Annotated in this window: 56 protein-coding genes and 1 other RNA gene (1 of these 57 running past the window's edge); 23 read left to right on the plus strand and 34 right to left on the minus strand. The window is 39.5% G+C overall.

Annotation, left to right across the window (positions count from 1 at the left end):
- Window positions 1–288: 288 nt before the first annotated feature.
- From rlmB to WNY79_RS15085, 5 genes are all read right to left on the minus strand, one after another.
- Entirely contained in the window at window positions 289–1,032 is a 744-nt protein-coding gene (rlmB, locus tag WNY79_RS15065; RefSeq protein ID WP_007378377.1) for a 23S rRNA (guanosine(2251)-2'-O)-methyltransferase RlmB, read from the minus strand.
- Window positions 1,029–3,524 (minus strand): ribonuclease R, encoded by a 2,496-nt coding sequence (gene rnr, locus WNY79_RS15070; RefSeq protein ID WP_342876281.1) that lies wholly within the window; start codon window positions 3,522–3,524, stop codon window positions 1,029–1,031. Before rnr ends, rlmB begins: the two co-directional genes overlap by 4 nt.
- A gap of 393 nt (window positions 3,525–3,917) precedes the next feature.
- Window positions 3,918–4,655, minus strand: coding sequence for an enoyl-CoA hydratase/isomerase family protein (locus WNY79_RS15075; protein ID WP_342876282.1), 738 nt, complete (start codon window positions 4,653–4,655; stop codon window positions 3,918–3,920).
- Window positions 4,656–4,755: 100 nt separating this feature from the next.
- On the minus strand, window positions 4,756–5,370 hold the full coding sequence (locus tag WNY79_RS15080) for a response regulator transcription factor (protein ID WP_076923684.1): 615 nt from the start codon (window positions 5,368–5,370) through the stop codon (window positions 4,756–4,758).
- Window positions 5,367–6,470, minus strand: coding sequence for a histidine kinase (locus WNY79_RS15085; RefSeq protein WP_342876283.1), 1,104 nt, complete (start codon window positions 6,468–6,470; stop codon window positions 5,367–5,369). The genes WNY79_RS15080 and WNY79_RS15085 overlap by 4 nt, the downstream gene beginning before the upstream one ends.
- Window positions 6,471–6,794: 324 nt before the next feature.
- Between WNY79_RS15085 and WNY79_RS15090 the strand changes: the two genes are divergently transcribed.
- The 4 genes from WNY79_RS15090 to queG all read left to right on the plus strand — a co-directional run bounded on the left by WNY79_RS15090 (window position 6,795) and on the right by queG (window position 10,828).
- On the plus strand, window positions 6,795–7,661 hold the full coding sequence (locus WNY79_RS15090; protein WP_076923687.1) for a DMT family transporter: 867 nt from the start codon (window positions 6,795–6,797) through the stop codon (window positions 7,659–7,661).
- The gene (locus tag WNY79_RS15095; protein WP_342876284.1) at window positions 7,658–8,362 is read left to right on the plus strand and encodes a glycerophosphodiester phosphodiesterase family protein; all 705 of its coding nucleotides are present in this window, start codon (window positions 7,658–7,660) and stop codon (window positions 8,360–8,362) included. Before WNY79_RS15090 ends, WNY79_RS15095 begins: the two co-directional genes overlap by 4 nt.
- A 45-nt stretch (window positions 8,363–8,407) precedes the next feature.
- A complete protein-coding gene (locus tag WNY79_RS15100) occupies window positions 8,408–9,628 on the plus strand; it encodes a methyl-accepting chemotaxis protein (RefSeq protein ID WP_342876285.1) in 1,221 nt (406 codons plus the stop codon).
- 66 nt (window positions 9,629–9,694) lie between these two features.
- Complete coding sequence (gene queG / locus WNY79_RS15105) at window positions 9,695–10,828, plus strand: tRNA epoxyqueuosine(34) reductase QueG (RefSeq protein ID WP_342876286.1); 1,134 nt, start codon at window positions 9,695–9,697, stop codon at window positions 10,826–10,828.
- Window positions 10,829–10,874: 46 nt separating this feature from the next.
- Here the strand turns inward: queG and WNY79_RS15110 are convergent, their stop codons facing one another.
- From WNY79_RS15110 to WNY79_RS15120, 3 genes are all read right to left on the minus strand, one after another.
- Window positions 10,875–12,002 (minus strand): response regulator, encoded by a 1,128-nt coding sequence (locus tag WNY79_RS15110; protein WP_170071702.1) that lies wholly within the window; start codon window positions 12,000–12,002, stop codon window positions 10,875–10,877.
- Between the two features lie 54 nt (window positions 12,003–12,056).
- Window positions 12,057–14,051, minus strand: coding sequence for an ATP-binding protein (locus WNY79_RS15115; RefSeq protein WP_170071701.1), 1,995 nt, complete (start codon window positions 14,049–14,051; stop codon window positions 12,057–12,059).
- A gap of 119 nt (window positions 14,052–14,170) precedes the next feature.
- Window positions 14,171–14,659, minus strand: a complete 489-nt coding sequence (locus WNY79_RS15120) for a GNAT family N-acetyltransferase (RefSeq protein WP_170071700.1) — start codon at window positions 14,657–14,659, stop codon at window positions 14,171–14,173.
- Between the two features lie 81 nt (window positions 14,660–14,740).
- Between WNY79_RS15120 and WNY79_RS15125 the strand changes: the two genes are divergently transcribed.
- The 6 genes from WNY79_RS15125 (at window position 14,741) to WNY79_RS15150 (ending at window position 20,197) form a co-directional block, all read left to right on the plus strand.
- Window positions 14,741–15,316, plus strand: a complete 576-nt coding sequence (locus tag WNY79_RS15125; protein WP_342876287.1) for a glutathione peroxidase — start codon at window positions 14,741–14,743, stop codon at window positions 15,314–15,316.
- Window positions 15,317–15,402: 86 nt separating this feature from the next.
- A complete protein-coding gene (locus tag WNY79_RS15130; protein WP_002958009.1) occupies window positions 15,403–15,684 on the plus strand; it encodes a peptidylprolyl isomerase in 282 nt (93 codons plus the stop codon).
- A gap of 64 nt (window positions 15,685–15,748) precedes the next feature.
- Complete coding sequence (locus WNY79_RS15135; protein WP_024599303.1) at window positions 15,749–16,327, plus strand: glutathione S-transferase family protein; 579 nt, start codon at window positions 15,749–15,751, stop codon at window positions 16,325–16,327.
- A gap of 17 nt (window positions 16,328–16,344) precedes the next feature.
- Window positions 16,345–16,695 carry a DUF2750 domain-containing protein gene (locus WNY79_RS15140; RefSeq protein WP_024599302.1) on the plus strand — a complete coding sequence of 117 codons (351 nt, stop codon included), beginning with the start codon at window positions 16,345–16,347 and terminating at the stop codon, window positions 16,693–16,695.
- A gap of 99 nt (window positions 16,696–16,794) precedes the next feature.
- Complete coding sequence (locus WNY79_RS15145; protein ID WP_024599301.1) at window positions 16,795–17,475, plus strand: hypothetical protein; 681 nt, start codon at window positions 16,795–16,797, stop codon at window positions 17,473–17,475.
- Window positions 17,476–17,623: 148 nt separating this feature from the next.
- Entirely contained in the window at window positions 17,624–20,197 is a 2,574-nt protein-coding gene (locus tag WNY79_RS15150) for a M1 family metallopeptidase (RefSeq protein WP_342876288.1), read from the plus strand.
- A 75-nt stretch (window positions 20,198–20,272) separates the two neighbouring features.
- Here the strand turns inward: WNY79_RS15150 and WNY79_RS15155 are convergent, their stop codons facing one another.
- Window positions 20,273–20,638, minus strand: a complete 366-nt coding sequence (locus WNY79_RS15155) for a hypothetical protein (protein ID WP_007579906.1) — start codon at window positions 20,636–20,638, stop codon at window positions 20,273–20,275.
- Between the two features lie 76 nt (window positions 20,639–20,714).
- Window positions 20,715–21,590 carry a hypothetical protein gene (locus tag WNY79_RS15160; protein WP_342876289.1) on the minus strand — a complete coding sequence of 292 codons (876 nt, stop codon included), beginning with the start codon at window positions 21,588–21,590 and terminating at the stop codon, window positions 20,715–20,717.
- 157 nt (window positions 21,591–21,747) lie between these two features.
- On the opposite strand from WNY79_RS15160, the gene WNY79_RS15165 reads away from it, so the two are divergent.
- From WNY79_RS15165 to yjjG, 3 genes are all read left to right on the plus strand, one after another.
- Window positions 21,748–22,647, plus strand: coding sequence for a phosphoribulokinase (locus WNY79_RS15165; protein WP_024599298.1), 900 nt, complete (start codon window positions 21,748–21,750; stop codon window positions 22,645–22,647).
- Between the two features lie 62 nt (window positions 22,648–22,709).
- A complete protein-coding gene (gene yjjX, locus WNY79_RS15170; protein WP_342876290.1) occupies window positions 22,710–23,255 on the plus strand; it encodes an inosine/xanthosine triphosphatase in 546 nt (181 codons plus the stop codon).
- Window positions 23,256–23,268: 13 nt separating this feature from the next.
- Window positions 23,269–23,943: a pyrimidine 5'-nucleotidase gene (gene yjjG, locus WNY79_RS15175; RefSeq protein ID WP_197184600.1), complete on the plus strand. Its 675-nt coding sequence runs from the start codon at window positions 23,269–23,271 to the stop codon at window positions 23,941–23,943.
- Window positions 23,944–24,023: 80 nt separating this feature from the next.
- Here the strand turns inward: yjjG and lpxC are convergent, their stop codons facing one another.
- From lpxC to mraZ, 16 genes are all read right to left on the minus strand, one after another.
- A complete protein-coding gene (gene lpxC, locus WNY79_RS15180; RefSeq protein WP_024599295.1) occupies window positions 24,024–24,935 on the minus strand; it encodes a UDP-3-O-acyl-N-acetylglucosamine deacetylase in 912 nt (303 codons plus the stop codon).
- A 106-nt stretch (window positions 24,936–25,041) separates the two neighbouring features.
- Window positions 25,042–26,289: a cell division protein FtsZ gene (ftsZ, locus tag WNY79_RS15185; protein ID WP_024599294.1), complete on the minus strand. Its 1,248-nt coding sequence runs from the start codon at window positions 26,287–26,289 to the stop codon at window positions 25,042–25,044.
- A 21-nt stretch (window positions 26,290–26,310) separates the two neighbouring features.
- Entirely contained in the window at window positions 26,311–27,543 is a 1,233-nt protein-coding gene (gene ftsA / locus WNY79_RS15190) for a cell division protein FtsA (protein ID WP_007582937.1), read from the minus strand.
- Window positions 27,540–28,319 (minus strand): cell division protein FtsQ/DivIB, encoded by a 780-nt coding sequence (locus WNY79_RS15195; protein WP_342876291.1) that lies wholly within the window; start codon window positions 28,317–28,319, stop codon window positions 27,540–27,542. The genes ftsA and WNY79_RS15195 overlap by 4 nt, the downstream gene beginning before the upstream one ends.
- Before the next feature lies 1 nt (window position 28,320).
- Complete coding sequence (locus WNY79_RS15200) at window positions 28,321–29,241, minus strand: D-alanine--D-alanine ligase (RefSeq protein WP_076923701.1); 921 nt, start codon at window positions 29,239–29,241, stop codon at window positions 28,321–28,323.
- Window positions 29,238–30,689 (minus strand): UDP-N-acetylmuramate--L-alanine ligase, encoded by a 1,452-nt coding sequence (murC, locus tag WNY79_RS15205; RefSeq protein ID WP_024599291.1) that lies wholly within the window; start codon window positions 30,687–30,689, stop codon window positions 29,238–29,240. Before murC ends, WNY79_RS15200 begins: the two co-directional genes overlap by 4 nt.
- A complete protein-coding gene (gene murG / locus WNY79_RS15210) occupies window positions 30,690–31,766 on the minus strand; it encodes an undecaprenyldiphospho-muramoylpentapeptide beta-N-acetylglucosaminyltransferase (RefSeq protein WP_342876292.1) in 1,077 nt (358 codons plus the stop codon).
- Window positions 31,763–32,938, minus strand: a complete 1,176-nt coding sequence (gene ftsW, locus WNY79_RS15215) for a cell division protein FtsW (protein WP_024599289.1) — start codon at window positions 32,936–32,938, stop codon at window positions 31,763–31,765. Before ftsW ends, murG begins: the two co-directional genes overlap by 4 nt.
- Window positions 32,935–34,269, minus strand: a complete 1,335-nt coding sequence (gene murD / locus WNY79_RS15220; RefSeq protein WP_342876293.1) for a UDP-N-acetylmuramoyl-L-alanine--D-glutamate ligase — start codon at window positions 34,267–34,269, stop codon at window positions 32,935–32,937. The genes ftsW and murD overlap by 4 nt, the downstream gene beginning before the upstream one ends.
- A complete protein-coding gene (mraY, locus tag WNY79_RS15225; protein ID WP_024599287.1) occupies window positions 34,270–35,352 on the minus strand; it encodes a phospho-N-acetylmuramoyl-pentapeptide-transferase in 1,083 nt (360 codons plus the stop codon).
- Window positions 35,352–36,734 (minus strand): UDP-N-acetylmuramoyl-tripeptide--D-alanyl-D-alanine ligase, encoded by a 1,383-nt coding sequence (gene murF / locus WNY79_RS15230; RefSeq protein ID WP_342876294.1) that lies wholly within the window; start codon window positions 36,732–36,734, stop codon window positions 35,352–35,354. The genes mraY and murF overlap by 1 nt, the downstream gene beginning before the upstream one ends.
- Entirely contained in the window at window positions 36,731–38,209 is a 1,479-nt protein-coding gene (murE, locus tag WNY79_RS15235) for a UDP-N-acetylmuramoyl-L-alanyl-D-glutamate--2,6-diaminopimelate ligase (RefSeq protein WP_342876295.1), read from the minus strand. Before murE ends, murF begins: the two co-directional genes overlap by 4 nt.
- Window positions 38,202–40,019 carry a penicillin-binding transpeptidase domain-containing protein gene (locus tag WNY79_RS15240; protein WP_342876296.1) on the minus strand — a complete coding sequence of 606 codons (1,818 nt, stop codon included), beginning with the start codon at window positions 40,017–40,019 and terminating at the stop codon, window positions 38,202–38,204. Before WNY79_RS15240 ends, murE begins: the two co-directional genes overlap by 8 nt.
- Window positions 40,016–40,342, minus strand: a complete 327-nt coding sequence (gene ftsL / locus WNY79_RS15245; RefSeq protein WP_007582915.1) for a cell division protein FtsL — start codon at window positions 40,340–40,342, stop codon at window positions 40,016–40,018. Before ftsL ends, WNY79_RS15240 begins: the two co-directional genes overlap by 4 nt.
- Window positions 40,339–41,277, minus strand: coding sequence for a 16S rRNA (cytosine(1402)-N(4))-methyltransferase RsmH (rsmH, locus tag WNY79_RS15250; RefSeq protein WP_076923708.1), 939 nt, complete (start codon window positions 41,275–41,277; stop codon window positions 40,339–40,341). The genes ftsL and rsmH overlap by 4 nt, the downstream gene beginning before the upstream one ends.
- Before the next feature lie 28 nt (window positions 41,278–41,305).
- Window positions 41,306–41,764, minus strand: a complete 459-nt coding sequence (mraZ, locus tag WNY79_RS15255; RefSeq protein ID WP_007582904.1) for a division/cell wall cluster transcriptional repressor MraZ — start codon at window positions 41,762–41,764, stop codon at window positions 41,306–41,308.
- A 499-nt stretch (window positions 41,765–42,263) separates the two neighbouring features.
- Between mraZ and WNY79_RS15260 the strand changes: the two genes are divergently transcribed.
- From WNY79_RS15260 to WNY79_RS15270, 3 genes are read left to right on the plus strand one after another with little or no spacing between them, the layout of a single operon-like run.
- Window positions 42,264–42,602 carry a DUF883 domain-containing protein gene (locus tag WNY79_RS15260; protein ID WP_342876297.1) on the plus strand — a complete coding sequence of 113 codons (339 nt, stop codon included), beginning with the start codon at window positions 42,264–42,266 and terminating at the stop codon, window positions 42,600–42,602.
- Window positions 42,603–42,608: 6 nt separating this feature from the next.
- A complete protein-coding gene (locus WNY79_RS15265; RefSeq protein ID WP_024590208.1) occupies window positions 42,609–43,055 on the plus strand; it encodes a hypothetical protein in 447 nt (148 codons plus the stop codon).
- Between the two features lie 10 nt (window positions 43,056–43,065).
- Complete coding sequence (locus tag WNY79_RS15270; protein ID WP_342876298.1) at window positions 43,066–43,308, plus strand: hypothetical protein; 243 nt, start codon at window positions 43,066–43,068, stop codon at window positions 43,306–43,308.
- Between the two features lie 3 nt (window positions 43,309–43,311).
- Here the strand turns inward: WNY79_RS15270 and WNY79_RS15275 are convergent, their stop codons facing one another.
- Together WNY79_RS15275 and WNY79_RS15280 are read right to left on the minus strand one after the other, a co-directional pair.
- Window positions 43,312–44,286, minus strand: a complete 975-nt coding sequence (locus WNY79_RS15275) for a glutathione S-transferase family protein (RefSeq protein ID WP_342876299.1) — start codon at window positions 44,284–44,286, stop codon at window positions 43,312–43,314.
- A 21-nt stretch (window positions 44,287–44,307) separates the two neighbouring features.
- Window positions 44,308–45,150, minus strand: a complete 843-nt coding sequence (locus WNY79_RS15280) for a pirin family protein (protein ID WP_342876300.1) — start codon at window positions 45,148–45,150, stop codon at window positions 44,308–44,310.
- Window positions 45,151–45,351: 201 nt separating this feature from the next.
- Here WNY79_RS15280 and WNY79_RS15285 point away from each other — a divergent pair, with 201 nt between their 5' ends.
- Entirely contained in the window at window positions 45,352–48,456 is a 3,105-nt protein-coding gene (locus tag WNY79_RS15285) for an EAL domain-containing protein (protein ID WP_342876301.1), read from the plus strand.
- An 89-nt stretch (window positions 48,457–48,545) separates the two neighbouring features.
- Complete coding sequence (locus WNY79_RS15290; RefSeq protein WP_342876302.1) at window positions 48,546–49,433, plus strand: LysR family transcriptional regulator; 888 nt, start codon at window positions 48,546–48,548, stop codon at window positions 49,431–49,433.
- Window positions 49,434–49,436: 3 nt separating this feature from the next.
- On the opposite strand, the gene WNY79_RS15295 is transcribed toward WNY79_RS15290, so the two are convergent.
- Window positions 49,437–50,390, minus strand: coding sequence for a YihY/virulence factor BrkB family protein (locus tag WNY79_RS15295; RefSeq protein ID WP_024599277.1), 954 nt, complete (start codon window positions 50,388–50,390; stop codon window positions 49,437–49,439).
- 117 nt (window positions 50,391–50,507) lie between these two features.
- On the opposite strand from WNY79_RS15295, the gene WNY79_RS15300 reads away from it, so the two are divergent.
- Window positions 50,508–51,587: a mechanosensitive ion channel family protein gene (locus WNY79_RS15300; RefSeq protein ID WP_024599276.1), complete on the plus strand. Its 1,080-nt coding sequence runs from the start codon at window positions 50,508–50,510 to the stop codon at window positions 51,585–51,587.
- Window positions 51,588–51,662: 75 nt separating this feature from the next.
- Here WNY79_RS15300 and rnpB read toward each other — a convergent pair.
- Together rnpB and rsmI are read right to left on the minus strand one after the other, a co-directional pair.
- Window positions 51,663–52,028: RNase P RNA component class A (rnpB, locus tag WNY79_RS15305), an RNA gene on the minus strand.
- A gap of 41 nt (window positions 52,029–52,069) precedes the next feature.
- On the minus strand, window positions 52,070–52,927 hold the full coding sequence (gene rsmI / locus WNY79_RS15310; RefSeq protein WP_010554279.1) for a 16S rRNA (cytidine(1402)-2'-O)-methyltransferase: 858 nt from the start codon (window positions 52,925–52,927) through the stop codon (window positions 52,070–52,072).
- A 62-nt stretch (window positions 52,928–52,989) separates the two neighbouring features.
- Here rsmI and WNY79_RS15315 point away from each other — a divergent pair, with 62 nt between their 5' ends.
- The 4 genes from WNY79_RS15315 to dolP are packed head-to-tail and all read left to right on the plus strand — an operon-like array spanning window position 52,990 to window position 56,453.
- Window positions 52,990–54,867, plus strand: a complete 1,878-nt coding sequence (locus tag WNY79_RS15315; protein ID WP_024599273.1) for a penicillin-binding protein activator — start codon at window positions 52,990–52,992, stop codon at window positions 54,865–54,867.
- Window positions 54,868–54,890: 23 nt separating this feature from the next.
- The gene (locus tag WNY79_RS15320) at window positions 54,891–55,262 is read left to right on the plus strand and encodes a YraN family protein (RefSeq protein ID WP_024599272.1); all 372 of its coding nucleotides are present in this window, start codon (window positions 54,891–54,893) and stop codon (window positions 55,260–55,262) included.
- A gap of 38 nt (window positions 55,263–55,300) precedes the next feature.
- Window positions 55,301–55,894 (plus strand): SIS domain-containing protein, encoded by a 594-nt coding sequence (locus WNY79_RS15325; protein ID WP_002957968.1) that lies wholly within the window; start codon window positions 55,301–55,303, stop codon window positions 55,892–55,894.
- Window positions 55,887–56,453, plus strand: coding sequence for a division/outer membrane stress-associated lipid-binding lipoprotein (dolP, locus tag WNY79_RS15330; protein WP_076923782.1), 567 nt, complete (start codon window positions 55,887–55,889; stop codon window positions 56,451–56,453). Before WNY79_RS15325 ends, dolP begins: the two co-directional genes overlap by 8 nt.
- A gap of 58 nt (window positions 56,454–56,511) precedes the next feature.
- Here the strand turns inward: dolP and WNY79_RS15335 are convergent, their stop codons facing one another.
- The 3 genes from WNY79_RS15335 to WNY79_RS15345 form a co-directional block, all read right to left on the minus strand.
- Window positions 56,512–56,949, minus strand: a complete 438-nt coding sequence (locus WNY79_RS15335; protein WP_076923713.1) for a ClpXP protease specificity-enhancing factor — start codon at window positions 56,947–56,949, stop codon at window positions 56,512–56,514.
- Entirely contained in the window at window positions 56,949–57,575 is a 627-nt protein-coding gene (gene sspA, locus WNY79_RS15340; RefSeq protein ID WP_002957965.1) for a stringent starvation protein SspA, read from the minus strand. The genes WNY79_RS15335 and sspA overlap by 1 nt, the downstream gene beginning before the upstream one ends.
- Before the next feature lie 80 nt (window positions 57,576–57,655).
- Window positions 57,656–57,671, minus strand: partial view of a cytochrome c1 gene (locus WNY79_RS15345; protein WP_024599270.1) — the end only. Its footprint extends 734 nt past the window's final position; only the last 16 of its 750 coding nucleotides appear in the window; its start codon lies off the right edge, out of view — the gene reads right to left on this strand; its stop codon occupies window positions 57,656–57,658.

Raw genomic sequence — 57,671 nt, forward strand, 5'->3', positions numbered from 1 at the left:
GTTCTCTAGCTGCGTTAATAATTTTTTATGTAAAAGCACTACACATCTAAATTATTGCCTTGTTATTAAACCGTTTACCTGCGCTTTGTATAGGATAAATGGTTCTCTAGCTGCGTTAATAATTTTTTATGTAAAAGCACTACACATCTAAATTATTGCCTTGTTATTAAACCGTTTATCAAAGCTTACAAAGTTAAAGCGTAAATTACAGACACAAAAAAGCCGAGATTGAATTTCAATCTCGGCTTTTTTAATACTTAATTTAAATTAGGTATTATTTATTAGGTATTAGTTATTTGCGTTACGTTGGCGTAATACTTCAAACAAACAAATACCCGTAGCTACCGATACGTTTAAGCTTGAAACAGTACCCGCCATTGGGATTTTAACGAGCATATCGCAATGCTCACGCGTTAAGCGTCGCATGCCCTCGCCTTCTGCGCCCATAACAATAGCCATTGGGCCTGTTAAGCTTGCATCAAATACGTGGTTATCAGTTTCGCCAGCAGTGCCTACAACCCATACGCCTGCATCTTTAATTTCGCGAAGCGTGCGTGCAAGGTTAGTAACTTGAATAAGTGGTACTGTTTCGGCTGCGCCACAAGCTACTTTGCGTGCTGTGCCGTTAAGTTTTGCAGAGCGATCTTTAGGTACAATTATAGCGTGAACACCTGCCGCGTCTGCACTACGTAGGCATGCGCCTAAGTTATGCGGATCGGTAATACCATCAAGTACAAGTAAAAACGGTGTGTCTTCACGAGCGATTATCGCATCAAGATCTTTTTCATTAAATGTAGGAGCAGCTTTTACGTTGGCAATAATACCTTGATGCTGCTCACCTTTTGATTTGCTATCAAGGGCTTTACGCTGCATAAACTGTACTGAAATGCCAAATTTACGTGCTTCATCAATAATCGGAGTTGAGCGTTTGTCGTCACGGCCTTTAAGGGCGTAAATTTCTACAAAGCGCTCTGGCTCGCTTTCTAAAATTGCTTCAACAGAGTGAAAGCCAAAAATTAATTCATTACTCACGTATTATCTGCTCCTGGACTAGTACTTTTGCGGGCATTTTTGCCAGCTCTTTTAGGCTTTCTAACTGCCTTCTTCTTCGGTTTTTTCTTTACGGCAGTGTCTGCTGCTTTTTTATCTGCGGGTTTTGTTGCAGACTTATTTGCAGGCTTGCCTTTATCTTTATTTGCTGGCTTTTTTTTGCCCTTTGGTTTGTCATCGCTGTGCGACTTTTTACCCGGTACTTTGCCTGCTTTTAATTGCGAGCGAACACTTGCTGGCGCATGCTCAGATTTACCTGAACCTTTTTTTGGCGCACGACGACGTGAGTATCTGTCTTGTGCAACATCGCCTTTAAGCGTTAAGTTGATACGGCGATCGTCTAAACTAACCGATGCAACGTTTACTGTTACTTTATCGCCAAGGCGATAAACTTTGTGAGAGTGCTCACCTATTAGGGTGTGTTTTGCTGCATCATGCGCAAAAAACTCGTCGCCTAAATTAGTAACGTGAACAAGCCCATCAATTTGTAAATCGTCTAAACGAATAAACAAACCAAAGTTAGTGACCGATGAAATAACACCGTTAAATTCAGTGCCTACATGATCTTGCATAAACTCACATTTAAGCCAATCGGCTACTTCGCGAGTTGCATCGTCAGCGCGGCGCTCTGTGGTAGAACACTGCTCACCTAGTTGATCAACTTCGTCGTCGGTATAAGCATATTCGCCAGACGTTTGCTGACCTTGTGCTTTTATAACTGCTTTAATAGCACGATGTACTACTAAATCTGGGTAACGACGTATTGGCGATGTAAAGTGCGCATAAGCCGATAACGCTAAACCAAAGTGACCAATGTTATCTGGCTGATATACAGCTTGTTTCATTGAACGCAGTAGCATAGTTTGAATAAGTTCGGCTTCTGGGCGGTCACCTAGTCGCGCTAATACTTGGGTTATTTCTTTTGGTGTTGGCTCGTCGCTTAATGTGCTTTGAATACCTAACTCGCCTAAAAACTTAGTAAAGTTACCTAGTTTTTCGCCGTCTGGTTCGTCATGCACACGATAAAGCGCGCTTGCTTCGTGCTTTTCAAGAATTTTAGCCGCCGATACATTGGCTAAAATCATACATTCTTCAATTAGTTTGTGCGCGTCGTTACGAATAACTGGCACTATTGATTCTATTTTACGCTGAGCGTTAAATACAAAACGTGTTTCTAGGGTTTCAAACTCAATGGCACCACGCTCTTGTCGTGCTGCTTTAAGTGCCATATACATTTGCTGTAAGTCAGTTAAATGTGGCACTACGGCTGAATATTCTTCGCGTAGTTTTTCGTCGTTTTGTAAAATGGCATTTACTTTGGTGTACGTTAAACGTGCATGCGAGTTCATTATCGCTTCGTAAAACTTATAGCCCGAAAGTTTGCCCGCGCTCGATACGGTCATTTCGGCAACCATACATAAACGATCTACTTTTGGATTAAGCGAACATAGTCCATTAGAAAGCACTTTTGGTAGCATCGGAATTACTTGCTCAGGGAAATACACTGAGTTACCACGCAAAATTGCTTCTTTGTTAAGCGGCGTGTTCATTCCTACATAATGCGATACGTCGGCAATGGCAACCCATAAGCGCCAGCCACCCGATTTTTTAGGTTCACAATATACGGCATCATCAAAGTCGCGCGCGTCTTCGCCATCAATAGTTACAAGTGGTATGTCACGTAAATCTACGCGACCTTGTTTGTCAGCTTCGTCAACAAATTCACCTAGGTGGGCAACTTGTGCTTCAACTTCTTCTGGCCATACATGTGGAATATCGTGATTGCGCAGTGCGACTTCAATTTCCATACCTGGGGCTAAATGCTCACCAAGTACGTCTATAATTTTACCTACCGCGTTCATGTTACGGCTTGGGTTTTGTGTAATTTTAACCTGCACCATTTGATTATGGCGGGCACCGTTTTCGTTGCCTGGTAAAATCATTATATCTTGCGTGATGCGCGGATCTTCAGCGACTACAACAGCAACACCATGCTCTACAAAATAGCGGCCAACAATTGGCGCGCGCTCGTTAGTAAGCACTTTTATAATACGTGCATCGCATTTTGAGCCTGAGCCACGTTTAGTGCCTTTAGCTAGTACAATGTCGCCGTGTAACACCATGTTCATTTGGTGTTTAGCAATAAACCAATCTTTACTCTCGCCTTCAACTTCTAAAAAGCCAAAACCGTCTCTGTGGCCTATTACTTTGCCTTTGGTTAAACCGGCTTCGTCAATTAGGGCATAGCATTTAAATTTATTAAAATACAGCTGTCCGTCACGCTCCATAGCGCGAAGGCGGCGTTTAAATGCTATTTGGCGTTCGTCATCGTTTACTGCTAATTCTTCACATAATTGTGCGTAGTTAGCAGGCTTTGAACGCTCTTGAAGGTGAGTAAGTATAAACTCACGACTAGGGACTGGGTTTTCGTACTTTTCTTGTTCTCGACTGAGATTTGGATCTTGGTTTGACATTCACTATCTTGTTAGTTGGTTATGTAGGTATTTTAACCCATATAGTTATAATGAGACAGGTAAAAGCTATTAAACTTTTAAGAAAGCGCTTTTACCTTAGCTGTATAGCCTAAAAATCTAGCGCAATGGGGCTTAATGGCCCCTTAACTGCAAAGTGTTTAGTCATCTCGTTGTAATGCTAAAACCCTTTCGCGCTATTATAACCTGAGCTCTGGATAATAAATCTATCTCGAGCAGCTATTTTCAGCGCTAACAGCGTTGAATATACTTGCAATAGGCCAGCTATTGACGCGTAAATTCGCCTTGTTTTCACTAAAATCTCTGGCTAGAGAAAATAAATTTAAATATCACCATGATTCAATACGTTAGTAAATCTCTTAACCAGAGTTCAGGTTATTTATTTTTTTGTAGGTTTTTCCAGAGCAGTTTGCTTATATTATCAATAAAGCTTGGGTCTTCTTCTTTCATTGTAAGCAAAATTTGCTTATTCATTTGTGTTTTATTTTGAGCGTAAATCCAGCGGTTTTTATTAAACTGCTGGGCAAACTCAAGTACACCTGCTTGTAGTTCGTCGTTATTAATAAATGTAGCTTCAACCACTTTATTGTCTAGCAACTGATCAGCACCAACACGCTCTCCTGACATAGCTAAACGATTAAAGAATGTTTGCGAAATTGCTTTATTAATTATAGGAAACATCGACGGTACAAACGGCACCATTACATCCACTTCAGGAAAACAAAAGAAGCCTCTGTCTGACTTCATAAATCTAAAATCGCACGCACATGCAAGCACAGAACCATTACCATAGGTATGTCCGTTTAACGCCGCAATAATAGGCATAGGAAAAGTAACTATGCGCTTAAACAAGTCGCTTATTTGAATCATAAAGTCAGAAATTGCTGCTGGTAAAATACTTGGATTAGACATCCATTGAAGGTCGATACCTAGTGACCAGTTTTTATCGCTCGAAGACGTTAAAATAACTGACTTTATATTTTGATCTGCTTCGATGTGATCAAGGTGTAAATTAAACTCAGCCAAAAACGCTGGATTGTGACGGTTTTCAGCGGTATTCATGGTGAGTATAGCTGTGTTATTTTTAGTTGTTAGTTCTATTAGATTTGCCATTAACCCCTCTTTTAGCGCTTTTTAAGCTAACTTTAAGCGCCGTTCGTTACTTTTATAAGTAACATAGTAATACTTTGCTTATAATTTATAAACCCACTATTTATAACCACCCTTTTTGTTTAGCTATACGCGCAGCATCTATGCGGTTAGTGGCGTTTAGCTTAGCTATAGCGTCTGATAAATAATTACGTGTGGTACCTTCGCTTATAAATAACTGCTTGGCTATATCGCTTGTTTTAAGGCCGTCGCTTGCAAGTTTAAGCGCTTTTCGCTCTTTATCGGTAAGCGGGTCGGAGTCGTCTAGCGCATTAATAGCAAGCTCTGGGTCAATTACTTTTTGCCCCTGCATTACTTTTTTAAGCGCATTTATTAGCTCTTCACTGGGTGCTTCTTTTAAAATAAAACCTTTAACACCTGCCGTAAGCGCTCGCCTAATATAACCCGCACGAGAAAATGTGGTCATAATAACCATTTTTATAGCGGGGAACTTAGCGGCTATTTTTTCACTCAGCTCTATACCATTCATGGTTGGCATTTCTATATCGGTTAAAATTATATCGGGATGTAAATCACTATCAAGCGCCTCAATTGCATTAAGTGCATCTTGCCCATTACTTGCTTGCCCAATAATCTCAATATTAAAATCGAGACTTAATAGTGCTGCGATTGCGTCGCGAACAAGCGCTTGATCTTCCACTAAATAAACTTTAATCATTGTAAATCCTTATCTGTGATTGGTAGCATCACATTTAGTGTAAAAGTATCACCACACGTAAACTTAGTACTGCCCTTTAATTGCTCTGCTCGCTCTGTAATGCCATTTAGACCATTACCTGCTTTTAATGTATTGCATGGCGCGTAATCAATCACTGTAATGAGAAGCTGCTGCACTGTTTGATCTATATTTATTGCGCAATTCTTTGTGCTGCTATGGCGTAATAAATTAGTCACAGCCTCTTTAATTATTAACCCAGCGAACCCTTCAACCTTAGCGGGTAAAGTACTTAAATTTGCATTAACCTTTACGCTAAAGCCTTGCTCTATTAACCTTTGCTCTAGCTGTGCTATTTGACTGACTAGATTGAGCTGTTTTAAATCACTTACTGCGTTTCTTACATCGCTAAGTAACTGTCTTGCAAGATCTGCCACTTGCGCTATTTCGTTGTTGGCTTGAGCGTAGCGCTCTCCTTGGTTTAATTTATTAGCAAGCTCAGCCTTTAGAGCAATAGATGACAGTGAGTGGCCTAAAATATCGTGCAAGTCGCGAGCTATTCGTTCTCGCTCAGCAATCGCTGCTAATTGCTCTAATTGGTTAGCGCTTTCTTGTTCGCGCTTTTTGTGTAAACGCTCTTTTTGACCTGCTATACCAAAGGCAAATAAAGCCCCACATAATATTAAAGATCCGGCAAAAAAGTACTTAACGTTATGTACATCAGCAGCATATGCAGCCCCTATAACACTTACAATAACCGCTAGTGCTGCAAAAACCCGCTGCTTGTAGCTGTATGATGACCCCGCTATATAAGCAATAAATCCAAATAACGTTGAAGTGCCTGACGTATAAAATGTGGCACTAAAGCACACCAATAACATCACTACAAATAACTTGGTAACATTAGAGTTTTCGCAGTCCATCGCCTTGACGTAAAGCAGTATAAAAACAATGTAAAATGCGAACGTCATAACAATGTTATTTGCGCTTAAGTTAGAAACATTAAAAATGGTGGGCAGTAAATAAAAACCGGTGAAAATTAGCGGTGCATAATCCCAAAACTTTTTCCCTGACGTTTTTTTAGCTGTACTTAATGTGTCCATATTGGAGCCTCTGACTTATTCTTTTTATTTATAGCACTGTTTTTATTAATAAATATAAATAACATAAAAATGCTCATGAGTATAAAGCAATCATTTATTGAAACTGTAAAGCCCAGCCCATCAACAAATTCACTAATAGACAGGCTTATTAAAATTAAAGTATTCATAGCAACCTCCAGTTGAGTACATTAACTATGCCTGTGTAATAAAATAATAAGAGTGTGAAGTGTCATTAACTTTAATGACTTTTGTCATATTGGGAAAATTTCATCTTGTAAAAGTAACCTCAATGATAAGATATTAAAAAAAGGAGATAGCGTTTTAATGCAACCACAACAGCAAAGCCTGATTTACTTACACATAGCCGTTTTACTTTTTGGCGGAACCGCTCTATTTGCCAAGCTTATTGGTTTAAATGCTTTAGATATTACCGTTTATAGAACTGCAATTGCAGGAATGGCTATTTTAGCTATGCTGTATTTTCAAAAAAAACAAATTAAACTAAACAAGCCTAAAGACTACCTTATTGCATTATTTTTAGGGGTTGCGGTGGGTATTCACTGGGTAACCTATTTTGCTGGTATGCAAATGGCCGGTATAACAATTGGGATGCTGGCGTTTTTTAGCTACCCCGTAATGACAGTGTTTTTAGAGCCCTTATTTAATAAAAGCAGGCCAAAAGCAAAAGATATAATAAGTGCGGTGGTAGTTGTTTTAGGTATTTACCTATTAGTACCAAGTGCAAACTTAGGCGACGATGTAACCCTGGGTATAATGACAGGTGTAATATCGGCATTGTTTTTTTCAATCAGAAACATTACTCATAAGCGCTACTTTAGCCAATATGGCGGGCCGCAAACGATGTTTTATCAAACCTTAGTGGCAAGTATTATGCTGTGCGCATTTATTGAAGTGCCTGTGTATGAGGTTAGTGATCATGATCTGATTTTAATTGCTATAGCGGGTATTATTTTTACGGCTACACCTCACTCATTATTTGCAGCAAGTTTAAAGCATTTATCAGCGGCAACCGCTGGGTTAATTTCTTGCTTGCAACCACTTTATGGCACCATACTGGCTATAGTAATAATTCATGAACGTCCTACTGTTATGACGTTAGTTGGTGGAGCACTTATTGTTAGTGCCGCTTGTTTTGAAACGTGGTCAATCACTAAAAAGGCTCGACAATGAAAGTATTTGCACACCGTGGTGCCAGTGGGAATTTTCCTGAAAACACCGAAAGCGCTATTTTAGAAGCGTTAAAAGTAGGTGTCGATGGTATTGAAGTAGATATTCAAAGTTCCTTAGATGATTACATGGTAATACACGACTCATGGCTCGATAGAACCACCAGCGGTAAAGGTAGGGTGAGTAACTTTACTGCACATGAACTTTCTAAACTTGATGCTGGAAATGGCGAAAAAATTCCCACTCTTCAGCAGCTGTTTGATTGGAATAATAATAAATCTTTATTGAATATTGAGCTTAAGCATACTTTTGAACTGGAGAGGTTTGTGGCTCAACTTGAGAGAAACATTGAAGCTAACAAAATATCGAAAGCGAATATTTTAGTATCATCGTTTGATCATCATCAACTACAGTGGCTTAAAAGCAAGCTACCATGGCTTAAAATAGGCGCTCTTACTTCTTCTATTCCAATTAACTATGCAAAGTTTGCAAGTGATTTAAACGCTTATAGCGTACATGCAGATAAAACCTTTATAAATAAGGCTTTTGCCGATGATGCAAAAAAAAGAGGCTTAAAGATTTATGCTTATACGGTCGATAGAGAACAAGATATAGCGCTAATGCTTGAGTACGGCATAGACGGAATTTTTACAAATTACCCAGCGCGAACCAAAGCTTACTTGTTATCGTTACAAAAAAGCTAACTTACATCTCCCTAACCAAAATAAGAATCGTAGGGCTTAAGCATAATGAGTAGTTTTATGAAGATTTATAACTATATAGAGCAAACATTCTTTTTTACGTTAACGCGTAAAATAGTCGGTAATTTAAGTTTTGTATTATTGTTCCAAGCAATTACGTTATTTTGGCTGCATCAGAGCTTAAGCGAACAACAGCAGAGTACAGGACTATTTTGGCTGCTTACGCTTGTTATTATATCTGGCTTTATTTTTACTCTTTTTTATATGCGCTTTTTAATTGTTCGCCCTGTTACTGCTATGCGCGATACTTTAATAAAAATAAATCAGCAAGATGCAGATTTAGCAGCAAAACTTCCCCACTTTTCATATGACGAATTTAAAGATTTAAGTACGCAGTACAATATGTTTACTGCCCATTTAAGTGAGTTACTCAACACAACTTATAACAGTGCTCAAGCTAGTGCACACAGTAATACACAAGTCACCCAATCAATGCAAAATACTGAGCAATCAAGTGAGCAACAAATACAATTAAGCCACAGTATTATTAATGCCAGTATGCAAATAACCCAAAGCCTACAAAACATTGTGAATAATACAGATAACGTGCATAACGTTAATAATGAGCACCTTAACTTCGTAAAACTCTCTGCATCAGAGCTCGCTGCTTTAGTGGAACAGGTTAAACTTATTACTAATATGCTGGGTAGCTTTTCAAATACAATTGCGGGACTGAAAGAAAACAGTGAAAACATTCGTAGTATTTTAAAAATGGTTGAAGAGTTTTCTGATCAAACTAACTTATTAGCCCTTAATGCCGCAATAGAAGCAGCTAGAGCGGGTGAAGCTGGTAGAGGGTTTGCCGTAGTTGCAGACGAAGTACGTACGCTTTCAATCAAAGTGAGTGGCGCAACTAGGCAAATAAGCGACTTTATTACTCAAATGAATGATTTAGTAAACGAGACGAATAAAGAGTCAGAGCAATTAATGACCCACTCCAATAACGCACAAAGCTCCATTAATGCCACTTGTGATGGTTTTACTAAAATGCTGAGTGAATTTGAGCACAACCAACAACAGTTACAACAAATAGCTAACGCGGTGCATATGCTTGAAGATACTCAAACCGATACTCACCAATCGGTAGAACAAATTGTAGCGCTAGGTGAGCAAGCTAAACTGCAAATAGATACAGCCCTTAGCGATTGCCAACAATCTCAACAGTTAAGCTTACAAACCCAACAACAGTTAAAGCGCTTTGTGCGCTAAGAAGCGTATTCGGGCTCAGAGAAATATGGTAAATTACGCAGCTATTAATTTAAGTGTGTGAAGTGTGTGAGCAACCCTACCCCAGACTATGAAAAATTAGCCCTGCAAATAAAAACCTGGGGGCAAGAGCTTGGTTTTAGCGAAGTAGGTATTACTGATATTGACCTATCTAAGCACGAAGCCCAACTGCAACGTTGGCTTGATGCTGGCTACCATGGCTCGATGGATTATATGGCTGCTCACGGTATGAAACGCGCTCGCCCTGCTGAATTAGTACCAGGTACGCAGCGTGTAGTCTCTGTAAAAATGAACTACCTCCCTCCCGATGCAGGCTTTGCAAAAACCTTAAAAAATAAAAAAAAAGCATACATCAGCCGCTATGCACTGGGTCGTGATTACCATAAATTAATGCGTAATCGTTTAAAAAAACTAGGTCAAAAAATAGAACAAGAAATTGGCGAATATGGCTTTAGGCCTTTTGTCGATTCAGCTCCTGTACTTGAACGTCAACTCGCCGAAAAAGCCGGTTTAGGTTGGCGTGGTAAACATTCGTTGTTAATTAATCAAGAAGCAGGATCGTGGTTTTTTTTAGGCGAGCTATTTATTGATTTACCCCTACCAATAGATGCAGAGAACACCTTTGAGGGATGCGGTAAATGCGTTGCTTGTATTACTCTTTGCCCAACAGGTGCAATTGTAGAGCCTTACGTTGTTGATGCACGTAAATGCATATCGTACTTGACGATAGAACACCAAGGACCCATACCCGAACAATACCGAACTTTATTAGGCAACCGTATTTATGGCTGTGATGATTGCCAGTTGGTATGCCCTTGGAATCGTTATGGACAAATAACGGATGAAAATGACTTTCATCCCCGTACTCAATTAAAAAATAAAGATTTACTTGCGCTGTTTGCTTGGGATGAGCCTACATTTTTAAAAAATACCGAAGGCAGCCCTATTCGTCGCATAGGTCACGAACGTTGGTTACGTAATATAGCGGTCGGTTTAGGTAATGCAGAGTTTAGTCCGGCTATTATTCATGCCTTACAGGATAAAAGCCAAATATGCAGCGAGCTTGTTTTAGAACATATTGAATGGGCGCTTACTCAACAAAACGATAAGCAACGATTACAAATTCGTAAAACAGCCAGATTAATCAGAATAGTAGAAAAAGGCTTACCCAGAGATGCATAATGCAGTTGGTGTAAGCCTTAAAGTAACATTATTTAATTAAGTATATTTAGCTCTTTAAAAGCAATGACAGATCTTGCTCAATTTCAGCAAAAGCTGCTTTTACCTGTATGACAGACTCCTCTCTGGCTACTGAGTTTTGGATAGTTTCATCTACTTTTTTATAAATAAACACCTCCTGGTCTTCATCTAATCCCATTGTTGGGATACGCTCTTCAAGCTCTTCTTGTAACTGTTTAAACACTTTTTCGTTGTTTTGACGGTTGTCATTCAATAAGCTAATTAAGCCATGAAACTTACTATGGACTGTACTTGCTACGGCATTAAGTTTTGCTTGTTGTGCTTCAAGCATTTTCTTAGTCGTGATGGCGCGTAGCTGCTGCTCGGTTACACTGACAATAAAACACACGTGATCGCGTATACGCCCGTGCTTATCAGGGTCGTGATCAGGCATATTTAAAATAAGTAAGCTAATCAATTCATAGTTAACTAAAATTCGATGCGAAAATTCATGTAAGCGACCTTTGTTTTTAAGCATTTCAAATAGCTCCACCACAATAGGTGAGCACACGCCATTTAGCGCAAAATGACTAATTTCATTATTTTCTCTAAACTCAACATTACTTTGTAAATCAAAAGACTGCAGGCAATCAATCAACGCTTTGCCTAGTTCTTGAGGGTCGTTAATAAAGCCTATATTTTCAACGTAGTTAACTATTTGCCCCATCTCACTGCTGTTAGCCATGGCATTAAATGCAGTAGATGTAGCATCTTCAACTTGCTTTTCAAGGCTTTGTTTTTCAACGAGTACTTGGTTCAAATTTTTAAGCTTTGACTTAAGTTCATCATGGCCAAAGGGTTTTACAATATAGTCTTCTGCACCAACCGAGTAGCCTTCCATTCGCTCTTCAACTGTGCCTCGAGCCGATACAAACATAACAATTATGTGTGCTGTATTTGGATTTGCTTTAAGTGCCTTACATACTTCATAACCATTCATTTGCGGCATACTTACGTCGAGTAATATAACCTGAGGCATATAACCTTCAACCATGTTTAAACACTCAGGGCCACTCGTTGCTACTTGTAATTCAAAATCAAGTTCCTCTAAAATTTCCTCAATAATTTCAAGGTTAAAGGGTTCGTCATCAACGGCAAGTATTTTAGTTAAGGCCATAATTTATCATCCATTCAAATTCTCAAAAAAGTTACTTGGCTTGCCAAAAAACAATTAATTACTGTGCTGTATTAATTGATCTTCAGCCAAATGCTCGTCTAGATTTATTTCTAGTGGCACTTGTATAGATATAGTTGCGCCACCATTTTCGTTGTTACGTGCAGTGATCTCACCTTGGTGTAAAGATACAAACTCTCTACACAAGGCAAGACCGAGCCCTGTACCACCAGCACCGCTATTTGTTTTACTGCTTTGTACAAACTTAGTAAAAATATGCTCTAGTTCATCTTCAGGTATACCGACCCCATTATCGGTAACCTCTATAGTAGCAAGCTTATTATCTGACTCTAAATTTACCCGTATTTTACTTTTTGGTTCGCTAAATTTAAGTGCATTACCTAATACGTTTCGAAGTAACTGATTTATTTGCTCTTCATCACATTGCGCAATTACAGGTAATGGCTGCGCGGTAAATACAATCTCAATTTCTTTTTCCATTGCCGTACCAGATACATCATCAATACTTGTTTTAATGATGTTCGATAAATTATATGGACGAGGATTAAATGGAAACTTACCCACATCTAGCTTAGATAGGTCGAGTAAATTATTTAGTAGCGACAGTAAACGCTCGCCACTACTCTCTATGCGAGATAGGTATTTAATGAGTTTTTCTTTTGCAAAATCTCCAGCATCTAATTTACTTAGACCAAAACGAGAAAAGCTTAAAATAGAGTGCATTGGTGTACGAAGTTCATGCGACATATTTGCTAAAAACTCTGATTTACTTAAGTTTGCAGCCTCAGCCACATTTTTAGCATGCTCGAGTTGTGAAGTACGTGCTCTTACTTGCTCTTCAAGGATATCTTTTGCTTCAAGTAGTAAGTCTTCCTTTTGCTTGAGATGAGTTACATTTTTAAATATTACGGCAAGTGCTATTTCGCCATGGTGATCTATCTCATTAAAAGACCCCACCAACGGTATATATCCCCCTGCTGTTTTAGATAAACGTAAGTCGCAGCTAAATTGGCGATTACTATTTAATGTCGAAATTTTATCTTTAATACCTAACGTTGAATCATCATCTAAAAAGTTAAATACTGACTTACCTTCGAGTTCGTTAAACGGTAAATTAAATAGTTTTAAACAAGCATCATTAGCTTCTATTACCCTACCGCATTTCTCAAACAACATAATTGCATCGGGCGTATGCTTATAAATAACCTGGAGTAGACTGTCTTTTTCAATCAGGGCATCAACTGTATCTTGTAGCCTTTCAACAAGTTCTGCGTTATGGCGTTTTAATAACTCTGTTTGCCATAATTTATGTATTGATTGTAATAGTGAGCTGTCGTTCAGTGGCTTAATAAGTACGTCTTCCACACCTTGACGAATAGCTTCAATCATCGAAACTTGATCGGGACGTGAGGTAAATAGTAAGCAGCGACAATGTGGTTGCGTTACTTTTAAGTTTGAAAAAATTTCTAAACCTGTTCCGTCATCTAAAACAAAATCGCTTATCAGTATATCGATTTGCTTTTCTTTAGTAATTTCTAAAGCTTCTGCGGAGGTGGTTGCTGTATGAGTCTCTATATGAGCGCCGATTAAGCTATTTTTCATTTTTTCGAGGCGTTCAGGAACATGATCGACGAGTAAAATAGCGGGTAATTGCAAAATATGATTAGAGCCTAATTCTAGTAGGCTCTCTAAAAGAGAAGTAATTTCTTTATTAGAAAAAAACGGGTAGATCACGGTTGCGTCAGGCGCAGCATGATTTAGCTCACTAAATGCAGTTAGTTGCTCACCACTTTCAGCTTTTGGAGCAAGTAACATAAAACGCTCTTGCGCTACTTCACTAACAAGGGGTTTTATAGAATCAACAGGCACACCATGGGCAACAACAACTAAGTCGTAGTCGCCTATATTGGTATACATGTCTAGCATGCTGAAATGAATTAATTCGACTTCACATCCTATTAATTCTAAAAGCACTTTCACACGCATTGCGATGACACTGCTACTATCAACAATTAATATTTTTCGAATCATCAAGCTACACTTCAAATTAATAAACTTAATATGTTAATAGCGTAGTCTATTTTTATTTAATTGGCATAAACCCTTCGTCTTATTTTGTAAAAAAATATTACAACATTATGAAAAATAATTTATTCCAGATGTTTTCCAAAAATAGTAAGGCTGTACGCCTTATCATCCATTATTGCAACACTTGGCAACTCACCCCATATTGCAAAATCAAAATGTTTAAACAATTTAACACTCGGTAAGTTATGACTAAAAATAAAACCGAGTAATACCTTAATATTTAGTTGCTTAGCTTGTGTTTGGGCAAATATCATTAACTTTTTACCAAGCCCTTTACCTTGTGCTTTACTGGTAATATAAATGCTCATTTCTACTGTGCCATCGTAAGCAGGACGACCATAAAACGATTTATAGCTCACCCAAGCAAGTACTTGGTTATTTTCGCAATAAACGTAAATAGGCCTTTTATCGTTATGGCTATTAAACCAGTCACGTTTTTCGTCAACGGTCACTTCTTCGGTATCTGCAGTTACCATTCGCCCTGCAATAGTTTCGTTGTAAATGGCTACAATTTCTTTAAGGTCATTAATAGTTGCTAAACGGATTGTCATAGGTCATTTGAGGGTTGATCAATTTGTTCCATATTAGCGTATGATTATCCAATCAAACAATCGTAAATTTTAGGTAATGTAATGCTAAAAAAAATTATAATAGGATTAATGGCTTTATTTATTAATGCTTCACTCCAAGCTGAAACATCATCAACTATTAACCAAACCTCTGCCCAAGACTGTCAAGATTTTACTAATGTAGATATGCGAAAGCTTCGCTCAAAAGAATCGATTAACTTGTGCAAATTCAAAAATAAGCCTTTATTGATAGTAAACACGGCGAGTAATTGTGGGTTTACGCCTCAATTTAAAGGCCTTGAAGCATTATATCAACAATACAAAGATCAAGGTTTAGTCGTATTAGGGTTCCCCTCTGATGACTTTTTTCAAGAAGAAGATAATGAAAAAGAAACAGCAAAAGTATGCTTTGTAAACTATGGTGTAACTTTTCCCATGTTTGCCACCAGCAAAGTTCGTGGTAGCGAAGCAAATCCAATTTTTAAATATTTGAATGAGCAAACTAGCTCTCCAAATTGGAACTTTTATAAATACTTAGTGTCTGCTGATCGTAAAACAATTTTACGGTTTAACAGTAAAGTGGCACCTGATTCAGAGCAAATGATTACTGCAATTGAAACTGTGTTTTCTAATAAATAAGTTTATACTGGTACAATTAGTTGAAACTAACTAGAATGACATTTCAATTCGGTTAAAAAAACACCACATTATATTCGGGAGATTTTATGACAGTAGCAAGCGCACGACACATACTTGTAGACAGTGAAGCACAATGCTTAGACTTAAAAACAAAAATTGAGCAAGGCGAAGACTTTGCTGAATTAGCAAAAGCACATTCTAATTGTCCTTCAGGTCAGGATGGCGGTGCTCTTGGTGAGTTTGGCCCTGGTATGATGGTTCCAGAGTTTGATAAAGTTGTATTTTCTGCGCCAATTAATCAAGTACAAGGCCCTGTACAAACTCAATTTGGTTATCATTTACTTGAAGTTACTAGCCGTTCAGAATAAATTTAACTGTACTGTAAGTAACATTTGATAAAAGCCGCTTATGCGGCTTTTTTATGGAGTAATTATGCAATTAATTGGTTCTGTACCTTCACCTTACGTACGCCGAATTAGAATTTGGGCGCAAGAAAACGACTGCAAGCTAGAACTTGTAAGTTTAGACATATTTTCTGATCAAGACCGCCCTACCATGGCCAGTAAAAACCCGGCTCGAAAAATCCCGATTTTGGTAGATGGTGACTTAACACTTAGCGACTCTAATTCTATATTGCGTTATTTACTTGAAAAAACAGGTCAGCCAAAACTAACGTGGCCTCAAGAGCACTTACTTACAACTATAAATGCCTGTAACGATTCGTTAGTAGAAATGGTGTTGTGTAAACGTTCTGGATTTGACACCAAAAGCGATAAATTATTTTTTAATCTGCAAAACGAACGTATTGAGCAAACATTGAGCTTTTTAAATTCTCATTTAAGCGATGAAGAATTTAAAAGCTGTGAATACCTCAACATCAGTTTATACTGCCTGCTTGATTGGATTTGCTTTCGCGAATTGGCTGACTTTAGTCAGCATTCAGCGCTTGTTGCTTTTCATAAGCAATATGGTGAGCGCCAAGCAGCAATAGACACTAATCCTCGTCACTAATTTAAAAGGGTAAACACATGAGCGATATCGAAATTGAATCACAACTAGTTAGCTTCGTAGAAAAAGTACGTGTTAGCGAAGTAATTTGGGCACTTGGTGCAGAAGATAATGGCTTTGTAGTGTGCGATTCTAACCAATTTGACGAAACTGACGTACTACTGCTTTGGGAAAGTGAAGCAGCAGCAAAAGCACAGTGTAAAGAAGAGTGGAAAGATTACAGTCCAGTAGAAATCAACCTTGATGAATTTCTAGATGCATGGGTTGAAGACTTAAATGAAGATAATGCACTTGTTGGTATTAACTGGAATGATGACCAAGTATGTGCAGAAATTGAGCCTACAGGTTTAGCTCGCGCATTGAGTGAATAATACTTTATACGCTTTGCGTTAAAAGCGAATAAAACCCGACTAGCATCTATTGCTAGTTGGGTATAAAATAAAACACATCATTATTTTCAAGGTATTACGTTGAAAACCCATCTTGGTCGCCGCCCCTTTTCCGCCATGGAATTGCACACCCTTTATAACGGATATATATACGGTGATTTTAAAGTTGCACGAGAGCAACCAAAACACTGGCACTTTTGGCTCCCTTTAATTGCATATTATAGCGGTGCTTATAGCGATGAGATTGGTTACTTAACGCTTGATGATCTGTCTCTTGAAAAAAATGTCTTATGTTTTAATTTTTATACCCACGGTAAAATTAAACCTCGTTTAGTTCCAGTACATCAAGCTCTTATAAATGCTGGATTTAATGAATATATAACATTCATCAAATCGCAAAACCAACACCGATTAATGTTCGACTTACCCGCTAAAACTGGCAGGTACAGTGAAAAAGTACGTATTTGGTTTTCAGGTGAAGGGGAGCGAGCCGGTTACCTGCAAAAATGTGATATACCAAACGTAGATCAACTCGGTATGAAAACAGCAATAAGCAGTCTTCGTCTTAACTTTGAGCAACAAGTGCGTATATACGCCCTGCAAGCTAACTCTAAAGACACATTTAATTATTTAATGGGCTTTAACGAGTATCCACACGATGTGTTTAGCGATACTCACTTATTAAATACCGTTGTCCAACAAATACGTATTATTAACTCACACCTGCATTGGCAGCGTTTTATAACACGCGAAAGCCACTGACAAACTTTGTTACTATTTCCCTTTAAAGTCACCGTTATAATCAATTACTCTATTTAAAAAAACTGTTAGGATATCTAACCCCCTAATTATATGAGCATAAAAAAGCCTATTTAGGGTAGTTTCTAACAACAACAATCTAGGGATCACTATGTTTCTTAAAAGCCTCTTAACAGTGAGCGTTGCTTTGGCAATGGGTGCTGCAAACGCTAACGAATTCGTTATTGAAAAACTCGCAAAACCAAGTTCACAACAGGTCTCGTTAACACTCGACCCGAGCCAAGATACATTCACAGGGATGACTGAGATTTCTCTAGAAGTACTAAAGCCAACAAAATATATTGAGTTAAATGGCGTAGCTTACGCTGTTAAAATGGCGCAACTGCTTGGTGATGAAAGCTGTGATTTAAACAATGAAATGCTTAAAACAGGTAAAGTTAAATTTAGCTGTGATGAACAAATTCAACCAGGTAAATACACACTTAAAGTTGATTTTTCAGCGCCATATAACCGTCAAAGTGTTGGTTTATACAAAACATTAGACCAAGGCACACCTTACTTATTTACTCAATTTGAAATGAGTGATGCACGCCGTGCATTTCCTGTTTTTGACGAGCCAAGTTACAAAATTCCATTTCAGTTAACGATTACTGCGCCTACATCACAAAAAGTATATTCAAATACGCCAGAACTAAAAACAACGGTTGATGGCGATATGACCACACACTTTTTTGATAAAACACCGCCAATCCCTTCATACCTAGTGGCAATGGCCGTTGGCCCATTTGAAGAATTAGAAATTAAAGGCATGCCAATTCCTGGTCGTGTAATTACGCCACAAGGTAAAATTCACTTAGCCCAATACGCAAAAGAAAATATGCCAAATGTACTAGGCGCACTTGAAGCGTATTTTGGTATTCCTTACGTTTACAAAAAATTAGACTCAGTAGCGGTACCAGAATTTCCATTTGGCGCAATGGAAAACTCAGGCTTAGTTACCTACAGAGAAGATATTTTACTGGTTGATTTAGCTGCCGCAACACGTAGTAAAAAACAACGTAATGTATCAATTATTGCTCACGAACTTGCTCACCAATGGTACGGTAACTTAGTAACCATGAAATGGTGGAACGACTTATGGTTAAACGAAGCGTTTGCTAGCTGGATGGCTGCAAAAATTACTAAGCAGCTTAACCCTGAGTTTGAATCGCATCTAGACCTGCCACAAAACAACGTAATGGCACTTGATGCACGTTTAAGCACTAAGCCTATTCGTAAGCCAATTAAAACCGAAGCCGACATTATGGATGGTTTAGGCCTTGCTTACAGTAAAGGCAGCTCAGTACTTGCTATGGTTGAAAACTGGATTGGCGAAGATGCATTTCAAAAAGGTATTCAAAGCTACTTAAAAGAGTTTTCGTACAAAAATGCTGAAGCGGCTGATTTATGGGAAGCACTAGGCAAAGCATCAAACAAAGATGTAGCAAGCGTTTTAAAATCGTTTATTGAGCAATCCTCTTTCCCACTAGTTAAAGTGACTCAACAAGGTAGCAAAGTAACTATTTCACAAAGCCGCTTTGTAAATGCAGGTGTGGATGCGCCAGAGCAGCTATGGAATGTACCGGTTGCAATTAAGTATGGTGCTGGCGATAAAGTAAAAACAGCAAACGTATTACTTAATAAACAAAGCCAAACGCTAGACTTAGACTTTGAACCAGAGTGGATTTATCCTGACCAAGGTGCACTAGGCTACTATCGCTGGGTAATGGATGACGCACAATTTAGCGCACTTGTTAAAAAAGCGCCAAGCGTACTGAGTGACCGTGAGCGTTTAGCGTTACTATCAGCTACTGATGCACTACTTGATGCTGGTGTTATATCTGCTGCTAAGTTAATGCAAACACTTGAAGTGTTCGTAAGCGATAGCCATCCTCGCGTAGCAAATACCGCACTAGGTTACTTAGTATCGCAACAACGTACTTTTAAAGACGATAGCAATAAAGATTTATGGCCTGAATTTATTCGTAATGCGGTAACGCCTGCGGCTAAAAAATATGGCCTAGAAGCTAAAGCGGGAGAAGATGGAGCTATTGCACAACTTCGTGCAGCCGTTGTATCACGCTTAGGTTTTGATGGTGAAGATCAAAACGTCATCAAAAAGGCAAAAGAACAAACACAAGTTTATTTAAATGATCCACAAAAAGTAGATCCTTATTTAGCGGGTACGTACTTAACTCTTGCTGCTTTTCATGGTGACAAAGCGCTGCTTGATCAGTTCATGACAACGTTTAAAACCACAAAAGATCCACAAGTACGCACTAACATGCTTGCTGCAATGGGCTTTTTTGGCAAACCTGAGTTACAAAAAGCGGTATTAGCTTATAGTTTAACGGATGAAGTAACGGCATCTGACATGCGCACTATTTTGTCAGGTCAAAGTTATACAGATGAGCGCCAAGCGTTATTTATTGACTGGGTTTACAGTAACTACGATAAAGTAACAGCAAGCTTACCGCCGTTCTTTATTCCTAACTTACCGTACTTTACAACTGCAAGCTGTAATGCAGAAAGCCTAGCTAAAACAAAAGTATTTTTTAACGAAAAAGTAGCTGATGTAGCAGGTTACGCTCGTACATTAAGTAAACTTGAAGAAAGCACAAACGATTGTATTGCGCTTAAAACACGCGAACTTGAATCGGTTAATAGCTTCTTAAAAAGTAAGTAACTCTTAGTTATTAAGCTATAAAAATACAAAAGCCGCTGAATATAAATTCAGCGGCTTTTTACGTTTTATATAAAATTAGTTACCAATAATCATAGTTAGCTTGGCTATAAAGTCTTTTGCTGCTTGCTCAGAATTTATTTTAAATGCCACGCCATAGTGAATAGGTTGGGCGCTTTTAAAAATACGCGTAGGAAAGCGTGTCATCTCGCTGCTATGAAAGTACCCTTGAGCACGCGTTACGCCATCAATATCACTAAAATCATCACTAAACACTTCAAATGCGGGGCGAATTACTATTTTACCCTTGCCACTTTCGCTGTGGGTATAAAATGCTTCTTTAGAGTTTACTAACATGTACTCTGCAATATTTTTAATCTTAAAATTACTTCTACACTGTAATTTAATAAGCTGTTCTGTCAGCTCGTCTGCACTATAAGCCACGTGTAATCCCTATTAATTAAATTTACGCATTAGATTAACGCATACACACAATAAAATCTGAATTTATTTGTCTGCTTTACTTCGTTATATCACATACAAAAGCGAGTTTTTCATTGTTGAAACTCATTCTTGTTATATTTGTTTCGCAGTAAGTGCTTAAATTAAGCCATTGCGATACTTCGTCACTGCCCTCAAGCTTGCGTTGATAAACGCGGTTCTTAATTGCGTAAGCGATAGTTGCATCATCTTTTAAAATAAAATCTTGTACTTGAGCTGGCAATCTTAGTAAATCTTCAACTTGTTTATCTTGTGGATTAAAACTTGCTAAAATGTGTTGCTCGTTTTTAGTGTAACTAAATAAAAATGTAGCCGTCGCGTTATTATAAATAAGTGTTCGGCCAATATTGCTGGCAGCTATTTTTCCCTTTGCTTCTTCAACTAATGTATATTGAAGGGTATGAGGCTTTCCTAAAATAAACATCACTAAATCATTTTGAACGCCCCAAGCATGGTATCCAACAGGCTCAATCCAATCAAAAATACGACTTGGCGCATCTTCGTTTTTACGTGGGTATCGCCACAACTTTTGTTTACCATCTGCCTCAACAACAATCGCTGATACTGCATCACCACTAGGCATAACAGTTGGTGAATATTCGCTTACGGGAGAGTTACTGATATTAGTTACTTGTTTTGATGTTAAGTCATAATAAGCAATATCGGTTTGGCTCTGCCCATCTGTAATGACCTCATGAGTAAAATATAAACCGTCGCTTGTTAAGTATGGTTGATTGTTATAACTATTTTTATCACTCACTATACTAACTTGTACCCCATAAGGCGTATTTAAATCAGCAAGTAATACTTGGCTTTTTGGCATGCTAGCCTGCGCCATAATTGGGCTAAGCGCTGCTATAGAAAATACCCCAAGTAATGGTTTAATAAGTTTCATGCTTTCTCTCGTTTTAATTTTAAGCACCTCATGATAACGTTATTTGCTGATGACGTCACTTGAGCTAAGTCAGTCAACTCTTAAGATACCCAAACGACTTAAAATAATGTTAAGTTTAGTCTGGTTATAAAACCTGGTCCTAAAAAAGAGAATTAACATGTCAGCTAAAAATCCTATTATTGCGATTACGGGTTCGTCTGGTGCAGGTACAACCACCACAACCAATGCAATTAAACATATTTTCCGTAGCCTTAATATTGAAGCGGCTTTTATCGAAGGAGATAGCTTTCATCGTTACACTCGCCCTGAAATGGATAAAAAAGTACGTGAAGCGCAACAAGAAAATAAACACATTAGTTACTTTGGCCGAGAAGCAAATGATTTTGGTTCTTTAGAAGCGTTGTTTGAAAACTATAGTGAAACAGGCCAAGGTAAGTTACGCCGTTATTTACACACTTTTGATGAAGCCGTTCCATACAATCAATTACCGGGTACATTTACTCCTTGGCAAGACCTTGATAGCAATACCGATATTTTGTTTTATGAAGGATTGCACGGCGGCGTAGTTGATCAAGATGTAGACGTTGCAAAGCATGTTGATTTATTAATAGGCATGGTGCCTATTATTAACCTTGAATGGATTCAAAAATTAATACGCGACACATCCGAACGCGGCCATTCTCGCGAAGCGGTTATGGGTTCAATTGTGCGCAGTATGGATGACTATATAAATCATATTACCCCGCAATTTTCTCGTACCCATATTAATTTTCAGCGAGTGCCTACTGTTGATACCTCAAATCCATTTAGCGCCAAAGATATTCCATCACTCGATGAAAGTTTTGTAGTTATTCGCTTTAGAGGAATTGATGATGTTGATTTTCCTTATTATTTACGCATGATCGAAGGCAGCTTTATGTCTCGTATAAATACACTTGTAGTACCAGGCGGTAAAATGGGCTTAGCTATGGAGCTTGTGCTTACCCCATTGATTAAAGATATTATTTTGAAAAAGCGTGCACTGGAAAATCTAGCTCCTCTCGATTTGCCTATTTAACTCCTCTTCTAAGATTGAGCCAACTCACGTACACTGCTGATTTTACTCAAGGTGAGATCAGCATGTCACAACAATTAAAAATTATTGTCGGTTCTAAAAATCCTGTAAAAATAAACGCCGCTAAACATATTTTTACTATGTATTTTCCAGAATGTATCATTGATTGTGAAGGTGTGAATGCTCCCTCAGGCGTGCCCGATCAGCCTATTGGCGAAGACGAAACACGTATTGGCGCGCAAAACCGCGTAAATTATTGCAAAGAGTACCACCAAGCTCACTATTACGTTGCAATGGAGGGCGGTGCAGAGCAATTTAGCTATGGTGCAGCAACCTTTGCTTACGTAGTTATTGATAATGCGTTAAATCAAGTTGTAGGGCGTAGCAGCAACCTTCCTCTACCCCAAGTGCTTTATAATGCTTTACTTAAAGGTGAAGAACTTGGCGATGTAATGGACAAAGCATTTAATACCACCAACGTTAAACAAAAAGGTGGCGCTATTGGTCTGCTTACAAACAATCATGCCACTCGGGAAAGTACCTACACACAAGCACTCACTTTAGCTATGGCGCCTTTTTTACACCCTGAGCTATACAGCCAAACAAATTAATTTAGGAAGTTTAATGAAGTACAACTATGTATTGTTTGATGCAGACGAAACCTTATTTAGGTTTGATATTTTAGCGGGTATGACTCGCATGTTTAAAGCTTACAACGTAGATTTTAGCCAAGACGATTATATTCATTATCAAAAAACCAATAAGCAGCTGTGGGTTGATTATCAAGATGGCACTATTAGCGCAGATTACTTACAAGTAACTCGCTTTAATGAATGGGCTGCAAAGCTAAATGTGCCAGCAAAAGAGCTAAATGATGCTTTTTTAGATTCTATGGCGCAAATTTGCGAGCCATTACCTGGTGCTATTGAGCTTTTAAATAAACTTAAGCCGCACGCTAAGTTAGGTATTATTACTAACGGATTTGCCCGCTTACAAACCGTACGTCTTGAGCATACTGGCTTAAAAGATATGTTTGAATGGTTAGTTATATCTGAGCTTGTAGGTATAGCAAAACCGAATAAAGCGATTTTCGAGCACACATTTGAGCTAATGGGTAACCCAGATAAATGCGAAATACTTATGGTAGGTGATACAGCGGCAAGTGACATACTTGGCGGCAACAATGCTGGTATTGATACTTGCTGGTTACAGCACCCTGGTGAGCGATTAGCCGACGGAATAAAGCCAACCTATACAGTAACTAATTTAAATCAGTTACAAACTCTTTTAGAGTTATAATAAAGTAAATTTCACGCAAAAAAATGACGCTAATAAGCGTCATTTTTTATAACTGTTTTTCGAGCTTCGCTATAACGCTTTTAAGCGTGGGCTAACTCAAGACCGGGTGCAGGCATCGTCACAGGCGTTTCAAATGTTGCCCACTCCCATGCTGACTCTGTTGCCATAATTTTACGAAGTAATTTATTATTTAAATCATGACCTGACTTAAATGCAGTTACTTTACCTAAAAGGTTATGGCCTGTCATAAACATGTCACCAACACAGTCTAATATCTTGTGCTTAACGAACTCGTCGCTATAACGTAAACCGTTAGGATTTAAAACTTTGAATTCATCAAGTACAACTGCACTATCCATGCTCCCACCTAGCGCTAGGTTGTTTGCATGCATGTATTCAATATCTTTCATAAATCCAAAAGTACGCGCACGGCTAATTTCTTCAATAAAGCTTTGCGTTGTTATATCCAACCCAATACGTTGGCGACTTTCATTGATAGCAGGGTGGTTAAATGCAATCTCAAAGTCGATATGAAAACCATCATATGGTTCAACTTCAGCCCATTTACCATCTTCTTCAATGCGTACTTTTTCTTTAATACGGATAAAGCGTTTAGCAACGTTTTGCTCTTCAATTCCGCCTTTCTGCAACAAATATATGAATGGTAATGCACTACCATCCATAATCGGCACTTCTGAGCTATCTAATTCTACAATTAAATTATCAATCCCCATTGCAGCCACGGCTGCAATAAGATGCTCAGTAGTCGATAAGCGAACACCATCTTTGTTAATTAAACAGGTACACAGCTGCGTATCACCAACGGCTTCAGGTGTTGTTTCAAAATCAACAACCGGATCAAGGTCGACACGACGAAATACAATCCCAGTATTTGCGCTCGCAGGTCGGAGAGTTATTGTGACCTTCTCACCTTTATGAAGTCCAATTCCTATGGCTTTGACTACTTCTGCAATCGTACGCTGTTTAATCATAGGTATGCTCACTTTTAAATCAGTTACAGTTATATGGCGGATTTTAACATAAATCCTTTTGCCTTTCAATATTCGTACATATTTCAAACAAAAGTATTGTTAAATGTTAATCAGCCTGCTTACGTAAAAAAGCGGGGATATCAAAATAATCACCACCTTCTGATTTATCCGCTTTTTTACTGTTTTGCGCTGAAGAGCTTGATGCACTGCTTGAGCTCGTTGAAGGCGCTTTTTCTTTACTTTGCGTTTGCGCTTTAGCAGTGTTTTCTTCAGTGTTTGTATCTTGGCTTGCAAAGCTTGGTACGTACATACTGCTCGTTTGGTTTGATGTGCTTGCAACATCAGAACCTGATGCTTTTTTAAAGCCGTTATCAACAATACCAAACTGTGGACGACGATCGCCGCCTAAGCCAGTTGCAACAACCGTTACACGTAGCTCATCAGTCATTTCTGGGTCGATTACCGCACCAACAACAACCGTTGCGTTTTCTGACGCAAGTGCTTTAACGTGATTACCAACAATTTCAAATTCTTCAATCGCAATGTCCATACCTGCGGTAATATTAACTAATATGCCTTTAGCACCTGTTAAATCAACGTCTTCTAGTAGTGGGCTTGAGATAGCCGCTTCTGCTGCTTCTTGTGCACGATCAGGACCTGACGCAGACGCCGTTCCCATCATTGCAGTACCCATTGCAGACATTACAGTTCTAACATCGGCGAAATCCACGTTAATTAAACCAGAACGTGTAATTAGCTCTGCTATACCTTGTACCGCACCAAATAATACGTCATTAGCTTTAGCGAAGGCATCTAGAAGTGTAGTCCCTTTTCCTAAAACTTTAAGCAATTTATTGTTCGGAATTGTAATAAGTGAATCTACAATTTCTGACAATTCATTAATACCTTGTTCAGCGGCTGCTGCACGTTTTTTACCTTCAAAATCAAAAGGACGTGTTACAACTGCAACAGTTAAAATACCTAGCTCTTTTGCTATTTTAGCAACTACCGGTGCTGCACCAGTACCTGTACCACCGCCCATACCTGCTGCAATAAAGACCATATCGGCGCCTTCAAGGCTGGCACGAATTGTATCTGCATCTTCTTCAGCCGACTTACGGCCTACTTCAGGGTTTGCGCCCGCACCCAACCCAGAGGTTATTTGCGTGCCTAGCTGAACTGTAATATCGGCAGCAGAGTTACGTAATGCTTGCGCATCAGTATTAGCGGCTATAAAACGCACGCCTTCTATTTGTTGTTTTACCATGTGCTCAACAGCGTTACCGCCACCACCGCCCACGCCGATTACTTTTATTACAGCTTCTTCGCTGTGTTGTTCCATTATATCAAACATGTTTACTCTCCGACTTGAGTCTTAAAACTCGCCTTGGAACCATTTAGTAATGCGGTTCCACCAATTATTGTTATCCTCTGCTTTCGACTTTTGTGCATTCATCGATTGCATGGTACGCCCGTATTGTAACAAACCAACAGCGGTTGCGTACGAAGGATCATCTACATAGTCTGTCAAACCAACCATCCCGATTGGTTTGCCTATTCTTACTGGCATTTGGAAGATGTCTTCTGCCACTTCCATCGCGCCAGTCATTTTAGCAGTTCCGCCTGTAATAACGAGACCTGCCGCAATTTGGTCTTCTAAGCCTGAACGACGAATTTCTTCCATCGCAAGCTCAAATAATTCTCTAAAACGAGGCTCTACCACCTCAGATAATGTATGGCGCGACATTAACCTTGCTGGTCGTCCGCCTACACTTGGTACTTCAATTGTGTCTTCGCTACTGGCCATTTGGCTACTAGCACATGCGTATTGTACTTTGAGTGACTCGGCATGTGATATAGGTGTGCGAAATATTTTTGCAATATCACCAGTAACTTGGTTACCCGCCACTGGAATAACCGCAGAGTGACGAAGTGCACCATTAATATAAATGGTGATATCCATAGTGCCGCCACCAATATCAAGTACTGCAACACCTAGCTCTTTTTCGTCATCTGTTAGTACAGAATAACATGACGCTAATGCAGTAAAGATAAGCTGATCGACTTCAAGACCACAACGCTCTACACATTTCTCGATATTTTTTGCCATATCGTTTGAGCACGTAATAATGTGTGCACGCGCTTCCATACGAACACCGCTCATGCCTAATGGGTTTTTAATCCCCTCTTGCATATCGATGCTGTACTCTTGCGGTAATGCATGCAGCATTTTACGCTCTGCCGAAATAGGCACAGAACGCGCAATATGAATTACATTTTCAATGTCTTCGTCAGTGACTTCGGTGTTATTAATTGCCACCACGCCACTTTCGTTTTGGCACTGTATGTGTTTGCCAGAAATCCCCAAATACACAGAGCTAATACGACAATCAGCCATTAACTCGGCTTCGTCTATTGCTCGGCGAATAGACTCAGACACTAAGTTTAAATCGTTAACGCCGCCTTTATCCATACCATGAGATACTTGGCTGCCCACACCAACAATGCTGAGCTTGTTATCTGCGGTGATTTCACCTACCGTGGCAACCACTTTCGAGGTGCCAACGTCTAACCCTATTACTAGGTTTCTTTCTGCTGACTTAGTCATGCCTTACTCTTATTTTGTAATTGTTCTTCTTGCACTGGCTTAAAGCTTACTGCAAGGCCGGTATCATACCGTAAATCTATTGTATCTACTTGTGCATCTGCACGTTGTTCCATTCGTGGGTAGACGTCTATAAAACGTTGCACACGCTTGGCTTTATCTTTACGTCCTAAATTTAAACGTATTCCGTTATCTAGCCATAATTGCCACGAAAAGCGCTCCGACAATGCCAAACTTGTTAACGTTAAGCCGTTAACTTTTAGCATCTCATCAAATTGCTTAAAAGCAATCCACGCTTCTTCTTCGCTGCCTTCTGGGCCGTATAACTGCGGTAAGTCATCATCTAACTTATCGCTGCTGGCTTGAAATGCTTGGCCACTTTGGTTGAGCAATAAGTCGCTATTCCAATGTGCTACTACTTCATGTTCAACTACATATACTTGTATAGTATCAGGCCATTGCTTACGTACCGAAGCGGTAGCAACCCAGGGCAAGTCTTGAACTAGCTGCTGCACATGCTTAACATCAAGTTCAAAAAAACTACTTAAATCGGCTTTTTTAATCGCTTTTATAATTGCCGTTTCATCTGTGTATTTAGGCAGCCCTTGCACTGTAAGGTGCTTAATTTGAGCATCTTTGTTTTCAACTAACCAATCCGATACACCTGTCGTAATTTGCACTAAGCCAATTACAACAATGAGAAAAAAACTCACACCAAAAATCAGAGACCAATTAAGCTTCAGTTTGATTTCTTGAGCTTTTTCTAAAAGGGGATGCATATTAAAGCGTTTGCTCTAAAATGCGAACAACTAATTGTTCAAAAGTTGCCCCATTCGCTTTTGCAGCCATTGGTACTAACGATTTTTCAGTCATGCCTGGTACTGTATTTACTTCAAGGAGATAAAAATTACCCTGCTCGTCTTGCATCGCATCAACACGGCCCCAGCCGCTTGCACCCACTAAATCAAAAGCATCTAGTGAGATAGCTTGTAAGTACTTAGTATCTTGCTCTGACAAATCTGCAGGGCAATGATACTGCGTAGTATTTGATTGATACTTAGCTTGGTAGTCGTAAAAACCATTTGGTGTCGTCATTTCAATGACTGGTTGTACTTCGTCGCCAAGCACTGTGATTGTAAACTCACGTCCCGTGATCCACTGCTCTACAAGCACTTGGTTATCAAACTTAAATGCATTAGCTAATGCATCTTCAAGTTCTTGTACTGTACTTGCTTGTGCCATACCTATACTTGAGCCTTCGTGCGATGGCTTAACCATTACCTTTTTAAACTCACCCATAATAGCTGCAGCATCAAAGCCTTTTTTGGCATCAACTACGGCATAAGGTGCGGTGCTTAATCCCGCTGATTTAAATAAGTGTTTACAACGTACTTTATCCATAGCAAGTGCTGAACCTAGTACATTACTGCCCGTGTAAGGCAAGTTCATAAATTCAAGCGCACCTTGTACAGTTCCGTCTTCGCCACCACGCCCATGCAAAGCAATAAAAACACGCTCTACATTTAATTCTTTTAATTCCCACAAAGAACGACTTTGTGGGTCAAATGCAATTGCATCAATACCACTATTTTGCAGTGCATTTAAAACAGCTTGACCCGATCGTAAAGACACTTCACGTTCTGCTGAGTTACCACCTAGCAGTACCGCTACTTTACCAAATTGTGTGTTTACCTGAGTCATACTTCACCTTGCTTAAGTTTTTCTATCGACATACCCGTCGCAGCTAATGTTTTAACTAACTGACCTATATTACCAGCGCCTTGAGTTAATACTAAATCATTATTTTGTAAATTTGCGGCCAAAACGCCAGCAAGTTCTGCATTTGTTGCCACATGCAGCGGCTCTTTGCCACGTTGACGAAGGCTACGGCATAAGCTTTTGCTGTCTGCGCCAACAATTGGATCTTCACCAGCGCTATACACATCAAGCAATAGCAACTGATCTACATCAGCAAGTACTTTTACAAAATCTTCGTATAAATCACGTGTACGAGAAAACCTATGAGGTTGATATACCATTACTAAACGCTTATCTGGCCATCCTTCACGTACTGCTGCAATTGTTGCTGCAACTTCTGAAGGGTGATGCCCGTAATCATCAACTAACATCACATTGCCACGCTCGTTTTCAAATTCACCATAGTGTTGAAAACGACGACCAATACCCTCAAACTTCTGCAGCGCTTCTAAAATTGCATGGTTCGCAATGTTTTGATCTTTTGCCACAGCAATTGCAGCGGTTGCATTAAGTGCGTTATGTCTACCTGGCATATTCAACGTGGCAGTTAAACACTCACCTTGCTTGTTAGTTACTGTAAATGTGCATGTATTAGCTGATTGGCTAAAGTCGCTCATGCGGTAATCAGCATCCTTCGATTCACCATACGTGATAACTGGGCGACCAAAGCGCGGAATAAGCTCAGCAGCAACTTCAGAGTCAATACATACAACGGCTAAACCATAAAATGGCAAGTTATGAATAAAATCTACATAGGTGTCTTTCATCTTTTCAAGACTACCACCGTAAGTATCCATGTGATCTTCTTCGATATTTGTTATCACCGATACCATTGGCTGTAAGTGTAAAAACGACGCATCGCTTTCATCTGCTTCTGCAATTAAAAAATCGCTTTTACCTACTTTTGCGTTACTACCTGCGCTGTTTAACAAGCCACCAATAATAAACGTTGGATCAAGGCCTGCTTGTCCATAAATGCTTGCAATTAAGCTCGTTGTTGTTGTTTTACCATGCGTACCCGCAATGGCTATGCCGTGACGAAAACGCATTAGTTCAGCAAGCATTTCTGCACGGCGTACAACGGGAACTCTTGCTGCTTTAGCGGCAATAATTTCAGGGTTTGTTTCATCAATCGCGCTTGAAACAACCACTACATTGGCATCTTTCACGTTATTTTCATGATGGCCAATAAATACTTCAGCACCGGCTTTAATTAAACGATCTGTCATAGCGCTATGAGCAATGTCAGAACCTGTAATACGGTAGCCTTCAAATGCGAGTACTTCAGCAATCCCGCCCATACCAGCTCCACCAATACCGATAAAGTGGATGGTTTCTATTCGGCGCATTGCAGGGCGTGTATGCTTTTCTTGTACTGATATCTCTTTCACTTATTTTCTCTTATTTGTTACTTGCTCACAGTGCGTAGCTACGCTTGCTGTGGCATCTAAAATGGCTTGTTTTTTTGCATTTGTAGCCATTTCAGTAATTAATGAAGGTTGGGCTAAATACGGGCTTAATAGTTCAATAATTGATTGTTTATTAAACTGCCCTTGCGGCATTAATAGTGCCCCATTTGCCATTACCAAATACTGTGCATTCGCTGTTTGGTGGTCGTCCACCGCATGAGGAAACGGGACAAAAACAGCCATTTTACCTGCCGCTGCGATTTCGCTAACAGTTAACGCACCTGCACGACAAACAACAATATCAGCCCAGCTATATGCTGCGTCCATATCATCAATAAATTCAGCTATTTTTGTATTATCGCCCGCTAAACCATGCGCTTTATAAGCTGCTTCTACAGTGGGTAAATGACCTTTACCTGTTTGATGCCACACATTTATTGGAGCTGTATTACTAAGGCCTTTAAATGCTTCTGGTAACGTCTGATTAAGCACTTGTGCACCAAGCGACCCACCAACCACTAAAATATTAATAGGGCTTGATACATCGCGTTTGACTATATCCATAACACTTTGACGAACTGGATTACCTACTAGCTCAGCTTGGCCTTGTGCAAACGCACTTGGAAATGCTGCTAATACGCGTGTAGCAAACTTAGCAAGCCATTTATTGCTCATACCGGCTACAGCATTTTGCTCGTGAATAACTAGCGGGATACCTAAACTTTTTGCTGCAATTCCCGTTGGACCCGTAACATAACCGCCCATTGCAAGTACTACATCCGGGCGCTGTTCTTTCAATACCTTACGCGCTTGCAATATTGCATTAAGTACCATGAATGGGGCTTTAATGAGACGTTTTAACCCATTGCCACGAACACCTTTAACATTAATGAAATCAATATCAATGCCATGCTTAGGAACAACACTTGCTTCCATTCGATCAGGAGTGCCAATCCAGCTGACTTGCCAGCCCTGCTGCTTTAAATAATCGGCCACTGCAATGCCAGGAAAAATATGCCCGCCAGTTCCACCAGCCACTACTACTAATTTTTTACTCATCGCTTACCTCCGCGTGAGGTGGCTTGTTTGGTTGCCATTTTGGTTTCAAAATCTACGCGCAATAAAATACCCGTGGCAATCGTCATAATTAATAAGCTTGAGCCGCCATAAGAAATAAACGGCAGGGTTAAGCCCTTCGTTGGTAAAATACCCGCGCTTGCACCTACATTCACCATGGTTTGAAATGCAAACCAAATACCAATGGCAAATGAAAAGTAGCCTTCGTATTCCTTACCGCATTTAAGCGCTTGTTGACCTATTAATAAGGCTCTAAATACTAAAGTAGCTAATACAGTTAAAATACTTACAACGCCTATTAAGCCAAGCTCTTCACCTATAACGGCAAAAATAAAATCGTTATGCGCTTCAGGTAAGTATTGTAGTTTTTGTACGCTGTTACCTAAGCCTTGACCAAACCAACCACCTTGGCTATACGCCATTAGTGATTGCACCAACTGATAACCTTTACCAAAAGGATCATCCCAAGGGTCTAAAAAGCCTACAACACGCGCCATTCGATATGGTTCAACAATAATTAGTAATACAACCAGACCCACGCCCGTTAAAATAAGTACAAAAAACTGCCATAACTTAGCACCAGCTAAAAACAGCAAGCCAACCGTTGTTACAAACATAACAACTACTGTGCCTAAATCGGGCTGTAGTAAAATAAGCAATGCATACACTGCAAATACTGCTATTGGCTTTGCAAAGCCTTTAATATTTTCTTGTACTTCTTCGCGTTTTCTTACTAAGTAACCAGCTATATAACTAAAAAAGTATAACTTAGCAGCCTCAGCAACCTGAAAACCAACAGGTCCAATAGGTATCCATCGTTTAGCGCCGTTCACTTCACGACCAATAATCAATACTGCTATTAATAGCACCATACCCAGTATTAATAGGTAAGGGTTTGAACGTTTCCACCACTCCATTGGCACGCAAACGCTTATCCAAAAAAGCACAAAAGCCATCGCCAAAAACATGCTGTGGCGAATGGTAATATGGTACGGGTCATCAAATAGTCGCTCTGCGGTAGGCATTGATGCACTGGTTACCATGATAAAACCAACACCAATTAGCATTATTACGCAGTATAATAGCGGCACATCGTATAACTGCCCTGAAGGCTTAGGTGTTAACGCATCTCTTATATCGGCAAAAGCAATCATGATTGCCCTGCCATTACACACTGAACGAAGTCATCACCACGTTGCATATAGTTGTTATACATATCAATGCTGGCACATGCAGGTGCTAATAAAACAATATTGCCTGCACTACTAAGTACTTTGGCCAAAGTAACGGCTTCTTCCATATTGTTAGTTAAATAACTCTTATTGGTAATCGCAGCTAAGTCACTTGCATCTTTACCAAAACAAATTAATGCTTTTACATGCTGTTTTATGTAAGGTTTAAGCGCATTTAAATCAGCGCCTTTAGCATCGCCACCAGCAATCACAATCAGATTTTCACCGTCACTTGCTAAACTATCTATTGCAGCAATGGTTGCTCCAACATTGGTAGCCTTCGAATCGTTAAAATACTTAACACAGTTAAGCTCTGCTATAAATTGGCAGCGATGAGCCAACCCATTAAATTGACCTAACGCATTTTTATATTGCTCTTTACTTACTTCAAACGAGCTTAAGAGCGCCATTACTGCAAGCGTATTTAAATAATTGTGCTTACCCACTACCGCAAGCGTATCAACAGGTAAAAAGGCATCGCCTTTAACCATAAAGTGAGTTTCGCCATTGTGCTGTGCTAAATGGTAATCACCTTGTTGAGCACCAAAGCTAATTAGAGGAGCCGTACCGCGCTCAACAGGACGTGTTTGAATGTCGTCTGCATTGACAACAACAAGCTCTGCACCGCCATAAATACTAAGCTTTGAATCTATATAAGCTTGGTAACTATCGTAGCGGTCAAGATGATCTTCTGACACATTTAATACCGTTGCACTTACTGGTTTTAAACTCGTTGTGGTATCTAACTGAAAACTCGATAACTCAAGTACATAAACATCAAAATCATCATTGAGTAAATCAAGTACCGCTGTGCCAATATTCCCACCCAAAGCAACTTTATAGCCGGCTTCTTTTAACACTTCATAAGCGAGCGTAACCACGGTTGACTTACCGTTAGAGCCCGTTACTGCAACGACAGATTTTGTATTAATGCGCGCAAATAACTCAACGTCACCAATCACTTCAACACCTGCGTTAATTGCATTTGCAACAGCTGGTATTTTTAAGCTAAGCCCAGGGCTTATAATAATCATATCGCTTAAACAAAGCTCTGCGTCATCCAAATTACCAAAATGGGTATCTAGAGTTGGCGCGTGCTCTTTTAACCAATCAATCCCCGGCGGGGTTGCTCGGCTATCAACGACCTTGGGGGCAAGGCCATGAGATAATAGAAAACGCACAATGCCCAGACCGGTTACACCGAGTCCGAGCACTGTTATTTGTTTGTTTTTTATCTCGTTTAAATACTGCATTTATCGAATCTTTAAAGTAGCTAAGCCAGTAAGCACTAGCACAACAGAAATAATCCAAAAGCGCACAATAACGCGAGGCTCTGGCCAACCTTTTAATTCGTAATGATGGTGAATTGGCGCCATTCTAAAAATGCGTTGTCCCCGTAATTTATACGACCCCACTTGTAATATTACCGATAGCGCTTCCATTACAAATACACCGCCCATAATAATAAGCAGTAACTCTTGGCGTACTAAAACAGCAATAATACCTAATGCGCCACCAAGTGCTAATGAGCCAACATCGCCCATAAATACTTGTGCTGGGTAAGTGTTAAACCATAAAAAGCCAAGCCCTGCGCCCACAATGGCAGTACACACAACCACAAGCTCACTCGCTAGCGGTAAATGTGGAATATGTAAGTAAGCCGAAAAGTTAATATTACCTGTTAAGTAAGCAATAATTGCCAATGCCGCAGCCACCAAAATAATTGGCACAATCGCCAAGCCATCTAAGCCATCGGTCAGGTTTACCGCGTTTGATGTACCTACTATCGCAAAATACGTAAGTACGATATAAAACAAACCTAATTGCGGTAACACGTCTTTAAAAAATGGAACAACAAGTGATGTTTCAGATGCTTGTGCACTGGTAAAGTACAAAGCAGTAGCAACAACTAATGCAATGACCGATTGCCAAAAGTACTTCCACTTAGCAATTAAACCTTTTGGATCTTTACGAATAACTTTACGGTAATCATCAACAAAGCCAACAATACCTAAAGAGCCAATTACAAACAGTGTTGCCCACACGTATTTATTTGATAAATCGGCCCAAAGTAGCGTGCTGGTAAAAATAGCCGCTAAAATAAGTAAGCCACCCATAGTCGGTGTACCCGACTTAGACAAATGCGATTGCGGACCATCGTCTCGAACTGTTTGGCCTATTTGCATACGTTGCAAACCACGAATTAACTTAGGCCCTAAATAAAGAGACATAATTAGCGCAGTTAAAATACCTAAAATGGCACGTAGCGTTAAATACGAAAAAACATGAAAACCACTAAAATACTGTGTTAAATACTCTGCCAGCCAAACTAACATTATGATACTCCATTGATGGCTTGTTGCTGGCCATTAACTAAATCGGTTACTAATAATTCCATGCGAGAACTGCGCGATCCTTTCACTACTATTGTTGTTTTAGTATTCACTTTATTAATACTTTCTTGAATTTTTTGCTGCATCTGTTCGCGACTCGAAAAGTGACGATTAGGGAGTTCAAACACATCACTTGCGTATTTACTTAATACACCTAATGTAAATAACTCATCAATCCCTTGCTCAAGTGCGTACTCGCCAACTTCTTGATGGTACTTACGTGCATCTTCACCTAGCTCACCCATGTCTCCGAGTGCTAAAATGCGGTGACCTTGCATGTCACTTAATAAGTCAATCGCAGCTTTTACCGACTTAACATTGGCATTATAGGTATCATCAACCACGGTGAGTAAGTCAGACACTTCAATCAAATTAACGCGCCCTTTTACATCACCCATTGTGGCAAGTGCATTGGCTATTTCTTCAAGGGTTACATCAAATTCACTAGTCAGTGCAGCAGCGATAAGTGCATTACTAATATTGTGCTTACCAGGTAGTGCCAAAGTAACGGGTACTTGTTTGTTTTTAGTGCAAAGCGTAAAGCTTGCACGCGCATTGTCATCAAGCGTGATGTTCTCTGCCCAAATGTCTAGCTTTTCGGTTGTAGAAAAACGTTTAACATTACGTCCTTTAAGTTTATCAAGCCAATACGGGCTAAATTCACTATCGCAGTTAACAATAGCAACGCCGTCATCTACAAGGCCGTCAAAAATCTCACCTTTAGCTTTTGCAACCCCCATTAAACTACCAAAACCCTCTAAGTGAGCTGCTGCAACATTACATACAACGGCTACATCTGGTTTTGTCATTGCAGTGGTGTAAGCAATTTCACCTAAGTGATTTGCACCCAGTTCAATTACTGCAAAACGATGTTGAGGCTCTAAGCGCAATAACGTAAGTGGGACGCCTATATCGTTATTAAAATTACCTTTAGTGGCTAATACATCACCGTGAACCGACAAAATTGCCGCACACATTTCTTTTACAGTTGTTTTGCCTACACTACCTGTAATTGCAATTGTTTTAGGCGCAACTTGCGCCATAACAGCAGTCCCAATTACACCAAGTGCAATACGAGTATCGGTCACTATAAATTGTGGAATATCTACATCTACTTTATGCTGAACAACAACGCCAATCGCGCCTTTTTGTTTAGCCTCAGTTATAAATTTATGACCATCAAAATTTGGCCCTTTCAGTGCTAAAAACACTTCGCCATCGCACACTGTACGAGTATCAGTATTTATATTAAGTACGCGTTGATTATCACCTTGATAATCGGTTGTTAGCACATTAGCTAACCAATCAAAATCCATTGGGATCATTGTGTTATCCCTCTTACTGCTTTTTTTAGTTGTTCTTGTACATACCGGCGATCGCAAAAGTCGATTCGCGTATCACCTACAATTTGATAATCTTCGTGGCCTTTACCTGCAATCAAAATAACGTCATCAGCTGTAGCGTTTTCTATAGCAAAACGAATTGCAGTCGCTCTATCAGCCTCTAAATGTGCATTTTGAGGATGGGTTAAACCGGCTGCTACATCTGCAATAATGTCATCAGGGTTTTCTGAGCGAGGGTTATCACTGGTAATAATAACTTTATTAGCGTTTTGCTCTGCGGCTTGCGCCATCAATGCACGCTTTCCTTTGTCTCTGTCACCACCACAACCAAATACACAACTTACACCACCTGGCACATGTTGCTGCAATGCTTGTAATGCAAGTGCAAGTGCATCGGGTGTATGTGCGTAATCAACAACACACGTTGGCATGCCTGCTTGGCTAAATGCTTGCATTCGCCCAGCTACTGGCTGTAACTGCGCACAACCTGAAACTAATTGCTCAAGCGGATAACCAAGCCCTAGTAATGTAGCGATCGCGGCCGTTAAGTTATATAAGTTGAATTCGCCAAACAGAGGCGATTTAATCGACATATCACCCCAACTAGTCGATAACTGCGCCGAAATACCGTCACTTGAATATTCAACATTAGAAAAATAAACGTACTGAGCATTCTTAGGGGCTAAGTTTTTGCGGCCATAACAAACTAGGTTATTAAAGTCATACTTTTCAAGCCATTGCTCAGCTTGAGCATCATCTTGATTAAGCACTACAACCTCTGGCTCAAAGTCACGGAAAAGCATTAGTTTCGCATCACCGTAACTTGCCATATCACCATGGTAATCTAAGTGATCGCGCGAAAGATTAGTAAACACAGCCGCTTTAAACGCGCATTTAGCAACGCGCTGCTGCACTAACCCATGAGATGACACTTCCATAGCTACCAGCTTTTTATGCTGCGAATTTAAATCGCTCAAAATATGCTGTAAATCAACCGTTGAAGGTGTGGTATTAATCAGTGGAATTAAGTTATCAGGATGACCATAACCTAAAGTGCCTATAATAGCCGACTCAGTACTACAAAATTGTGCTAAGTGGGCAATCATAGCTGTGGTCGTCGATTTCCCATTTGTACCTGTTACACCAATTAAATCAAGAGCCTGACTTGGCTGGTTATAAAAGCGACTTGCTAATTCTGGAAGCTTTTTATCAAGCTCCGAAACTAAATATAGTGGCTCAAAACTTGTTTCAAATTCACATAATCTGTCAGCAATAATAGCTGTTGCGCCATTTTCAATTGCTTTACTAATAAATTGTCCGCCATCAAGTGCATGGCCTTTAATTGCAACAAATACATCACCTGGCGTTACTTCACGACTATCTAGGCGTAAATGTTTTACCAGTTGCGAGGGCGCATCTATTTCGATGTATTTTAAAATATCCTTTAAATCACGCATCGTTATCTTTACCTTGTACGTATGCAACCTCTTCCTTGTCAGGCGCTACGTTTAATATTCTTAATGCGTTAGAGATGATTTCTGCAAATGCAGGGCCAGCGGTGGCACCTCCATAGTACACATCACCACCTGGTTCATTAATCATAACTACCACGGCTAAACGAGGATTACTTGCCGGCGCTACACCTGCAAAATAACCTACATATTCATCACCATAACCACCTGCTACGGCTTTTTTAGATGTACCTGTTTTACCAGCTGCACGATACCCATCAACTTTTATGTTGCGAGCAGTACCGTCTTTTTCAAATACACTTTCCATCATGTGCACTACGGCTTCTACGTCTTTTTGTTTAAAAATACGTTCGCCTTCAGGTATATTATCTTGCTTTAAAATAGTCAGAGGTCGATTAACCCCACCAGCGCCTAACATGGTATAAAAACGTGCCATTTGCGCTGTACTTACCGAAATCGCATAACCAAACGATAAAGTCGCAATTTCAAAGTCAGACCAACGGCGATTTGGATAAAACAAACCACTGCTTTCACCTACCATTCCAGTACCAGTATCACTGCCAAAGCCTACTTTTTGGTATAAGCCAACAAGGTAATCTTTAGGCACTAACTGAGTAACCTTCGCAACTCCCATGTTTGAGGAGTACTTTAATATTTCGCGCAGTGTTAGTTCGCCGTGATTACGAGTATCTCTAACTAAACTACCACCTAAACGCATCCAACCTGGGTAGGTATCAATCGTGTCATCTGCCTGAATGGCGCCGTAGTCTAGCCCAGCCAAAATGGCTAGAGGCTTAACAGTTGAGCCTGGTTCAAACAAATCTGTAATTGCGCGGTTACGACGCTTATGAGGTGCAGCATCGCTTAAGTTGTTTGGATTAAATGAAGGGCTATTTACCATTGCCAGTACTTCACCGGTTTTAACATCAACGACCATAGCTGAGCCCGATGTGGCTTTATAAGTCAATACAGCTGATTTTACAGCCTTGTATGCAATAGCTTGAATTCGTTGATCAATACTTAGTTCTATGCTTTCTGGCTCTACACGTTCACGTTCGTCAAGTACTTCTACCTCACGCCCTTGTGCGTCTTTACGAATGGTACGGCGGCCTTCCTCACCCGTTAAAGCGTTTTCGTAGAGCTTTTCAATGCCTTCAATGCCTTTGCCATCGATATTGGTAAAACCAATAACATGCGCGGTAACTTCACCTGCAGGGTAGTAGCGTTTAGATTCATCTAGTAAATGGATACCAGGGAGGCGTAAATCACCAATATAATTTGCTACAGCAGGAGTAACTTGGCGCTTTAAATACACAAAGCGACGCGAAGGATCGTTTAAAAGTCGAGAATTAATCTTTTTAGGATCAATCCGCAGCACATCTGCAAGCTCACGCCAGCGTAAATCGTTTCTATAATAAAGTGCAGTACGCTTATCAAGCTCAGCAGTGTTTTCAGTTAAAGATAAGTGATCTTCGCCGCTTTTGCGTGCTTGTTTGATTACTTTAGAAACAAGCGATTTATGTAATGCTTTAGGATCAGCATATACACTTACCACAGGCACACTTACCGCTAATTCTTTACCATTGCGGTCAAAAATCATTCCGCGTTGCACATGCAGTTTTTCAACACGTACCGTGCGCTTATCACTTTCTGAACGTGCTTTATCGGGTTCTATCACTTGTAAATAAGCAGCGCGAGATACGAGTGTTACAAACACCATAAACACAACTGTACACACCAGCATAAAGCGCCATGTGATTAAATTAGTGACTGGTTTTTTGCCTCTATTTCTCATTGTACTATTATTACCTGCTCATCTTGACTCGTAGGTCGTTTCATTTTTAATTGTGATATAGCAACTTCTTCAATGCGTGCATGTTGCGAATAAAATTCTTCTTCAACAAGTAAGTAGCGCCACTCTAAATCGAGTTCATCACGTTCTTGTAATAATTGATCTTGCTTTATAAGTTGCCCACGAGCTAAATGTGTTGTTTGCACAACAGCTAAACTAGAAGCGAATATCACAACCAACAAGGCCGAGGTTAGCTTGTTAGCACCTAGGCCTTTTAATATTTCAAAGAATAAATTGGGTTGACGATAGCTCGCTTTTTTACTCATCCCAACCTCTGTGCAATCCTAAGTACAGAACTACGAGAACGTGGATTACGTTCTACTTCAACAGTACTTGGCTTAATAGCCTTACCCACTGCTTTTAACGTCAGGTTTTTATTTATTTGTGCATCAGTTAAAGGCAGACCTCTGGGTAACACTTCTCCCCTACTCTGTTTTCTAATAAACTGTTTTACAATACGATCCTCTAGTGAGTGAAAAGAAATCACCACTAAACGTCCGCCTGGCTTTAGCACTTTAACTGCAGACTGTAGCGCTGTTTGAATCTCTTCAAGCTCGCTATTAATGTAAATACGAATCGCCTGAAAAGTACGAGTTGCAGGGTGCTTAAACTTATCTTTTACCGGTACTGCTTCATCAACAAGGTCAGCAAGTTGCTTTGTTGTTGTAATTGGCGTGTGCTCACGAACTTCGAGTACTTTGTGTGCAATGCGTTTACCAAACTTTTCTTCGCCCAGTTTTTTAATTACGTGGGTAATATCATCTAACTCGGCTTCTGCTAACCACTGTGCTGCACTACGACCTGTTGTTGGGTCCATGCGCATATCAAGTGGCCCATCTTTCATGAAGCTAAAGCCACGTGCAGCGTCATCAAGTTGTGGCGACGAGACACCAATGTCTAATAAAATGCCATCCACTTTACCAATTAGATCGTTCTGCTCAGCTACTTCGTATAAATTTGAGAAACGAGTATGTGCAATCGCAAAACGTGGATCATCAGCAAATTTTTCGGCTGATTTTATCGCTTGTGGATCTTGGTCAATTGCTTGCAGGCGACCTTCATCACCAAGGCGTGCTAAAATTTGTCCAGAGTGGCCGCCACGTCCAAACGTACCATCCATGTATATACCGTCTGGCTTAATTGCGAGGGCATCGATGGTTTCGTCCATTAATACGGATACGTGTTCAAATTGCGCTGTCATTAGCTATTATTTGCCTTTTTTTGTGCTGTTAGAGTGTAAAATTATCTAAATCTTGGTTAGGCTCAAAATCGCCAAGCCTTTCAAGCTCGGTATCTTGCTGCATTTGTTCGTGCCAACGCGCCTCATCCCAAATTTCAAATTTATTCATCAAACCAACTAGCATGATTTTTTTGCCAAGTGATGCATGAGCCCGCAGTGACGGCGCAAGCAAAATTCGACCATTTTTATCAAGTTGATATTCAGTAGCATTCCCGAGCAACATACGCTGCATTCGACGGGCTCGTGGGTTCATATTGGAGATTTTAGCTAAACGGCTTTCTATTTCGAGCCACTCAGCCAGCGGATACAACCATAAACACGGCTCATTTAATGCGACGGTACAAATAACCGTTCCCTGATCTTCAGACAATAGAGATTCTCGGTACTTAGTCGGTACCGCAAAACGCCCCTTATCATCCAAACTCAGTGAACTCGCGCCACGAAACATAAAAAACCTACTTTAAAATTGTTTTATTCAACTTTTGTTTATTTTTATCCAGTGTGATCCACTAAAAACCACTTTTTACCACAGTGCTCCAGTTTAGGGCTTGACAAGCCATTTTGTCAAGTAAGCTGACCAGCTTTAGTGAGTCCCAAAGCTAGAAAAAATAAGGGCTCAAGCGAAGCGTTTGAATTATGTGGGAAAAAGTGGGATTGTGATGAAAAAAATATCTATTCTGTTTTTTATAACTTTCTGTTTACACGCTTTGCTTACTGAATAACCAATGAATATTTACAACTTTTTAAGCATTTTTACTCCCTTTGTAAAATTTACCTAACCGTGTAGTAATAGTTACTGTTTGCTTTAAATTATCAAATGTGAAAAAAGCTACATACAAACAATAAAATATAACACATTCAACAACTTAAAATAAAAAACAGTTTTGGTTTAATCATTGCATTATCTAAATCACTATTTAAATTTTTTAACTTATTAAGGATTGATTATGGCTACTGCAACAAATACGAAACCAAACACAACTTCAGATATTAAGCCTGACGTTAAACTAACAAATACTGAATCACCTCTTACAGAGAAAGCAACATCAGCGGCACATGATGCTGTAGATGCACTTTCTAGCAAAGCAGCAACAGCTGAAAGCAGTGTTCGTAAAGGCGCTTCAAGCTCAGCAGAAGCATTAAGTGAAAAACAACTTATTGCACGCGAAAAGTTAAGTGAATGTACAGCTAAAACTCGTGCATTTGCTTCAGAAAACCCATTAGCAACAGCGGGTATTGCTTTTGCTGCGGGTATGCTGATTACATCGCTATTTCGTCGTAAGTAATTAGTGATGAATAACCCACAAACAAGCGCAGCCAAGGATGGTGAAGCGCAAAACCAAACTACTGAGCAGCAGAGCCAAAAGGACGATTGGCAAGATCATATTGCAAAGCTTTTAGAGTACTCTAAGCAGCTCAAGGATGATTACCAAACTCAAGGAAAGATCACCCATCAGCTTGCTAAGGCTGAATGGCGGTTGTCGCTCAGATCGCTTGCATTGATCACTATATTTTTAGGCTGTTTTGCCAGTGGTTTGGTTTTGTTGTGGGCAGGATTTTTAGGTGCTGTTGGATACGGTGTATATGATCTTTTTGGGTCAGTATGGTTGAGTATTGCAACAGCTACTTTGCTGCAAGTTGCTTGTTTAGCATGGCTTTGGAAAAATACGGTTTACCTAAGCAATAAAATTGGCTTTAGTAAAACACTTAAAAGCTTAAAACAACTGTTTAACTTATAAGGAAATTACTATGTTAGTTAACTACTTAATTAAAGCACCTAATGAAAACGTTGATGCTCTTAGCAAGCAAATGCATACGCGCAGTGAGCTGAAACGCCAACATCATGCAGCGTTTCAATATAGGCTAAAGCGTTTTGCCGCAACTAAAGTGGGACTAACAAGTGCCTTTTTAGCCGGTGCAGCTGTACAAGCAGGGAAAGGCGAAACCAGCTTTGTAAGGAAATACGGCTGGCTTGTTAAGCTATTTGCTTAAACATTAAATATTTCTACCGTGATCGGATAAGTAATTAATACTTGGGCCACTTGGCACAACTTGTGTTGGATTGATCATTGTATGGCTAAAATAGTAATGACGTTTAATATGATAAAAATCAACTGTCTCTGCTATTCCCTTAACCTGATATAGCTCTCTAAGGTATCCGCTCAGTGAAGGATAGCTTTCAATTGTGCGTAAATTACATTTAAAGTGACCTACGTACACACTATCAAACCGAATGAGCGTGGTGAATAATCGCCAATCTGCCTCTGTGAGTTCATTTGTGGCTAAATAACGCTGCCTGCTCAGTATCCCCTCTACTTTATTGAGCGCTTTAAATAAATCATTAAATGCCTCTTCATAAGCATCCTGAGTTGTTGCAAAACCCGTACGATATACACCATTATTTATATTTGGATAAATCAGCGCGTTTAATTCGTCAATTTTTGGTTGCAGCGCCTCAGGATAGTAATCATCTTTATTACCTGTTAATTCATTAAATGCACTATTGAACATACGTATAATATCGGCAGACTCATTACTGACAATTTTATTTAGCTTTTTATCCCACAATACGGGTACGGTGACTCGCCCGGAGTACTTTGAGTTACTTTTTGTATACACTTGATGTAAGTAGTTACTATTAAATAAAGCATCGCCAGTACTGTGGTTTTTCGTATCAAATCCCCAGCCACTATCAAGCATATCAGGGCTAACAACCGATACCGTAACTAACTCTTCCAACCCTTTTAACGCTCTAAATATAAGTGTTCGGTGAGCCCAAGGACATGCTAGCGATACATATAAATGATACCTGTTCGCTTGTGCTTTAAAACCTGCGTCACCGGTTATTCCAGCACTGCCATCAGCAGTAATCCAATGGCGTAACTGCGCCGCTTCGCGCTCAAATTTACCGTTACTTGAGTCGGTGTCGTACCATTTATCTTGCCATTGACCGTTAACTAATAATCCCATGAAACTCTCCTAAAAATATTGTTAAATTTTGCCGAACTCGCCGTTTTGATAATCACGCACCGCTTGCTGTACTTCAGCTTGAGTCGTCATTACAAACGGCCCCATATGAGCAATAGGTTGATTAAGTGGATCGCCTGCTAAAATCAATACACCAGCGCCGTGCTCAGAGCTAATATTAATATCACTGCCTGGTTCTAAAATAAGTAACTTACCCGCTGGTATTGTTTGATTGTCGCTCGTTATAAGTGAGCCGCTATGAATATAAAGCATTACTTTTTGTTGGCTAAGAGGCTCTAAATCCATGCTTTTACCAGCAGGTAATGTAATATCAGCGAGCGCTGCATTAGCAGCTAAACTTTGCAGAGTGCTTGTAAGCGTTTCACTTTCGAACTGCCACGATCCCGCAAGTGCTTTTAACGTCACACCTTGTGTATTTGTAAAACTCGGAGCTGGGTTTTTAGTAGTATCTTGATAACGTGAATCACGCATTTTTTGTGCGCTTGGCATATTGATCCAAATTTGAAAGCCATGCAGACCATCAACAGCATCAGCGAGTGGCATTTCACTGTGCATGACGCCGCGCCCTGTACTCATCCATTGCACATCGCCTGCTTTAATTGCTTCTCTGTTACCCATTTGGTCACGATGCTCAAAGCCACCTTTTAGAATATAAGTAAACGTTTCAATACCTCGGTGCGGATGCTCAGGAAAGCCTCCCATATACTCTTTTTTGTCGTCTGACTTAAGTTCATCAATCATTAAAAATGGATCTAAGTATTTACCATCAAACCCAGGTATACGGCTAATGTTCACGCCATCACCATCTTGAGTTGCATAAGCTGTCAGTATTTTTAATATTTTCATTTTTTAATTCACTCTAAAGCATAAGTTTATGAGGCTATTAAATCATTCATTAAACAAAACAACTATGTCTTTAAATCGACCTTAACATTCCAAAAAATAGAACTATAATGATTCATTGGTTATATTTTCAACCTTATAATTACTATGGTTATTTGGAGTGAATTTGGCTACAATTGTTATTGCAAAATACAAAACTAAGGAATGGTTATTTTTACTTATTCTCTCAAACATCAGCTTTATCGTTTGCTTATACTGTTAAGTATTCCAGGCACTGCTGTAATTATTTTTACACTGCTGCTTGAGCGCGATCACTCTATTGAGCAAAGTGAAAAAAAAGTAGAAAACATTGCTAAGCAATTAATTTTACAGCAAAAGCATTTAGTCGATGATATTAACCGGTTAGCGCGTTACTTAGCTAAAGAGGAAAGTAAGAAAGAAAATCTAGCAACGTCCTGCCCTAATTATTTTAATCAATTTAGAGCTATATACGCGCACGTTGCCAATATCGGGATTGTAAATCCAAATGGCATTGTTATATGCACAACAAGCGGGTTAGCCAAAAAAATAAATATTGCCGATCGGGCGTATTTTCAAAACGCCTTAAAAAGCAACCAATTGTCGGTAGGTTATTTTCAGCACGACCGAAGCCTGCAAAAAAACACCCTTAATTTTGCGTTACCTATTATTAATAAAAAAAATGTAATACAGGGCGTTGTAGTTATCGTTGTTGCGCTAGACTGGTGGAATAATGCGTTTAATGACATTGAACTTCCGCCGGGCTCTATTGCTGCAATTGCTGATTCTAACGGAAAAATTTTAGCGCGTTATCCTCCTACAACAGCCACGCTTGGCGATAATATCGCACAGACTTTATTAGCAACTGATTCTTCGATTGATACTGAGGCATCAACAAAAATAAAATCTATTGAAGGTGAAGCCCGAATGCTTCATCACTCTGTTATTTATAGCGATCCGAGTAACAACAGCTTAAATATACATATCGCACTTCCTGTCACGCATGCTTTAAAACAAATAAATAATAACTTTTTTATAGCGATTGGTGTGTTTATTTTATCGCTACTGATACTGTCTTTAATTGCACGAAAACTACTTAAAACAAGTATTATCGACCCAATTAATAATCTAACAAATGCAACAAATGTGCTAGCTAAGGGCGAAATGCCCGCACAAAATATACAGCCCAATAATCCCGAACTAAATACTCTTTATCAGCATTTTAAATCAATGGCGCAAACTAGGTTAACAGCCGAGGCTAATTTAAAAAACAAGCATGACGAGCTTACTAGCTTGCTTAATACTCTGCCTGATAGTTACGTTAGAATTAACATCCATGGCGATATTCTCAACATAACGGGGCAATTTAAGCCCCAAGTAAACCCAAATAGCACTGCCGCACCTCATTTATCATCAATACTTTCACACAGCAATGTTCAGCTTTTATTATCGCAGTTATCTAAACTTGATGTTTCGAGCAATTTAGAATTCACACTCGAAAAATCAGATCCTAAACGCAGCTTTGAAGCGCGTATTAGTGCTATGCAAAGCAAAAATGAATACGTTGTTGTACTACGTGATATAACACAGCGAAAAGTAAATGAAGAAGCACTCCACCTTGCCTCGCTAGTGTATAACAACAGTAGTGAAGGTATGGCAATCACCGATCCAACAGGTATTATATTTGATGTGAATCCTGCATTTAGTAAAACGACCTTATATAGTAAAGAAGAAGTTATTGGGCGGTCCTCTTCAATTCTTTCATCAGGAAAACATGATAAGAAATTTTACAATAAAATGTGGTCAGAGTTACAGCAAACTGGCCGTTGGCAAGGCGAGGTTATTAACCGTAAAAAGAGCGGGCAGTTGTACTCTGAGTGGCTCACAATCGATACGGTTTATGATAAAAATAATGCACCAATTCGTCGAATCGCGATATTCACAGACCTCACAGAGAAAAAACAAGCTAATGAAACTATTTGGCGACAAGCTCACTTTGATCACTTAACAGACTTGCCAAATCGTTTAGAGTTAAAAGAGCGATTAAATAAACGATTTTCAAATTTTGTTACTCCAGATAATCAATTGATTGTCATGCTTTTAGATATTGATCACTTTAAAGATATTAATGACACTTTGGGTCATCACTATGGCGACAACTTATTAAAACTCGTATCACAACGCATAGTACAGTCGGCAAAGAATGCTGACTTTGTGGCTAGGATTGGTGGTGATGAGTTTGTTATTGTGTTCAATCAAATTAAAAGTACGCGCCATATTAATCAAATTGCTAGTAATATTTTACTTAGCTTATCGTCAGCTTTAAATCTTGAAAACGAAGAGTTATTTATTAGTGCAAGCATAGGTATTGCATGTGCCCCAAATGATGGTAAAAATACTGAACAGCTTTTAAAAGCAGCCGACCAGGCTATGTATAAAGCAAAGAGTAATGGTCGTAATTGTTTTGAGTTTTTTTCTGCTGACATGCGCGAATATGCACATGCTCGCATGGTGCTATTAAAAGACTTACGAAGTGCCATTGAACTTGAACAGTTTAAGTTATTTTATCAACCCATTGTTGCTTTAAATGATTTACATATTCATAAAGCTGAAGCGCTGATTCGTTGGCAACATCCTGAAAAAGGCCTAATCAGCCCTATCGCATTTATTCCACTTGCTGAAGAAACCAGGCAAATAAATGCAATTGGCCAATTTGTATTTGCCCAAGCCCTTCAAACACTTAACGATATAAAAACACTAACCGATGATACTTTTCAAATAAGTGTAAATGTATCGCCAGTGCAATTATCCACTCCAGAGAGTGGCATAGATGAATGGTACGATATGCTAAAAGCAGCAAAACTACCTGCTTCGTCAATCGTGGCAGAAATAACTGAAGGCTTAATGGTTAATCCTGAAGCGCTAACACAAAGACGCCTAAAAGAAATCGTGAAATCAGGAATGCAGCTAGCTCTTGATGATTTTGGCACTGGATATTCATCGCTCGCTTACCTACAAGAAATGGACACCGACTATTTAAAAATAGATAAGCGTTTTGTCGATAATATTCAAGTAGGCAGCCAAGAACTTGCATTGTGTGAAGCCATAATCGTTATGGCGCATCAGTTGGGCTTAAAAGTAATCGCCGAAGGAATTGAAACTAAATTACAAATGCAGCTATTACTGGAAGCTGGATGCGATTACGGACAAGGTTATTTGTTTTCAAAACCTTTAAATAAAAGCAGTTTTATGGCACTTCTAGCGGATAAAAAAGTAGCTTTGTTAAAATAAATAGACAAAAAATAACTGTTACGCAATAAATAATGCGTCTGCGCGGTCAAGTTAAGCAATCAGATATAAAGTAGTAACAGGATTTTAAAATGGCAAAAGCAACATTAGAGCAATGGCGAATGTTTAAAGCTGTTGTAGATCATGGCGGGTTCGCAGGCGCAAGCGCAGCTGTACATAAAAGTCAGTCAACCGTACACCATGCAGTGCAAAAACTTGAAGCCGCCTTGCAAATTAAGTTGCTTGAAGTAAAAGGTCGTAAAGCATTTTTAACCGATAGCGGTAAGCTTATTTTACGCAGAGCTGAATTTTTAATTGAAGAAGCAACTAAAATAGAATCGGTAGCAACTACGCTTAGCGAAGGCGTAGAGAGCACATTAAAAATAGCCGTTGATGAAGTGTTCCCACACGCTATTTTATACCAGGCACTTGCTAAAACGAGTGAGCTTTACCCTCTTTTAAAAATTGATTTAGTAGAAAGCGTGCTAACCGGTGCAAACGAATTACTACATAACTCAGTAGTTGATTTAGCCATTTCGTCAATTCCTATTTATGGAATTAGCTGCAGTATGCTATGCGATATAGAGTTTATAGCGGTTGCGCATAAAGACCATGTATTACACCAACATACTGAACAACTCAACTTTCGAGACTTAAAGTTACATAGACAAATAGTAGTTCGCGACTCAGCAACCCACACCAGTCACAATGAAGGCTGGTTAGGTGCTGATATGCGCTGGACAGTGAGCCATTTACGCAACTCTATTGATATGGTTAGTCAAAATTTAGGTTACGCTTGGCTGCCAAAAACACAAATTGCACATTTAATTGAAGATAAAACGCTCATCGCGCTTAATTTAGATCAAGGTACAACCCGTACTCTTAATTTATATTTAATGTGCAACGACAACGACAGGCTTGGCCCTGCAGCACAAGAATTTAAAGAGCAAATTACTGCACTTACTAATTTAGCTAGCTAATAGCTATTCGTTTTTTACATCGAGGTGATCTGCTACATAGGCGCCTCGCTGCCCACGCTCTTTAGCTGGGCCTATAGTACTGTCTTTACCTGTTTGCTGTTCAGTTGCAGCATTAATAACAGCACCTAATGTGATTATATAAGCGCTGATATACAACCACATCAACATGATCACTACACCACCTAGTGAGCCGTAAGTTTCGTTGTAACTAGAAAAACGCGACACATAAAAAGAAAAACCTATAGATGCCAAAATCCACAGCACGGTAGCAATCGACGATCCCATCGTGATCCAACGCCATTTAGCGGGTTTACGATGCGGGGCATAACGATATAAAAGTACTAATGCAAAATTAAAGGTAAAAGCCAGTAATGGCCAAGAGATAAGTTTAATTAATAAATCTATACTTTCTTTTAGCCCCACCAAGTTTAGTACGATGGGTAAAATACCAATAATTAATAATGCAAAAATTGCGACAACAATCGCTCCTACTGAAAATAAAAAACGCACTAATTGAGCTTGAAAAAATGAGCGTTTTTCATATTCACGATAACTAATATTACACGCAGTTATAAGTGCTTGGCTGCCTTTTGAACTACTCCAAATGGTAAGTATGAGCGTACCGATTGCACTTAAGCTCAAGCTTGCACTTGATGTTTTAGCAAGGCTAGAAACCTGAGATAAAATCAGTTCACTGGTGCTTGGTGGAAGCAAAGTAACTATTTTACTTAAGTGCTCACTAATATCTGTTGGGGATGAAAAGTACGCATACACTGATACCATCGCCGCAATGGCTGGAAAAATAGCAAGTAACGCATAAAATGCCACACCCGCCGCCACTATAGATAAATTATCTTCGCTCATTTGCTTAAAAATACGTTTAACAATATCCCACCAGCCTATAAAAGGGATATGTGCAGGCTGCTCTGCTTCCTGTCCTCGTTTAGCTTCTTTCATTCTAAACCTCAATATTTATATTACGTTACTACAGCAAAATATTTGCCAAGTTATAAGCGTTTGGTATCAAACTTGCTAATATTTATCTATAAATGAATCAAACACGGAAGATAAGCCATGCTCGGCACCCTAAAAAGCAGTGTAGCGCTAGATAATACAGCACCAATGACTGAAGTAATCACAGTCGATACACTTTCGTGGAATTACTTTTATGAGCAAGCCGTGCAATTACTTCACGTAACAGCGCAAATATTACCCACTCTTTTACTCGGGGTCATACTTTTAGTACTCAGTTACTTAATTTCAGGACCTCTTTCTCGATTACTTATAAAGCCTATTGACTACATGACTGACAGCAAGCTTGTTCACCTAGTTGTAAGACGCAGTATAAGCACTTTAATTATTTTATTCGGCGTATATTTATTTTTACGTTTAGCTGGGCTCACTCAGTTTGCTGTTGCTATTATGAGTGGTACCGGATTAATAGGTTTAATACTTGGCTTTGCTTTTAGAGACATAGCAGAGAACTTTATTGCTAGTTTATTACTTAGTGTACAAAGACCTTTTAAAATTGATGATGTAATTGAAGTAGATGGCCGATTAGGTATTGTTAAAAAAGTAACCGCAAGAGCAACCACGCTTGTTGATTACGATGGCAATCATATTCAAATACCCAATGCGACTGTATATAAAAATACCATTAAAAACCTGACTGCCAATCCGAAAATGCGCGGGAAAGTAGAAATTGGTATTGGCTATGATAACGATATACGCAGCGCGCAAACTCTTGCCCTAGATATTGCGAATCAACAAAATGCGGTGCTTAGCGATCCACCCGCGCAGGTTTTAATAAAAAACTTAGGCTCATCTACTATTAACTTCGTTTTGTATTTTTGGGTTAATAGCGAGCAGCACAGTCCATTAAAAGTAGCCTCTCAACTTATGCGCGAATTAGTCAATGAGTTCACAAAACAAAACATCAGTATGCCAGATGACGCACGAGAAAGAATTATACTCACCGACCCTAGTGGAAGTGTTTCTAGTTTAGAGGAAAAACAACCATCGCAAATACAAAACGAAAAAAGTGAAACCATTGAGCAAACTAAAACGCTTGATGACGTAAGCAGTGATACCGACGAAATACGCGAACAGGCAGAGCAGTCAAGAGATCCAGAACAAGGGAAAAATATTATTTAAGGATACTTAAATTGTATTTAAGTAAAATTGAGACACAAAAAAGCCCGCAGTGTTAACTGCGGGCTTTTTATTGAATGAGTGAGTCAGCCTATAAGCCGGGTTTTGTCCTTTCCGAAGAAAGTGATAATCATTCGTCTAGGCCATAAATCGCTCTATGGCTCAAGCAACCTACCCGGTTCCAACGTGGGCCACGCCATAAGGAACCCTATTTGGTCTTGCTCCGAGTGGAGTTTACCTTGCAACCGACTATTACTAGCGGCCCGGTGCGCTCTTACCGCACCCTTTCACCCTTACCAACCCGAAGATTGGCGGTCTCCTCTCTGCTGCACTTGTCGTGGGCTCACGCCCCCCAGCCGTTAGCTGGCACTCTGCCCTATGGAGCCCGGACTTTCCTCCCCCTGATCATTTTCGTCACAGGCAGCGATCATCTTGGCTGACTCGGCGCGCAGTATACATGAGGCTAATACCAAGCGCAGTAAAATTTACTCTTTTTCTTCAATAATTGTTTTGTATAAAGCGTTTTTCTTCATTCCAAAGTATTCAGCAACCACACCACAGGCCTTTTTCATTGGCATTTCACTCTCAAGCAGTGCCAGCATTTTGCGCGCTTCAGGCGGAACATCGTCTATTTGCTTTGGTTTACCTGGAAGCATCAGCACTATTTCGCCGCGCTGCTTGGTAGGATCATCGGTTAAAAACTGTTTAAGCTCACTTACACTACCGTTAAAAAATGTTTCAAAGGTTTTGGTTAGCTCTTTAGCAAATACAACTTGTTGCTCATCGCCAAGGGCTAGTGCTAAATCATCAAGGCTTGCCATAATACGGTGCGTACTTTCGTACATTATGCTGGTGATACCTGAGTTAACAGCTTCGGTAAAAAAGTCTTGGCGAGCTTTGCTTTTAGCTGGCGTAAAACCAATAAACTGAAAACGGTCGGTTGGTAAGCCTGAACAACATACGGCTGTAATTGCAGCACATGCACCAGGTACGGGTGTAACATGAGCGCCTTGTTCGCGACATAAGTTTACAACTGCATAACCTGGGTCACTAATAAGCGGTGTACCAGCATCCGATACTAAAGCAATATTTAAACCTTGATTTAGTTGATCGATAATTTGCTGTGCTTTTTGTTTCTCATTGTGGTCGTGTAATGCAAACGTTTTTGCCTTAATTCCAAAGTGGCTAAGTAGCTTGCCGGTATGACGAGTGTCTTCAGCAGCTATTAAGTCAACTTGCGATAATGTCGCAATGGCACGGTGACTTAAGTCGTCGTAATTGCCAATTGGGGTGGCAACAATGTAAAGAGTGCCAATTTTCTGTGAATTCTCCTCATTTAACATTGAGGTCTCCTGCGTCAGTCAGTAATATAAGCAAATCGCGTTAACGTATTGGGAAATCATTTGTGCGACTTAAACTAGTTAGTCTATTAATTATATTGTCAGGGTTATCGGCGTGTAGCACAACCGAAAAACCAACTAAAAACAGCGATAACGTAAGTAACCGCTCTAATGCACTTCAAAATCAGGCAACCAGTGCGCAATCTATCTACCAATTGGCGCAAAACCGCCAAGGTGCCGATAAAATACAATTACTTTATAGTGCACGTGATGCTGCAATTAGTGAGCAAAACTGGCCTTTATTAGAGACAATTGGAAATGAGCTTGAATTAACAGCAAGTGTTGATCAAATTCAAAACCGTCTTTATATTGCATTTGCACAAAAACAACAGAATAAAAATGATCAAGCCTTAGTGATTTTACAATCGCTAGACGGACAACTTACTCAACCTGAACATTTTGCATGGCATCAGTTTTTAACTGCCACTATTTACGCATCACAAAATTTTCCTAAAAAAGCAGCGCCCTACTTTTTTAGAGCCTCTGAAACAGCAGCAAAAAATAACATTGAAATCCCTCAACTGAATCAAAATCTGTGGGATAACTTAAAACAACTCTCTTCATATGCGCTTGAGCGCTTTAACCGTGGTTCGGTTATTCAGCAAGGCTGGACTAACCTAGCGTTATATCATCAAGTATATGCAGGCAGCGGTGTAGAATTAGATCAAGCAATCAATAATTGGCGAAGACGCTATATTGGGCACCCCGCTTTTACTGTTTTACCTAAACAAGATGAAATGCTTACTGAGTTTGCACCTCTAAATATAGAACGCTTAGTTGTATTGTTTCCACAGTCAGGACCTAACGAACGCTTAGGTGATGCTCTAAAAGCCGGCGTGTTAGCAGCACTTGATACTCAAAATATCAACGACACTATTTTTATTGATGAAAACTTAAGTACAGAAGAAATTACAGCACAGCTTGAAGAAATAAAGCCTGACTTTGTAATTGGCCCACTACTTAAAGCAAATATAGATAAACTAGCTAATGCGCAAACGCTTATCGATACGCCAGTACTACATTTGAACACCTTTGACGGTGAACGAATTTCACTTCAACATTATTACTTTGCACTAAATCCTGAGCACGAAGTAGAACAAGCCCTAGAGCACTTTTTAGCAATGGGTTACCAAAAGCCGATGCTACTAGCGCCTAATAACGCTAACGGACAACGTCTTGTTGATTATTTTAACTTACAGTGGCAACGCTATAGCGAAACTAAGCCGCAAATAGGCTTTTATAACGATAAAAAAGATATGCCAAATACGATTACTAGCTTGCTGGAAGTAGATAAATCAAAAGAGCGCATAAAAACGGTTAAGGCATTATTTAGACAAGAAGTAGAAAATGAAACGCGCTCACGCAGTGATATTGATGTTATTTATATTTTAGGTGATGCAATAGAAACACGCTTAATTAAACCTTATCTTGATGTAAACGTAAGTACTTTTGCAGATCGTATTCCACTTTACGCCAGCTCTAAAAGCCACAGTAAACAAATTGATAGTACTGACAAAGGCGACTTAGACGGCCTATACTTCACTGAATTGCCGTGGATGCTCGATTCGCAAATTAAACAACATAATTTACGCCAGCAGTATGATTCGTTATGGCCAGAACAAGTAGATATTAGCCAACGCTTATTTGCAATGGCATACGATGCAGTATCTGTATTACCTGATATTAGGCAGTTAAGCGTAATGCCAGGTAATCAATACAGTGGCCTAAGCGGTAAATTATCAGTTAATACAAGCGGTCATATAGAACGTATGCTCGATTGGGCTCAATACACAAATCGTCGTATTAAATCTGTGCAATTAAAAACGCAGCGTCCTGTGCCATTGTTTATGCAATCAGCAAGTGAGATGCAAACTATAAATTAAACTTAATTAAGTAAGGGGGCGACATGTCGTGGTTTAAAGAGCTGTGGCACAATAGTCGCGAAAAAGGCCAGTATTATGAGCTTGAAGCGCAAAAATACTTAGTTACTCAAGGGTTAACGCCTATTGAACGTAATTATTACTGCCCCTTTGGTGAGCTTGATGTCATTATGAAAGAAGGTAACACCCTTGTATTTGTTGAGGTTAAGTTTCGTAAAAATAATGCTCGTGGCGGCGCAAACTATGCGCTTAGCCCACAAAAGCAAGCTCGATTAAAACGTAGTATTTATCATTACTTAGCAGCTAAAAATTTGACTAACCAAGCGCTAAGAATTGATTATGTAGCCATTACAGGAGAAGCATCTCCTAATATTAATTGGCTGAAAAATGTATTTTAAACACAAATACAAAGATAAAGATAAATTATTGGTAGGCTATGCAAGATACAATTAAAGAAATTTTTACAGAGAGCATTCAAGTTCAAATCGCTGCGGGTGAAGTACTACCGAGTGCGCTTGAGTCAGCTGCATTTACTATTGCACAAAGTCTGATCAACGGAAATAAACTCATTTGCTGCGGTACTGCAAATTGCCACATGCTCGCCCAGCATATGGCCGGTGTATTGGTTAATCATTATGAAACCGAACGTCCTTGTTTACCTGCAATTGCTCTATCGCAAGAAAACGTTAACCTTGGACAAAGTACTCAGGTAGACGATCACGATACATTTGCTCGTCAAGTCCGTGCTTTTGCTCAGCAAGGCGATTTATTGTTGGTACTGGCTATAAACGGTAACGAAAAGCATGTTATTTCTGCCGTTGAAGCTGCACTAACTAAAGATATGAAGGTCATAGTTATGGTTGGTGATGATGGTGGTGAGTTGGTTGGTCTACTTGGTCCTAATGATGTTGAAATTAGATCTCCATCTAAACGCCCTAGCCGCATTATCGAATCCCATTTAGTGAACTTACATTGTTTAAGCGAACTTGTTGATTTAACGCTTTTCCCTCAGGATGAAAATTATGTTTAAACGCTCTCTTATTGTTTTAGGTACTGTTGTATTACTTCAAGGCTGCGCAGCAGCTGTTGTTGCAGGTACAGCCAGTGCAGTAACTGCAGCGAACGACCGCCGTACCATTGGTTCACAAATTGATGATAACAATATTGAAATAAAAGCCAGTATTGCACTTAGTGAAGTAGAGCGTCTTGAAAAGTTCGCTAATATAAGCGCTGTAAGCGTTAATGGTATTGTTTTACTTGTTGGCCAAGTAGCAAATGAAGAAATGAGAAACGAAGCGCAGCGCACCATTGAAGGCGTTTCAGGCATTCGTAAAATACATAACCAAATTCGTATTGGTTCAAATATTGGCATTACTACACAAACTCACGACTCTTGGCTTACTTCTAAAGTAAAAGGCCAGCTTCTAACAGCAAAAGACATTAGTAGTAATAATATTAAAGTGGTTACAGAAAACGCTGAAGTATTTTTAATGGGTTTAGTATCTGACTCTGAGTCAACTCAAGCTGTAAATATTGCCCGTAATGTATCTGGCGTAGAGCGCGTAGTTAAAGTGTTTGAATACCTATAAATACAAAATACAGACATAAAAAAACCGCTAATTAGCGGTTTTTTTTGGCATTTACTTATTATTTAATAACGCGTAAATGAGAGCCTTTTTTCTTCTCAGGCTTTTCTGGTGATGTTTCATCAGTAAACTCAGCTGATGACTCAACACTTTCAAGCTCTGGCACAAAATCGTCTTCGTCCTCTAAAAACTCATCTGCGGTAAAGACTGTTCCTTCGCCATTTTCACGCGCGTATATTGCAAGCACAGCACCTAGAGGTACATACACTTGCATTGGCTGACCACCAAAGCGCGCATTGAAGCTAAGTTGGGTTAAGTCTAACGAAAACTGTGTGACCGCTGATGGACTTATGTTTAAAACAATTTGTCCGTCTTGAACAAATTGTGTTGGCACTTGTACATTTGCAAATCCAGCGTCTACCACTAAATGCGGTGTACACTCGTTATCGACTATCCAATCAAAAAAAGCACGTAATAAATAAGGACGATTAGGCGTCATTATAAACGGATCTCACGCTCAGCTTCAGTTAAAGAGGCTTGGAATGACTCACGTTCAAATAAACGGATCATGTACTCTTTAAGCTCTTTAGAACCTGCACCATTAAGCTCAATACCAAACTCTGGTAAACGCCACAATAGTGGAGCTAAATAACAATCTACTAAGCTAAACTCTTCACTCATAAAGTAAGGTGCTTCGCTAAAAATAGGTGCTACAGCAAGTAATGCTTCTGTTAGCTCTTTACGAGCTTGAGCCGCATCTGATGTGTTGTTACTGATTTTGTCAGCTAGGCTGTACCAGTCAGTATCAATACGATGCATCATTAAACGGCTACGACCACGCATTACCGGGTAAACAGGCATTAGTGGAGGATGAGGAAAACGTTCATCAAGGTATTCCATGATGATGTTTGCCTGATATAAACCAAGCTCACGGTCAATCAGTGTTGGCACTGTACCGTAAGGGTTAATTTCGTGAAGTGCTTCTGGCAAGTTATCTTTTTCAGCCAAATGAATATCTACACTTACACCTTTTTCCGCAAGTACAATACGTACTTGGTGGCTATACATACAGTTAGCACCAGAAAAAAGGGTCATTACAGGGCGCTTATTGGCAGCTACGGCCATGCCTATACCTCCATTAAATAACTAAAACAGCAAAAGGGGCTTAAGCCCCTATTGCAAAATTACCTTTAAAAATGTTCAACCTAATGAACATCTCTC

Origin of the sequence: Pseudoalteromonas sp. AS84 (assembly GCF_038900255.1) — a bacterium.
Taxonomy (GTDB): domain Bacteria; phylum Pseudomonadota; class Gammaproteobacteria; order Enterobacterales; family Alteromonadaceae; genus Pseudoalteromonas.

Coding starts and splice junctions, on each gene's coding strand:
- rnr (WP_342876281.1), bottom strand. CDS start 3,524: ATGTCAAACCAAGATCCAAATCTCAGTCGAGAACAAGAAAAGTACGAA.
- WNY79_RS15075 (WP_342876282.1), bottom strand. CDS start 4,655: ATGGCAAATCTAATAGAACTAACAACTAAAAATAACACAGCTATACTC.
- WNY79_RS15080 (WP_076923684.1), bottom strand. CDS start 5,370: ATGATTAAAGTTTATTTAGTGGAAGATCAAGCGCTTGTTCGCGACGCA.
- WNY79_RS15085 (WP_342876283.1), bottom strand. CDS start 6,470: ATGGACACATTAAGTACAGCTAAAAAAACGTCAGGGAAAAAGTTTTGG.
- WNY79_RS15090 (WP_076923687.1), top strand. CDS start 6,795: ATGCAACCACAACAGCAAAGCCTGATTTACTTACACATAGCCGTTTTA.
- WNY79_RS15095 (WP_342876284.1), top strand. CDS start 7,658: ATGAAAGTATTTGCACACCGTGGTGCCAGTGGGAATTTTCCTGAAAAC.
- WNY79_RS15100 (WP_342876285.1), top strand. CDS start 8,408: ATGAGTAGTTTTATGAAGATTTATAACTATATAGAGCAAACATTCTTT.
- WNY79_RS15110 (WP_170071702.1), bottom strand. CDS start 12,002: ATGGCCTTAACTAAAATACTTGCCGTTGATGACGAACCCTTTAACCTT.
- WNY79_RS15115 (WP_170071701.1), bottom strand. CDS start 14,051: ATGATTCGAAAAATATTAATTGTTGATAGTAGCAGTGTCATCGCAATG.
- WNY79_RS15120 (WP_170071700.1), bottom strand. CDS start 14,659: ATGACAATCCGTTTAGCAACTATTAATGACCTTAAAGAAATTGTAGCC.
- WNY79_RS15125 (WP_342876287.1), top strand. CDS start 14,741: ATGCTAAAAAAAATTATAATAGGATTAATGGCTTTATTTATTAATGCT.
- WNY79_RS15130 (WP_002958009.1), top strand. CDS start 15,403: ATGACAGTAGCAAGCGCACGACACATACTTGTAGACAGTGAAGCACAA.
- WNY79_RS15135 (WP_024599303.1), top strand. CDS start 15,749: ATGCAATTAATTGGTTCTGTACCTTCACCTTACGTACGCCGAATTAGA.
- WNY79_RS15140 (WP_024599302.1), top strand. CDS start 16,345: ATGAGCGATATCGAAATTGAATCACAACTAGTTAGCTTCGTAGAAAAA.
- WNY79_RS15150 (WP_342876288.1), top strand. CDS start 17,624: ATGTTTCTTAAAAGCCTCTTAACAGTGAGCGTTGCTTTGGCAATGGGT.
- WNY79_RS15160 (WP_342876289.1), bottom strand. CDS start 21,590: ATGAAACTTATTAAACCATTACTTGGGGTATTTTCTATAGCAGCGCTT.
- WNY79_RS15165 (WP_024599298.1), top strand. CDS start 21,748: ATGTCAGCTAAAAATCCTATTATTGCGATTACGGGTTCGTCTGGTGCA.
- yjjX (WP_342876290.1), top strand. CDS start 22,710: ATGTCACAACAATTAAAAATTATTGTCGGTTCTAAAAATCCTGTAAAA.
- yjjG (WP_197184600.1), top strand. CDS start 23,269: ATGAAGTACAACTATGTATTGTTTGATGCAGACGAAACCTTATTTAGG.
- lpxC (WP_024599295.1), bottom strand. CDS start 24,935: ATGATTAAACAGCGTACGATTGCAGAAGTAGTCAAAGCCATAGGAATT.
- ftsZ (WP_024599294.1), bottom strand. CDS start 26,289: ATGTTTGATATAATGGAACAACACAGCGAAGAAGCTGTAATAAAAGTA.
- ftsA (WP_007582937.1), bottom strand. CDS start 27,543: ATGACTAAGTCAGCAGAAAGAAACCTAGTAATAGGGTTAGACGTTGGC.
- WNY79_RS15195 (WP_342876291.1), bottom strand. CDS start 28,319: ATGCATCCCCTTTTAGAAAAAGCTCAAGAAATCAAACTGAAGCTTAAT.
- WNY79_RS15200 (WP_076923701.1), bottom strand. CDS start 29,241: ATGACTCAGGTAAACACACAATTTGGTAAAGTAGCGGTACTGCTAGGT.
- murG (WP_342876292.1), bottom strand. CDS start 31,766: ATGAGTAAAAAATTAGTAGTAGTGGCTGGTGGAACTGGCGGGCATATT.
- ftsW (WP_024599289.1), bottom strand. CDS start 32,938: ATGATTGCTTTTGCCGATATAAGAGATGCGTTAACACCTAAGCCTTCA.
- murD (WP_342876293.1), bottom strand. CDS start 34,269: ATGCAGTATTTAAACGAGATAAAAAACAAACAAATAACAGTGCTCGGA.
- mraY (WP_024599287.1), bottom strand. CDS start 35,352: ATGTTAGTTTGGCTGGCAGAGTATTTAACACAGTATTTTAGTGGTTTT.
- murF (WP_342876294.1), bottom strand. CDS start 36,734: ATGATCCCAATGGATTTTGATTGGTTAGCTAATGTGCTAACAACCGAT.
- murE (WP_342876295.1), bottom strand. CDS start 38,209: ATGCGTGATTTAAAGGATATTTTAAAATACATCGAAATAGATGCGCCC.
- WNY79_RS15240 (WP_342876296.1), bottom strand. CDS start 40,019: ATGAGAAATAGAGGCAAAAAACCAGTCACTAATTTAATCACATGGCGC.
- ftsL (WP_007582915.1), bottom strand. CDS start 40,342: ATGAGTAAAAAAGCGAGCTATCGTCAACCCAATTTATTCTTTGAAATA.
- rsmH (WP_076923708.1), bottom strand. CDS start 41,277: ATGACAGCGCAATTTGAACACGTATCCGTATTAATGGACGAAACCATC.
- mraZ (WP_007582904.1), bottom strand. CDS start 41,764: ATGTTTCGTGGCGCGAGTTCACTGAGTTTGGATGATAAGGGGCGTTTT.
- WNY79_RS15260 (WP_342876297.1), top strand. CDS start 42,264: ATGGCTACTGCAACAAATACGAAACCAAACACAACTTCAGATATTAAG.
- WNY79_RS15265 (WP_024590208.1), top strand. CDS start 42,609: ATGAATAACCCACAAACAAGCGCAGCCAAGGATGGTGAAGCGCAAAAC.
- WNY79_RS15270 (WP_342876298.1), top strand. CDS start 43,066: ATGTTAGTTAACTACTTAATTAAAGCACCTAATGAAAACGTTGATGCT.
- WNY79_RS15275 (WP_342876299.1), bottom strand. CDS start 44,286: ATGGGATTATTAGTTAACGGTCAATGGCAAGATAAATGGTACGACACC.
- WNY79_RS15280 (WP_342876300.1), bottom strand. CDS start 45,150: ATGAAAATATTAAAAATACTGACAGCTTATGCAACTCAAGATGGTGAT.
- WNY79_RS15285 (WP_342876301.1), top strand. CDS start 45,352: ATGGTTATTTTTACTTATTCTCTCAAACATCAGCTTTATCGTTTGCTT.
- WNY79_RS15290 (WP_342876302.1), top strand. CDS start 48,546: ATGGCAAAAGCAACATTAGAGCAATGGCGAATGTTTAAAGCTGTTGTA.
- WNY79_RS15295 (WP_024599277.1), bottom strand. CDS start 50,390: ATGAAAGAAGCTAAACGAGGACAGGAAGCAGAGCAGCCTGCACATATC.
- WNY79_RS15300 (WP_024599276.1), top strand. CDS start 50,508: ATGCTCGGCACCCTAAAAAGCAGTGTAGCGCTAGATAATACAGCACCA.
- rsmI (WP_010554279.1), bottom strand. CDS start 52,927: ATGTTAAATGAGGAGAATTCACAGAAAATTGGCACTCTTTACATTGTT.
- WNY79_RS15320 (WP_024599272.1), top strand. CDS start 54,891: ATGTCGTGGTTTAAAGAGCTGTGGCACAATAGTCGCGAAAAAGGCCAG.
- WNY79_RS15325 (WP_002957968.1), top strand. CDS start 55,301: ATGCAAGATACAATTAAAGAAATTTTTACAGAGAGCATTCAAGTTCAA.
- dolP (WP_076923782.1), top strand. CDS start 55,887: ATGTTTAAACGCTCTCTTATTGTTTTAGGTACTGTTGTATTACTTCAA.
- WNY79_RS15335 (WP_076923713.1), bottom strand. CDS start 56,949: ATGACGCCTAATCGTCCTTATTTATTACGTGCTTTTTTTGATTGGATA.
- sspA (WP_002957965.1), bottom strand. CDS start 57,575: ATGGCCGTAGCTGCCAATAAGCGCCCTGTAATGACCCTTTTTTCTGGT.